This window comes from Croceicoccus sp. (genome assembly GCF_983967925.1).
The window spans coordinates 1-55,016 of sequence record NZ_CFETID010000009.1; the positions used below are offsets into that span (position 1 = coordinate 1).

At 65.6% G+C, this 55,016-nt stretch carries 62 protein-coding genes and 1 tRNA gene (1 of these 63 running past the window's edge); 40 read left to right on the forward strand and 23 right to left on the reverse strand.

What is annotated here, in order from left to right; all coding sequences use genetic code 11:
• Positions 1-441: 441 nt before the first annotated feature.
• Positions 442-1,023 (reverse strand): TlpA family protein disulfide reductase, encoded by a 582-nt coding sequence (locus AC4FIJ_RS06845; RefSeq protein ID WP_490335970.1) that lies wholly within the window; start codon positions 1,021-1,023, stop codon positions 442-444.
• Positions 1,024-1,063: 40 nt separating this feature from the next.
• Between AC4FIJ_RS06845 and argH the strand changes: the two genes are divergently transcribed.
• The 5 genes from argH to AC4FIJ_RS06870 are packed head-to-tail and all read left to right on the forward strand — an operon-like array spanning position 1,064 to position 5,028.
• Positions 1,064-2,458: an argininosuccinate lyase gene (argH, locus tag AC4FIJ_RS06850; protein WP_490336064.1), complete on the forward strand. Its 1,395-nt coding sequence runs from the start codon at positions 1,064-1,066 to the stop codon at positions 2,456-2,458.
• A gap of 1 nt (position 2,459) precedes the next feature.
• Positions 2,460-2,702, forward strand: a complete 243-nt coding sequence (locus AC4FIJ_RS06855; RefSeq protein WP_490335971.1) for a hypothetical protein — start codon at positions 2,460-2,462, stop codon at positions 2,700-2,702.
• 6 nt (positions 2,703-2,708) lie between these two features.
• A complete protein-coding gene (lysA, locus tag AC4FIJ_RS06860) occupies positions 2,709-3,965 on the forward strand; it encodes a diaminopimelate decarboxylase (protein WP_490335972.1) in 1,257 nt (418 codons plus the stop codon).
• Entirely contained in the window at positions 3,962-4,741 is a 780-nt protein-coding gene (locus tag AC4FIJ_RS06865; RefSeq protein ID WP_490335973.1) for a precorrin-2 dehydrogenase/sirohydrochlorin ferrochelatase family protein, read from the forward strand. The genes lysA and AC4FIJ_RS06865 overlap by 4 nt, the downstream gene beginning before the upstream one ends.
• 11 nt (positions 4,742-4,752) lie before the next feature.
• Positions 4,753-5,028, forward strand: a complete 276-nt coding sequence (locus tag AC4FIJ_RS06870; RefSeq protein ID WP_490335974.1) for a hypothetical protein — start codon at positions 4,753-4,755, stop codon at positions 5,026-5,028.
• Positions 5,029-5,037: 9 nt separating this feature from the next.
• Here the strand turns inward: AC4FIJ_RS06870 and ruvX are convergent, their stop codons facing one another.
• The 7 genes from ruvX to pyrE form a co-directional block, all read right to left on the reverse strand.
• Positions 5,038-5,511 carry a Holliday junction resolvase RuvX gene (ruvX, locus tag AC4FIJ_RS06875; RefSeq protein WP_490335975.1) on the reverse strand — a complete coding sequence of 158 codons (474 nt, stop codon included), beginning with the start codon at positions 5,509-5,511 and terminating at the stop codon, positions 5,038-5,040.
• Positions 5,508-6,635 carry a DUF3089 domain-containing protein gene (locus AC4FIJ_RS06880; protein WP_490335976.1) on the reverse strand — a complete coding sequence of 376 codons (1,128 nt, stop codon included), beginning with the start codon at positions 6,633-6,635 and terminating at the stop codon, positions 5,508-5,510. Before AC4FIJ_RS06880 ends, ruvX begins: the two co-directional genes overlap by 4 nt.
• A gap of 33 nt (positions 6,636-6,668) precedes the next feature.
• Complete coding sequence (locus AC4FIJ_RS06885; RefSeq protein ID WP_490335977.1) at positions 6,669-7,760, reverse strand: AI-2E family transporter; 1,092 nt, start codon at positions 7,758-7,760, stop codon at positions 6,669-6,671.
• A gap of 5 nt (positions 7,761-7,765) precedes the next feature.
• Complete coding sequence (lepB, locus tag AC4FIJ_RS06890; protein WP_490336065.1) at positions 7,766-8,650, reverse strand: signal peptidase I; 885 nt, start codon at positions 8,648-8,650, stop codon at positions 7,766-7,768.
• A gap of 77 nt (positions 8,651-8,727) precedes the next feature.
• Entirely contained in the window at positions 8,728-9,141 is a 414-nt protein-coding gene (acpS, locus tag AC4FIJ_RS06895) for a holo-ACP synthase (protein ID WP_490335978.1), read from the reverse strand.
• A 127-nt stretch (positions 9,142-9,268) separates the two neighbouring features.
• Positions 9,269-10,015, reverse strand: a complete 747-nt coding sequence (locus AC4FIJ_RS06900) for a pyridoxine 5'-phosphate synthase (RefSeq protein ID WP_490335979.1) — start codon at positions 10,013-10,015, stop codon at positions 9,269-9,271.
• A 13-nt stretch (positions 10,016-10,028) separates the two neighbouring features.
• Positions 10,029-10,613 carry an orotate phosphoribosyltransferase gene (pyrE, locus tag AC4FIJ_RS06905; protein ID WP_490336066.1) on the reverse strand — a complete coding sequence of 195 codons (585 nt, stop codon included), beginning with the start codon at positions 10,611-10,613 and terminating at the stop codon, positions 10,029-10,031.
• Positions 10,614-10,982: 369 nt separating this feature from the next.
• Between pyrE and coxB the strand changes: the two genes are divergently transcribed.
• From coxB to AC4FIJ_RS06980, 15 genes are all read left to right on the forward strand, one after another.
• The gene (gene coxB, locus AC4FIJ_RS06910) at positions 10,983-11,999 is read left to right on the forward strand and encodes a cytochrome c oxidase subunit II (protein WP_490336067.1); all 1,017 of its coding nucleotides are present in this window, start codon (positions 10,983-10,985) and stop codon (positions 11,997-11,999) included.
• 28 nt (positions 12,000-12,027) lie between these two features.
• The gene (gene ctaD, locus AC4FIJ_RS06915; protein ID WP_490335980.1) at positions 12,028-13,722 is read left to right on the forward strand and encodes a cytochrome c oxidase subunit I; all 1,695 of its coding nucleotides are present in this window, start codon (positions 12,028-12,030) and stop codon (positions 13,720-13,722) included.
• 137 nt (positions 13,723-13,859) lie between these two features.
• The gene (locus tag AC4FIJ_RS06920) at positions 13,860-14,792 is read left to right on the forward strand and encodes a heme o synthase (protein ID WP_490336068.1); all 933 of its coding nucleotides are present in this window, start codon (positions 13,860-13,862) and stop codon (positions 14,790-14,792) included.
• The gene (locus AC4FIJ_RS06925; RefSeq protein ID WP_490335981.1) at positions 14,789-14,950 is read left to right on the forward strand and encodes a hypothetical protein; all 162 of its coding nucleotides are present in this window, start codon (positions 14,789-14,791) and stop codon (positions 14,948-14,950) included. Before AC4FIJ_RS06920 ends, AC4FIJ_RS06925 begins: the two co-directional genes overlap by 4 nt.
• Before the next feature lie 3 nt (positions 14,951-14,953).
• Complete coding sequence (locus AC4FIJ_RS06930) at positions 14,954-15,535, forward strand: cytochrome c oxidase assembly protein (RefSeq protein ID WP_490335982.1); 582 nt, start codon at positions 14,954-14,956, stop codon at positions 15,533-15,535.
• A 159-nt stretch (positions 15,536-15,694) separates the two neighbouring features.
• Positions 15,695-16,516: a cytochrome c oxidase subunit 3 gene (locus AC4FIJ_RS06935; RefSeq protein WP_490335983.1), complete on the forward strand. Its 822-nt coding sequence runs from the start codon at positions 15,695-15,697 to the stop codon at positions 16,514-16,516.
• Between the two features lie 19 nt (positions 16,517-16,535).
• Positions 16,536-16,973: a DUF983 domain-containing protein gene (locus AC4FIJ_RS06940; RefSeq protein ID WP_490335984.1), complete on the forward strand. Its 438-nt coding sequence runs from the start codon at positions 16,536-16,538 to the stop codon at positions 16,971-16,973.
• Entirely contained in the window at positions 16,970-17,554 is a 585-nt protein-coding gene (locus AC4FIJ_RS06945; RefSeq protein ID WP_490335985.1) for an SURF1 family protein, read from the forward strand. Before AC4FIJ_RS06940 ends, AC4FIJ_RS06945 begins: the two co-directional genes overlap by 4 nt.
• 67 nt (positions 17,555-17,621) lie before the next feature.
• A complete protein-coding gene (gene thrC, locus AC4FIJ_RS06950) occupies positions 17,622-19,040 on the forward strand; it encodes a threonine synthase (RefSeq protein WP_490335986.1) in 1,419 nt (472 codons plus the stop codon).
• Complete coding sequence (locus AC4FIJ_RS06955; protein WP_490335987.1) at positions 19,040-19,948, forward strand: class I SAM-dependent methyltransferase; 909 nt, start codon at positions 19,040-19,042, stop codon at positions 19,946-19,948. The genes thrC and AC4FIJ_RS06955 overlap by 1 nt, the downstream gene beginning before the upstream one ends.
• A 1-nt stretch (position 19,949) precedes the next feature.
• On the forward strand, positions 19,950-20,321 hold the full coding sequence (locus tag AC4FIJ_RS06960) for a dihydroneopterin aldolase (protein ID WP_490335988.1): 372 nt from the start codon (positions 19,950-19,952) through the stop codon (positions 20,319-20,321).
• A complete protein-coding gene (locus AC4FIJ_RS06965) occupies positions 20,318-20,662 on the forward strand; it encodes a Rossmann fold domain-containing protein (protein ID WP_490335989.1) in 345 nt (114 codons plus the stop codon). Before AC4FIJ_RS06960 ends, AC4FIJ_RS06965 begins: the two co-directional genes overlap by 4 nt.
• 22 nt (positions 20,663-20,684) lie before the next feature.
• Positions 20,685-21,695, forward strand: a complete 1,011-nt coding sequence (gene moaA / locus AC4FIJ_RS06970; protein ID WP_490335990.1) for a GTP 3',8-cyclase MoaA — start codon at positions 20,685-20,687, stop codon at positions 21,693-21,695.
• A 9-nt stretch (positions 21,696-21,704) separates the two neighbouring features.
• On the forward strand, positions 21,705-21,950 hold the full coding sequence (locus tag AC4FIJ_RS06975; RefSeq protein WP_490335991.1) for a MoaD/ThiS family protein: 246 nt from the start codon (positions 21,705-21,707) through the stop codon (positions 21,948-21,950).
• Between the two features lie 16 nt (positions 21,951-21,966).
• Positions 21,967-22,428, forward strand: a complete 462-nt coding sequence (locus tag AC4FIJ_RS06980) for a molybdenum cofactor biosynthesis protein MoaE (protein ID WP_490335992.1) — start codon at positions 21,967-21,969, stop codon at positions 22,426-22,428.
• 6 nt (positions 22,429-22,434) lie between these two features.
• Here the strand turns inward: AC4FIJ_RS06980 and AC4FIJ_RS06985 are convergent, their stop codons facing one another.
• Positions 22,435-22,968, reverse strand: a complete 534-nt coding sequence (locus AC4FIJ_RS06985) for a hypothetical protein (RefSeq protein WP_490335993.1) — start codon at positions 22,966-22,968, stop codon at positions 22,435-22,437.
• Positions 22,969-23,102: 134 nt separating this feature from the next.
• On the opposite strand from AC4FIJ_RS06985, the gene rplU reads away from it, so the two are divergent.
• The 4 genes from rplU (at position 23,103) to AC4FIJ_RS07005 (ending at position 25,140) form a co-directional block, all read left to right on the forward strand.
• Complete coding sequence (gene rplU, locus AC4FIJ_RS06990; protein ID WP_490335994.1) at positions 23,103-23,570, forward strand: 50S ribosomal protein L21; 468 nt, start codon at positions 23,103-23,105, stop codon at positions 23,568-23,570.
• Positions 23,571-23,594: 24 nt separating this feature from the next.
• Positions 23,595-23,864: a 50S ribosomal protein L27 gene (gene rpmA, locus AC4FIJ_RS06995; protein ID WP_490335995.1), complete on the forward strand. Its 270-nt coding sequence runs from the start codon at positions 23,595-23,597 to the stop codon at positions 23,862-23,864.
• Between the two features lie 232 nt (positions 23,865-24,096).
• A complete protein-coding gene (locus AC4FIJ_RS07000) occupies positions 24,097-24,441 on the forward strand; it encodes a hypothetical protein (protein WP_490335996.1) in 345 nt (114 codons plus the stop codon).
• A gap of 114 nt (positions 24,442-24,555) precedes the next feature.
• A complete protein-coding gene (locus AC4FIJ_RS07005) occupies positions 24,556-25,140 on the forward strand; it encodes a TetR/AcrR family transcriptional regulator (RefSeq protein ID WP_490335997.1) in 585 nt (194 codons plus the stop codon).
• Between the two features lie 21 nt (positions 25,141-25,161).
• Here the strand turns inward: AC4FIJ_RS07005 and ygfZ are convergent, their stop codons facing one another.
• The gene (ygfZ, locus tag AC4FIJ_RS07010; protein ID WP_490335998.1) at positions 25,162-25,929 is read right to left on the reverse strand and encodes a CAF17-like 4Fe-4S cluster assembly/insertion protein YgfZ; all 768 of its coding nucleotides are present in this window, start codon (positions 25,927-25,929) and stop codon (positions 25,162-25,164) included.
• Between the two features lie 180 nt (positions 25,930-26,109).
• Positions 26,110-27,033, reverse strand: a complete 924-nt coding sequence (rarD, locus tag AC4FIJ_RS07015; RefSeq protein ID WP_490335999.1) for an EamA family transporter RarD — start codon at positions 27,031-27,033, stop codon at positions 26,110-26,112.
• Between the two features lie 199 nt (positions 27,034-27,232).
• On the opposite strand from rarD, the gene AC4FIJ_RS07020 reads away from it, so the two are divergent.
• Entirely contained in the window at positions 27,233-27,691 is a 459-nt protein-coding gene (locus AC4FIJ_RS07020) for a glycine zipper 2TM domain-containing protein (protein ID WP_490336000.1), read from the forward strand.
• Positions 27,692-27,765: 74 nt separating this feature from the next.
• On the opposite strand, the gene astD is transcribed toward AC4FIJ_RS07020, so the two are convergent.
• Positions 27,766-29,175: a succinylglutamate-semialdehyde dehydrogenase gene (gene astD / locus AC4FIJ_RS07025; RefSeq protein ID WP_490336001.1), complete on the reverse strand. Its 1,410-nt coding sequence runs from the start codon at positions 29,173-29,175 to the stop codon at positions 27,766-27,768.
• A 192-nt stretch (positions 29,176-29,367) separates the two neighbouring features.
• Between astD and AC4FIJ_RS07030 the strand changes: the two genes are divergently transcribed.
• Positions 29,368-29,937, forward strand: a complete 570-nt coding sequence (locus AC4FIJ_RS07030) for a hypothetical protein (protein WP_490336002.1) — start codon at positions 29,368-29,370, stop codon at positions 29,935-29,937.
• A gap of 18 nt (positions 29,938-29,955) precedes the next feature.
• Here the strand turns inward: AC4FIJ_RS07030 and AC4FIJ_RS07035 are convergent, their stop codons facing one another.
• Positions 29,956-31,380 (reverse strand): protein adenylyltransferase SelO family protein, encoded by a 1,425-nt coding sequence (locus AC4FIJ_RS07035; protein WP_490336069.1) that lies wholly within the window; start codon positions 31,378-31,380, stop codon positions 29,956-29,958.
• An 81-nt stretch (positions 31,381-31,461) separates the two neighbouring features.
• Between AC4FIJ_RS07035 and AC4FIJ_RS07040 the strand changes: the two genes are divergently transcribed.
• The 4 genes from AC4FIJ_RS07040 (at position 31,462) to AC4FIJ_RS07055 (ending at position 35,856) form a co-directional block, all read left to right on the forward strand.
• Complete coding sequence (locus AC4FIJ_RS07040; RefSeq protein WP_490336003.1) at positions 31,462-32,397, forward strand: alpha/beta fold hydrolase; 936 nt, start codon at positions 31,462-31,464, stop codon at positions 32,395-32,397.
• Between the two features lie 9 nt (positions 32,398-32,406).
• Complete coding sequence (locus tag AC4FIJ_RS07045) at positions 32,407-33,528, forward strand: glycosyltransferase family protein (protein WP_490336004.1); 1,122 nt, start codon at positions 32,407-32,409, stop codon at positions 33,526-33,528.
• A gap of 158 nt (positions 33,529-33,686) precedes the next feature.
• Positions 33,687-34,463: a tetratricopeptide repeat protein gene (locus tag AC4FIJ_RS07050; protein WP_490336005.1), complete on the forward strand. Its 777-nt coding sequence runs from the start codon at positions 33,687-33,689 to the stop codon at positions 34,461-34,463.
• Between the two features lie 37 nt (positions 34,464-34,500).
• Positions 34,501-35,856, forward strand: a complete 1,356-nt coding sequence (locus AC4FIJ_RS07055) for an outer membrane protein assembly factor BamB family protein (protein ID WP_490336006.1) — start codon at positions 34,501-34,503, stop codon at positions 35,854-35,856.
• A 21-nt stretch (positions 35,857-35,877) separates the two neighbouring features.
• On the opposite strand, the gene AC4FIJ_RS07060 is transcribed toward AC4FIJ_RS07055, so the two are convergent.
• From AC4FIJ_RS07060 to AC4FIJ_RS07070, 3 genes are all read right to left on the reverse strand, one after another.
• Positions 35,878-37,248 (reverse strand): glutamate--cysteine ligase, encoded by a 1,371-nt coding sequence (locus AC4FIJ_RS07060; RefSeq protein ID WP_490336007.1) that lies wholly within the window; start codon positions 37,246-37,248, stop codon positions 35,878-35,880.
• Positions 37,249-37,309: 61 nt separating this feature from the next.
• Entirely contained in the window at positions 37,310-38,056 is a 747-nt protein-coding gene (locus AC4FIJ_RS07065; protein ID WP_490336070.1) for a 16S rRNA (uracil(1498)-N(3))-methyltransferase, read from the reverse strand.
• 5 nt (positions 38,057-38,061) lie between these two features.
• The gene (locus tag AC4FIJ_RS07070; protein ID WP_490336008.1) at positions 38,062-38,844 is read right to left on the reverse strand and encodes a class I SAM-dependent methyltransferase; all 783 of its coding nucleotides are present in this window, start codon (positions 38,842-38,844) and stop codon (positions 38,062-38,064) included.
• Between the two features lie 55 nt (positions 38,845-38,899).
• Between AC4FIJ_RS07070 and ubiA the strand changes: the two genes are divergently transcribed.
• The 10 genes from ubiA (at position 38,900) to AC4FIJ_RS07120 (ending at position 48,719) form a co-directional block, all read left to right on the forward strand.
• Positions 38,900-39,835 carry a 4-hydroxybenzoate octaprenyltransferase gene (gene ubiA / locus AC4FIJ_RS07075; RefSeq protein ID WP_490336009.1) on the forward strand — a complete coding sequence of 312 codons (936 nt, stop codon included), beginning with the start codon at positions 38,900-38,902 and terminating at the stop codon, positions 39,833-39,835.
• A 220-nt stretch (positions 39,836-40,055) separates the two neighbouring features.
• The gene (gene ftsZ, locus AC4FIJ_RS07080) at positions 40,056-41,615 is read left to right on the forward strand and encodes a cell division protein FtsZ (protein WP_490336010.1); all 1,560 of its coding nucleotides are present in this window, start codon (positions 40,056-40,058) and stop codon (positions 41,613-41,615) included.
• A gap of 43 nt (positions 41,616-41,658) precedes the next feature.
• Positions 41,659-42,483, forward strand: a complete 825-nt coding sequence (locus AC4FIJ_RS07085; RefSeq protein WP_490336011.1) for a tetratricopeptide repeat protein — start codon at positions 41,659-41,661, stop codon at positions 42,481-42,483.
• A gap of 190 nt (positions 42,484-42,673) precedes the next feature.
• On the forward strand, positions 42,674-43,177 hold the full coding sequence (locus AC4FIJ_RS07090; RefSeq protein ID WP_490336071.1) for a type III secretion system chaperone family protein: 504 nt from the start codon (positions 42,674-42,676) through the stop codon (positions 43,175-43,177).
• A 157-nt stretch (positions 43,178-43,334) separates the two neighbouring features.
• Complete coding sequence (locus tag AC4FIJ_RS07095; protein WP_490336012.1) at positions 43,335-44,087, forward strand: Bax inhibitor-1/YccA family protein; 753 nt, start codon at positions 43,335-43,337, stop codon at positions 44,085-44,087.
• Positions 44,088-44,414: 327 nt separating this feature from the next.
• Positions 44,415-45,092 carry a hypothetical protein gene (locus tag AC4FIJ_RS07100; protein WP_490336013.1) on the forward strand — a complete coding sequence of 226 codons (678 nt, stop codon included), beginning with the start codon at positions 44,415-44,417 and terminating at the stop codon, positions 45,090-45,092.
• Positions 45,093-45,200: 108 nt separating this feature from the next.
• Positions 45,201-45,276 (forward strand) — tRNA-Ala (locus AC4FIJ_RS07105).
• 183 nt (positions 45,277-45,459) lie between these two features.
• The gene (gene obgE / locus AC4FIJ_RS07110) at positions 45,460-46,542 is read left to right on the forward strand and encodes a GTPase ObgE (protein WP_490336014.1); all 1,083 of its coding nucleotides are present in this window, start codon (positions 45,460-45,462) and stop codon (positions 46,540-46,542) included.
• A gap of 71 nt (positions 46,543-46,613) precedes the next feature.
• Positions 46,614-47,777: a glutamate 5-kinase gene (proB, locus tag AC4FIJ_RS07115; RefSeq protein WP_490336015.1), complete on the forward strand. Its 1,164-nt coding sequence runs from the start codon at positions 46,614-46,616 to the stop codon at positions 47,775-47,777.
• Between the two features lie 24 nt (positions 47,778-47,801).
• Positions 47,802-48,719 carry an NAD-dependent epimerase/dehydratase family protein gene (locus tag AC4FIJ_RS07120; protein ID WP_490336016.1) on the forward strand — a complete coding sequence of 306 codons (918 nt, stop codon included), beginning with the start codon at positions 47,802-47,804 and terminating at the stop codon, positions 48,717-48,719.
• Position 48,720: 1 nt separating this feature from the next.
• On the opposite strand, the gene AC4FIJ_RS07125 is transcribed toward AC4FIJ_RS07120, so the two are convergent.
• From AC4FIJ_RS07125 to metC, 7 genes are all read right to left on the reverse strand, one after another.
• Positions 48,721-49,515: a phosphoadenylyl-sulfate reductase gene (locus AC4FIJ_RS07125; RefSeq protein WP_490336017.1), complete on the reverse strand. Its 795-nt coding sequence runs from the start codon at positions 49,513-49,515 to the stop codon at positions 48,721-48,723.
• On the reverse strand, positions 49,508-49,975 hold the full coding sequence (locus tag AC4FIJ_RS07130; RefSeq protein ID WP_490336018.1) for a DUF934 domain-containing protein: 468 nt from the start codon (positions 49,973-49,975) through the stop codon (positions 49,508-49,510). The genes AC4FIJ_RS07125 and AC4FIJ_RS07130 overlap by 8 nt, the downstream gene beginning before the upstream one ends.
• Positions 49,968-51,602 (reverse strand): nitrite/sulfite reductase, encoded by a 1,635-nt coding sequence (locus AC4FIJ_RS07135; protein ID WP_490336019.1) that lies wholly within the window; start codon positions 51,600-51,602, stop codon positions 49,968-49,970. Before AC4FIJ_RS07135 ends, AC4FIJ_RS07130 begins: the two co-directional genes overlap by 8 nt.
• Position 51,603: 1 nt before the next feature.
• Complete coding sequence (locus tag AC4FIJ_RS07140; protein WP_490336020.1) at positions 51,604-51,900, reverse strand: DUF2849 domain-containing protein; 297 nt, start codon at positions 51,898-51,900, stop codon at positions 51,604-51,606.
• Entirely contained in the window at positions 51,897-52,694 is a 798-nt protein-coding gene (cobA, locus tag AC4FIJ_RS07145) for a uroporphyrinogen-III C-methyltransferase (protein ID WP_490336021.1), read from the reverse strand. Before cobA ends, AC4FIJ_RS07140 begins: the two co-directional genes overlap by 4 nt.
• 100 nt (positions 52,695-52,794) lie before the next feature.
• Positions 52,795-53,949: a mechanosensitive ion channel family protein gene (locus tag AC4FIJ_RS07150; protein ID WP_490336022.1), complete on the reverse strand. Its 1,155-nt coding sequence runs from the start codon at positions 53,947-53,949 to the stop codon at positions 52,795-52,797.
• Positions 53,946-55,016, reverse strand: the 3' portion of a protein-coding gene (gene metC, locus AC4FIJ_RS07155) for a cystathionine beta-lyase (protein ID WP_490336023.1). It continues 195 nt past the right edge of the window; only the last 1,071 of its 1,266 coding nucleotides appear in the window; its start codon lies off the right edge, out of view; its stop codon occupies positions 53,946-53,948. The genes AC4FIJ_RS07150 and metC overlap by 4 nt, the downstream gene beginning before the upstream one ends.

The window sequence follows — 55,016 nt, forward strand, 5'->3', positions numbered from 1 at the left end:
CCGACCCTCTCGGTGTAAACGAGATGCTCTACCAGCTGAGCTAACCGCCCGGCGGCCTTTCGGCGCCATTACGAGGGCCGATTTAGACGCTTTTTCGCGCGCGTCAATCGGGCTCCTTTTTTCGCACTCGCAGCACGGATCGAGGAATGTCCACGTCGAAAAGTTTACTTGCTGTTAACACTTTTGGGTGAGAATGAGCAGGTAAGAGATTTGGGAATGCCCGCCGCTGAGCGGGCCACGACGGAAGGATTGGAAATGGACGAAACGTCACGCCTCGCGCGCCAGTGTGCCTACACTTTCATGGTCCTGCGCGTCGTGCCCGCGATGGTAGTCGCCACCTCGCTGGGACTGCTTTGGGTCCGCTGATCCTGCGGGCGGATTTCCGCTCGTGCGAATGAATTGACCGACCGCCGCGATCCAATCGCGGCGGTCGTTTTCATGTCATCCTTCGGCCAAAGCCAGCATCTCGGCCGTTTCGGCGCTGGTCCAGTCGTGCTCTCCGATCATGCGCCAGACTTCCTTGCCCTGCGCATCGTAATAGATCGTAAGCGGCAGTACGCCCCCGCCATAGGCGAACCCCAGATTGTTCTCGCTGTCGAGCCAGGGTTCCAGATTGGCGAATGTCTGCTCTTCGAAGAAGGGCTCCACCACTTCGGCGCCCTGCATATCCTGCGACACGGTGAGCACTTTCAGCGATCCCTCGCGCTCGCCCGCCAGCTGTTCGAGCATCGGCATCTCGAGCTTGCAGGGCCCGCACCAGGTCGCCCATAGATTGATGAGCAGCGGCTGGCCGGTGAATTCCGCCAGCTTCTTCTGCGTACCGTCGGGCAGGCTGATGCTGAAATCGGGCAGCACCTCGCCCGCATGGCTTTCGTCCATCACGCCGGCCTGCGGGGCGGGCTGGGCGCTTTGTGCGGCCTCGCCTTGCTGCGGAGCCTCGCTTTGACTATCGCACGCGCCAAGCGAGAAGGCGGCTGCGACGGCCAGCATTCCCGGCAGATAAGAAGGTGTGCGATTGAACATGGGCGATTCCGGCTCCGATAAGGGTAAGGCTGCAAACCAGATGTGGGGCGGGCGCTTTGCCGAAGGCCCGTCCGCGATCATGCGCGAGATAAACGCGTCCATCCCCTTCGACAAGGCGCTGTGGCGGCAGGATATCCGAGCGTCCAAGGCGCATGTCGCCATGCTGGGCGCGCAGGGCATCGTTTCGGCGGATGACATGAACGCGATCACCGAAGGCCTCGACAAGGTGGCCGCGGAATATGAAGCGAATGGCGTGCCCGAGAACTGGGACCTCGAAGACATCCACATGGTGACCGAGGACCGGCTGACCCAGCTGATCGGCGCAGCGGCCGGACGGCTCCACACCGCGCGCAGCCGCAACGATCAGGTGGCGACCGACTTCAAGCTTTGGGTGCGCGACGCGCTGGATCAGACCGATGCGGGGCTGGCGGCGCTGCAACGCGCACTGGTGACGCGCGCGGGCGAGCATGCGGGCAGCATCATGCCGGGCTTTACCCATCTGCAGACTGCGCAGCCGGTGACGCTGGGCCACCATCTGATGGCCTATTACGAGATGTTTCGGCGCGACCGCTCGCGCCTGATGGATGCGCGCGCGCGCATGAACGAATGTCCCTTGGGCAGCGCGGCGCTGGCGGGCACGGGCTTTCCGATCGACCGGCAGGCGACCTGCGAAGCGCTGGATTTCGCCAAGCCGACCGACAACAGCCTCGACGCCGTGTCCGACCGCGATTTCGCGCTCGACTATCTGCAGGCCGCCAGCCAGATCGCGCTGCATCTGTCGCGTCTGGCGGAGGAGCTGGTGCTATGGGCCAGCCAGCCCTTCGGCTTCGTTCGGCTGCCCGATACGCTGTCGACCGGCAGCTCGATCATGCCGCAGAAGAAGAACCCCGACGCCGCCGAACTGGTGCGCGGCCATGCGGGGCGCGTGACCGGCTGTCTGATGAGCCTGATGATGACGATGAAGGGCCTGCCGCTCGCCTATTCCAAGGACATGCAGGACGACAAGCCGCCGGTGTTCGAGGCGCATGGCCTGCTGGCGCTCTCCATCGCCGCGACCGAGGGTATGATCGCGGGCGCGACGTTCCGCACCGACCGGATGCGCAGCGCAGCGGAGCAGGGCTATGCCACCGCGACCGACCTTGCCGACTGGCTGGTGCGCGAAGGCGATATTCCTTTCCGCGAGGCGCATCACATCACCGGCGCGGCGGTCAAGCTGGCCGAGAGCCGGGGCATCGCGCTCGACGCGCTCAGCATGGACGATCTGAAAGGCATCGACGCGCGTATCGACGAGCGGGTCTACAAGGCGCTGTCGGTCGATTCCTCGGTCGCGGCGCGCGCCAGCCATGGCGGAACCGCGCCCGCGCAGGTAAGGCTGCGTGTCGCCGATGCGCGCCGCGCGCTCGGCATGCCCGAAACCGGGAACGGGGAGGACTGAGATGCGTCTCGTGATCACGCTCGCCCTTGCGGCACTGGCCGTCACCGGCTGCGCGCGCCAGACCGAATTGAAACCGGCCCCCGGCAACGACCTTCCGCCCACGCCCTATGGCGCGGCGATCCAGCCGGAGGCGGAAGAGCTGCTCGAACGCCCGGTGCAGGCTGCGCCAGAGCGCAATGTCGAGCTTCGCACGAGATCCGAACCGCGCGAGGAAGACCCGTTCGACCTCCCGCCCGAAGGCTGATTACCCTTGGACCATTTTCATTATCACAACGGCGAGCTTCATGCCGAGGACGTGCCGCTGGCGCGTATCGCGCAGCAGGTCGGCACGCCGGTCTATGTCTATTCGCGCGCGACGCTGGAACGCCATGCGCAGGTCTTCCGCGAGGGACTGAGTGAATTGCCGAGCGTGCACCTGGCCTTCGCGGTGAAATCCAACCCCAACCTCGCGGTGCTGAAGGTGCTGAAGGAGCAGGGCTTCGGCGCCGATGTCGTGTCCGAGGGCGAGATGCGCCGCGCGCTGGCGGCGGGCATTCCCGCGGCGGATATCGTGTTCTCGGGCGTCGGCAAGACGCGCCGTGAACTGGCCGCCGCGCTTGAGGCGCGTATCGGGCAGTTCAATCTGGAGTCCGAGGAAGAGGGCGAGGAGCTTGCTGCGCTGGCCGCCGAACGCGGCGTGACGGCGCCCTGTGCGCTGCGCGTGAACCCCGATGTCGAGGCGGGGACCCATGCCAAGATCTCGACCGGCAAGGCCGAGAACAAGTTCGGCGTGCCCTATGACCGCGCTGCGGAAATGTTCGATCGGCTGGCGCGCCTGCCCGGCATGAACCTGCGCGGGCTGGCGGTGCATATCGGCAGCCAGTTGCAGAGCCTCGAGCCGCTGGAGGCCGCCTTCACCCGCATGGGTGCGCTGATGGAGGCGATACGCGCCGAGGGGCACCACATCACCCACATGGACCTGGGCGGCGGCGTCGGCGTCCCCTACCGCGAGGGCGAGCAATTTCCGTCGCCCGCCGATTATGGCGCGATGGTCGCGCGGATCTGCAAGGATTGGAACGTCACGCTGATGTTCGAGCCGGGGCGCGTCATTACCGGCAATTCGGGCGTGCTCGTCACCGAAGTCATCCGCGTCAAGCAAGGCGTCACCGCGCCCTTCGTGGTGGTCGATGCGGCGATGAACGATCTTGCGCGCCCCGCCATGTATGATGCGTGGCACGATTTCGCCGCCGTGCGGCCCACGAATGAGAGCTTTACCGCCAGCGTCGTCGGCCCGATCTGCGAATCGAGCGACGTCTTTGCCAAGGACCGAGACGTCGATGCGGTAAAGGCGGGCGACCTCGCCGTGTTCCGCACCGCTGGCGCCTATGGCGCGACGATGGCGAACACCTACAACTCGCGCCCTTTGGTGCCCGAGGTACTGGTCAGCGGCGACAGGTTCGCGGTGGTGGCGGACCGGATCGACCCGGCGGCCATCCTCGCCGCCGAGCGCGTGCCGGACTGGCTGTGAACTCGCTGCCGCTCTTCCACCGCATCGCGGATCGCAAGGTCGTGGTGCTGGGCATGGGCGAGGCGGCAGATGCCAAGCGCCGGCTGGTCGAGCGGGCAGGCGGCATCTGCGTGGGCGAGGCGGAGGCGCATCATGCGCAGCTGGCTTTCGTGGTCCTGGACGACGAGGTTGAGGCGAAGGCCGCGGCGATGCGGCTGCGGGGCAAAGGCCTGATCGTCAATGTGACCGACCGGCCAGCCTTGTGCGATTTTACCGTCCCCTCGATCGTCGACCGCGATCCGGTGATTGTGGCGGTCGGCACCGGTGGCGCATCGGCAGGCATGGCAAAGATGCTGCGGTTGCGGCTCGAACGGTTCCTGCCCCAGACTTTGGGCTTGCTGGCGCGGCAATTATCGGCGGGCCGGGACATGATCCGCGCGCGCTTTCCCACCGCGGACCAGCGGCGGCGCGCGCTGGATGCGGCCCTGCGCGAGGGCGGTCCGCTCGATCCGATGGCCACCCATGACGGGAATGCCGTCGCGCGCTGGCTGGAAGGCGAAAGCGCGGACGCCGAGCGGGGACGATATGAGATCGTGCTGCGATCGGACGACCCGGACGACCTTACCCTGCGCGAGGCAAGATGGCTGGGCGGGGCGGATGTCGTCGTGCACGATCCCGACGTGCCGCAATCGATACTCGTCCGCGCCCGCGCCGACGCCGTGCGCCTGCCGAGCGAGGAAAACGGCCCGGCATTAGCGCCCGATGCATTGACGATTGCGATTCGAAAGAAGCGATAAAGTATCAGACTATGTCACTTGATATTGCGCGGCATTCGATCCTCGGCAAAGCGCTGCGCATGGAAGTGAACACGCCTGACGGGGCCGACGATCCCGAAGCTCTTCGTCACGCCGCCAATAATTGCCGGCACATGCTGCAGGTCCTCGAGCGCAAGCTCGCGGAGGCGGACGCCTTTCTGCGCGAGGGCGAGCCCGACCGTTGCCGTCAGGTTCTGGGCTATTTGCAGCAGGCGTTTCCCGAAGTGATCGCGGCACTCGATCCCGGCCGTCATCGCAATCCGAACTAGCCCGGCAGTTCAATCCAGTCCGGGCGCGGACAGGGCGTCGATCGCGGCCTGAAGAATGATTGCGGCCGCATGGCTGTCGATCCGCTCCGCACGGCGGGCGCGGCTCATGTCCTGCTCGATCATGGCGCGTTCTGCGCCCGCGGTGGACAGGCGCTCGTCCCACAGCAGGATCGGCAGCGCGAACGCGGCGTCGAGGTTGCGGGCGAGTGCGCGCGCGGCCTGAGCGCGCGGGCCCTCGCTGCCGTCCATGTTCTTGGCAAGGCCGATCACGATCCCCGCCACCTTGCGCTGGGTTATCTGCGCCGCGAGCGCCTCTTTCAACGCGCCGAACTTGCCGCGCGGCATTGTCTTGCCCGCCGTCGCGAATCGCCAGCCCGCATCGCACAGCGCCACGCCGACCGTCTTCGTACCCGGATCCAGCCCGATCAGCATGCCGCCATCGGGAAGCGCGTCGGAAAATGCGCGCGCGGTCTCGACGATCATGACGCTGCCGGAACGGCCTTTGCGTAACCCGCCTCGCGCCGCGCCACGTCGGCGCGCAGATTGGCCCAGAACAGCGGTATGTCATAGACGTGGTAATTATTGCCGGGCAGCACGGCATTGCCCATCTCTGGCGGATCGCCGATCAGCAATATGCCGCGCGGATCGCATTTGGCGGGCACCGCGCCGGTGACGATGCGGCCTCCGGTCAGGCCTTCGTCGGGCACCAGCGTCCCCAGATTGTCCTCCATCGGCGCTTCGCCGCCGACGCCGCCGGTCAGCGGGTTCGAGCACAGCACGTTTTCGGGCAGCTTGGGCACGCCGTCGAGGTCGGGGCCGCGTGCATAGGCCTCCAGCAAAGCTTCCGGATTGGCGGGGTCGGCAAAGCTCTGCCAGCTCATCACGCAGCCGGCCTGTGCGGGCGTGGCGCAAGCGGGCATGCCCATCGCGGGAAGGTCGACCTCGGTCGATACCGGCCAGCCGATCACATAGGCCGCCACTATCCGCGAGGCGAGCGGCGTGCCGGCGACCTTCTCCTTGATCAGGCGGATCAGGTGCAGCGATCCCTGGCTGTGACCCGCAAGCACGATGGGTGCATCCTGCGGGATCGACTGGACGAAATAGTCGAAGGCCTGCGCCACATCGGCATAGGCGGCATCGACGGCGCGCTTCGCCTGAGGCTTTTGCGTCAGGAAAGCGCCCACGGCGGCCTGCCGGTAGCGCGGCGCCCACAGCTGGATCGAGCGATTGAACGGGCTGGCCATGCCGCGCACGAATAATTCGGCCCCGCTGCGGCCGTCCGCATCGTCCAGCGGCGCGTTCCAGTGGTCGGTCGCGGTATAGCTGGTCGGGTGAACGAAAAACACCGCGCTGTCGGATGCGCCCCCTTCTTCGACGAAGCCTTCGGGCAGGAACCTGGCGGGATTGCTTTCGCCCATGCCCGGACGCGAAATCCACATCGCCGGGTCTTCATAGGCATTGTCCTGCAACGCGGCCTGTTCCTCGAACTCGCCCGAGGGAACAAATACGAGTTCGGTCAGCTCGCGCGACCAGAAGCTGAGCGCGATGCCGCCCGCGATGACCACCACCACCAGAAACGCGATGACGTAGAGAAACTTGCGCGCCATTAATAACCCTTGTTCGCTAACCTTGGTGTTCGCCTAAACCGGCCTGAAGCTCCGCTCGGCCTCGATGTCGTTGAAGTCATCTTTCCGGCTGTGGTCCGAGCGATATTCCAGCATGACCTTGATCATCGCGATCAGCGGATCCGCCAGTGCCAGCCCGAGTATGCCGAACAGCACACCCAGCACGAGCTGCCCGGCCAGCACCAGCGCGGGGGCGAGGTCGACCGTCTTCTTCGCGATCATCGGAATGACGATATAGCCGTCGAAGGTCTGGACCACGAAATAGACCCCCACGCAATAAAGCGCCATGTCGACGCCGCCCGAAAAGCCGACCAGCACCATCAGCAGGCCTGAGATCAGCGCCCCGATATTGGGAATGAAGGCCAGCAATCCGGTCAATAGCCCGAGCAGCGAAGCCAGCGGCACGCCATACAGGGCAAGCGCGGCCCAGGTGAGCAGGCCTTCGAAAACCATGCCGACCAGACGGCCGAACATCAGCCGGCGCAGCGAGTATCCCATCTGCGCCGCCATCTCGAAAAACGCCTCGCGGCGGCTGTCAGGCACCATCCATGCCACGCCGCGCTCGTAGAGATTGGGTTCCAGCGCGACATAGATGCCGATGATGAGGATAAGGAAGAGAGTGGTTAATCCGCCGATGATACCGCCGACCGCGCTGGTCAGCTGACCGATGCTGCCCGCTGCCTGTTCGGCGAGGCTGCGAAATTCTTCGGCGCGGATCTCGATCCCCTGTTCGCGCAGCCATGCGAACAGGCGAAGTGCCTGATCCTCGACCAAAGCCGGAAACTGCGCCGCTTCCTCGGCCAGCGACGTGCCGGCGAAGATGGCAACCCAAACGATGAAGGCCGCGCCCAGCAGCAGCGCGATGGCGACGCGCCATACCCGCGCGATCGGCAGGACGCGCCCCAGCAGCCGCGCGCCGCCGTCGATGATCGCGGCCAGCACAAGCCCGCCGAACACGACCAGCAGAGCCTGCGACATGTAGATGGCGATGCCGACCAGCGCGACGACCCAGACCCAGACCAGCGCCCGGCGCGCCTCGAACCGCAGGCGCGGATCGGCGATGCGAGTGGGGCTGGCCGTTTGCGGATGCGGATCGCTGTCGTCCATCGGTCCTATCCCCCCATTCGTTGCATGGCCGGCTCACCTGCTGCGACCGGCCTTATAACCGGACGCAGAGTGCGCCATGCGCGTTCGGTGCGCAAGCCGCTCCACCATGAAAGCGGGTTCCACGATTCGCTGCCGTCGAGCGAGAAAGTGATGAACTCGGCGCGTCCACCGACGTCCGCAAGCGGCACCGGCCCGCCAAGGCCAAGCCCGGGCCGCATTTCGCGGCTGTCCGCCGAATGATCGCGATTATCCCCCATCAGGAACACATGATCGGCGGGCACGGTGATTTCCGGCCTGTTGTCGAGCGACTGGTTCAGATGATCGATGACCAGATAGCTGGCCCCGTTGGGTAGCGTTTCGCGCCATGTCGGCGGCTCGTAGACCTCGCGCCCGCTGGGCAGGCGCACGCGGAAACGCTCGAACGCCTCAAGACAGGGGCGGCCGTCGCACCATTGCGAATCGTCGGTATCCAGCTGAATCGGCGGCTCGACCTCTTGCGGAACGGGCTCGCCGTTCAGGATGATCTGCCCGCGCCGCACCGCGATCCGGTCGCCCGGAAGGGCCACCACGCGCTTGATCCAGTCCTCATTCGCGTAAGGGGGCGAGACGATGACGATGTCGCCATATTCGGGCGTGCCCGCCATCACGCGCGTCGCCGAACGCGGCAATACGTGGAACGAGGCCGACACCCAGCTCCAGCCATAGGGATATTTCGACACGATCAGCCTGTCCCCGACAAGCAGGTTGGGCATCATGGATCCGCTGGGGATGTAGAAGGGCTTGGCCACCAGCGAATGGAACGCCAGCACGGCCAGCAGCATCGCGGCCAGTCCTGCCGCCTCCTGCAGCCAGTTCACGCGTTCGCGGGCGGGGGCGTCGATCGGTTCGATACTATTGGCGGACCGGGTCGTCTGCGCAGGGCGCGAATTGAACCGCAGGCCTTGGCGCCAGTCGGGGCGGGGGCTGTTCACGGCGCGTTCGCCAGCAGGCGGGCCTCGATCACGACGAAGGCCTGCGCCCAGGGATGGTCGTCGGTCAGCGTTAGATGGACGATCGCCTCGTGTCCGGCGGGAGTCAGTTCGGCCAGCCGCGCCGCCGCCCCGCCTTCAAGCGCGAGAATCGGCGCGCCCGACGGCGCGTTCACCACGCCGATGTCCTTCATGAACACGCCGCGCTTGAAGCCCGTGCCGACCGCCTTGGAGAACGCCTCCTTCGCGGCGAAGCGCTTTGCATAGGTGCCGGCGCGGGTGAAGGGACGGCGCGCAGCCTTGGTCCGTTCGATCTCGGTAAAGACGCGCAGCTCGAACCGCTCGCCGAACCGGTCCAGCGAGTTCTGGATCCGCTCGATATTGCAGAGGTCGGAGCCCATGCCGATGATCATGCGAAGCCACCGATGAAAAGCAGTGAACCGGGGCGCGAAGCGACTCCCGCAAGGCCAAACGGCCGCCGCTTATGCGGCAAAGCCAAGCGGGCCGGATGGCCCGCGCCCGGCGTTTGAGGGGCAAAGATCAACGGGCCTCGTCCATAAGTTCGCGCATCCGGCGCACGGCACTTTCAAGTCCGACGAAAACCGCCTCGCCGATCAGGTAATGGCCGATGTTCAGTTCGGCCAGCTGCGGGATGGCCGCGATCGGCTGGACATTCTCATAGGTCAGCCCGTGGCCCGCATGGGGTTCGATCCCGTTCTTTGCCGCCAGTGCCGCCATGTCGGCAATACGCTTCAGCTCGCGGGCGCGTTCCTCGCCGATGGCATGGGCGTATTCACCGGTGTGGAATTCCACCACCGGGACGCCCAGACGCAAGGCAGCCTCAAGCTGTCGTTCCTCCGCCTCGATGAACAGCGAAACGCGGATGCCCGCATCGGCAAGCCGCGACACGATGGGCGCCAGCCTGTTGTGCTGGCCCGCCGCGTCGAGCCCGCCTTCGGTGGTGCGTTCCTCGCGCTTTTCAGGGACGATGCAGGCGGCATGCGGGGCATGCGACAGCGCGATAGCCAGCATCTCTTCTGTCGCCGCCATCTCCAGGTTGAGCGGAAGACCGGTGGCCGACTGGATGCGCGACAGGTCGCCGTCGCGGATATGGCGCCTGTCCTCGCGCAGATGCGCGGTGATGCCGTCGCCGCCGACCGCCGCGACGATCTCCGCCGCGCGAACGGGATCGGGATGATCTCCGCCGCGCGCATTACGGATGGTCGCGACGTGATCGATATTCACGCCCAGCCTGAGGGCATGCGGCGCTGGTCCGGAGGCGGTCACCGAAGGATCTCCGTCAGGGCTTCTTGCGACTGCCCGGCTTCTCGACCGGGATCGCGGCAAGCTCGGCAGGCACCTCGTCATCGGCATAGGTCGGGAAGGAAAGCGAGACGAGCGCGTGATAGGGGATGTCGAATTCGACCTTGCCGCCCGAACGGTCGACCAGCGAACAGATGCCGACGACCTTGCCGCCCGCGTCCTCGACCGCCTTGATCGCCTCGCGGCTGGACAGGCCGGTGGTGACGACGTCCTCGACCATCAGGATCTTCTCGCCCGGCTGGATGTCGAACCCGCGGCGAAGTTCGAACGTGCCGGTGGGACGCTCTACGAAGATGGCGTCGACCTGGAGCGCGCGGCCCATTTCGTGCCCGATGATGATCCCGCCCATCGCGGGCGAGACGACCTTTTCGATCTTGCCGCGCAGGTCGCGGGGGAGGGCGGCGGCCAGCGCCAGCGCCAGCCGTCCGGCGCGGTCGGGGCTCATCAGCACGCGCGCGCATTGCAGGTAATGGGCGCTGTGGCGGCCCGACGACAGCAGGAAGTGCCCTTCGAGCAATGCGCCGGCGGCGCGAAATTCCGACAGGACCTCGTCTTCGTTCATCATTCCTCGTCCAATAGGCGCTGCGACAGCGGCGGGCGTGATCCCGCGCATGCACCGTGCCCCTATATAAGGAGCATGCGACAGGGCGTCCTGTCCCGGCAGCGAAACGGGTGGCCGCCAGATGGCAAAAAGCCGGCGGAATGCAAGCTTAATCAAAAATATCCCCTAGAGGTGCTTGAGGACGCCCGCAAGCGCGCGTATAGGCCCCCCAAGTCTTGCCCCTTCGGGCAGGCCCGATGGCATGTTATTCGTGCTATTCGCGTGGATATGTACCACGTTTCAGTTCAGTCAGCCCGCCGATTGGGATGGCAGTTTAACGACTGCCCGACCGGGGTGGGAACGGGATCAGGGAAAGCGATCTTGACAGTCATGGGAATCCGCCGCGCAGCCCAGTACGCGACCTTCGCGGGCGCAGCCTTGATGGTTTCGGCAGGCACCGCATTGGCCGCCGCCGCCGAAGCCACCGCGCTGCCGGAAGATGCCGTCGTGGGCGGTTACGTCCCGATGAAACCGACCGAGGGCAAGGGCATGCCGACCCCGGGCGCCATCGGCTTTCAGGAGCAGTTTTCGCCGATCGGCGAATACGGTCAGTGGATGCACAATGCCGTGCTGATGCCGATCATCACGGCCATCTCGCTCCTGGTTCTGCTTCTTCTCCTGTGGGTGGTCGTCCGTTATCGGACGAAGGCCAATCCCAAGCCCTCGCGCACCAGCCACAACACGCTGATCGAAGTGGTCTGGACGCTGCTGCCGGTTCTGGTGCTTCTGGGCATTGCGGTGCCGTCGATGCGCCTGCTGGCGAGCCAGTACGAGACCGCGCCCGAAGGCGCGCTGACGGTCAAGGTTACCGGCTATCAGTGGTACTGGGGCTATACCTATCCCGACTACGGCGGTTTCGAGGTCATCTCGAACATGCTGCCCGAGGATGAGGCGCTTGCCAACGGTGAACCGACCCAGCTCGCGGTGGATAAGCGGATGGTCGTGCCGGCAGGCGTTCCGATCCGTATCCAGACCATCGGCGCGGACGTGATCCACTCGTTCGCGGTTCCCTCGCTCTGGTTCAAGCTGGACGCCGTTCCGGGCCGCCTGAACGAGAAGGTGATGTTCATCGAAGAACCGGGTGTCTATTACGGCCAGTGCATGGAACTGTGCGGCGCGCGTCACGGCTTCATGCCGATCGCGGTCGAGGCATTGCCCCGTGACAAATTCGAACAATGGGTTCTGGAACAGCCGGGCGGCACGCTTGGCGAACCGGCGATGACGGACGTCAACATGCCGGTCCAGGAGCCCGAATCGGCTGTTCCCGGCGCAGCGGGGGCTCCGCGCCCCGACAGCGCGCTTGAGGAAGACGTCGATGCCGCAGAGCCGGCGCCGACCGCAGCCTGACAGATTTTACGGATAGGGTACCAAGACGATGGCCACGACCGCCCCTGAAACCTTCCCGGTCCACGAGGACGCGCATCACGATGCGCACGCGGATCACAAGCCGGCGTTCTTCCAGCGCTGGTTCATGTCGACGAACCATAAGGACATCGGCACCCTCTACCTGATCTTCTCGATCTTCGCGGCCATCGTCGGCGGCGGCATTTCGGGCATCATGCGTATGGAGCTGGCCGAACCGGGTATCCAGTACCTGGGCGCGGTTCACGAGTTTCTCGGCGGCGCGGCTGGCGATTTCGACGGTTCGCTCCACCTGTGGAACGTGCTGATCACGGCGCACGGCCTGATCATGGTGTTCTTCGTGGTCATGCCCGCCATGATCGGCGGGTTTGCCAACTGGTTCGTTCCGATCATGATCGGCGCGCCCGACATGGCGTTCCCGCGCATGAACAATATCAGCTTCTGGCTGACCTTCATGGGCTTCTGCTCGCTGATGATGAGCGCGTTCATGCCTGGTGGTACCGGCATGGGCGCAGGCACCGGCTGGACCGTTTATGCCCCGCTTTCGACCACGGGTTCGCCCGGACCGGCGGTGGACTTCGGCATCTTCGCGCTCCACCTTGCGGGTGCGGGCTCGATCATGGGTGCGATCAACTTCATCACGACCATCTTCAACATGCGCGCACCGGGCATGAGCCTGCACAAGATGCCGCTGTTCGTGTGGTCGGTTCTGGTCACGGCGTTCCTGCTGCTGCTCGCGCTTCCGGTGCTGGCCGCGGCGATCACGATGCTGCTGACCGATCGTAACTTCAACACCACCTTCTTCACCCCGCAGGGTGGCGGTGACCCGATCCTGTACCAGCACCTGTTCTGGTTCTTCGGTCACCCCGAAGTGTACATCATGATCCTGCCGGGCTTCGGCATCATCTCGCAGATCATCTCGACCTTCAGCCGCAAGCCGGTGTTCGGCTACCTCGGCATGGCCTACGCCATGGTCGCGATCGGCGTCGTCGGCTTCATCGTGTGGGCGCACCACATGTACACCGTCGGCCTGTCGGTTAACGAGAAGATGTATTTCACCGCTGCGACCATGGTGATCGCGGTGCCGACCGGCGTGAAGATCTTCAGCTGGATCGCCACGATGTGGGGCGGTTCGCTGCGCTTCGCCTCGCCGATGTGGTGGGCGCTGGGCTTCATCTTCCTGTTCACCGTTGGCGGCGTGACCGGTGTGGTGCTGGCCAATGGCGGCATCGACGACAATCTGCACGACAGCTATTACGTTGTGGCGCACTTCCACTACGTGCTGTCGCTGGGCGCCGTGACCGCGATGTTCGCCGGCTGGTACTACTGGTTCCCCAAGATGTTCGGCGTCTGGCACTCGGAGCTTCTGTCGAAGCTGCAGTTCATCGTCTTCTTCGTGGGCGTGAACACGCTGTTCTTCCCGATGCACTTCCTGGGCATGAACGGCATGCCCCGCCGCTATCCCGACTACACCCCGGCTTTCGAGCTGTGGAACTGGGTCGCGACCAAGGGTTACGAGATCATGGCGGTGAGCATCGTGATCTTCTTCGCCAACATCCTGTACGCGATCATCGTGCGCAAGAAGGCGGAAGGTAACTATTGGGGCGAAGGTGCGACGACGCTGGAGTGGACGCTGTCCTCGCCCCCGCCGTTCCACCAGTTCGAGACCCTGCCGGTGATCGACGACAAGGCGGGCGCCGCTCACTAAGGCCCTCGGGCCGGGGTCAGGGCGCCGTCCTGACCAGAGAATCAGGGGGGCGTCGATGGAGCAGCGGCTCCGTCACGCTCCCCTTCGCTTATCGCGGGTCTGGCTGAACGGACCTTTAGGGAACTATCATGGCAAGCATGGCCAACACCGAAGACAGCATCGCGGCGGGCATTGCCCTGCCTGCGGACTGGCGCGATTTCGTCGCGCTGACAAAGCCGCGCGTGATGTCGCTGGTGGTGTTCACTGGCCTGTGCGGATTGCTGGCGGCACCGGGCGCGATCCATCCGATCATCGGCTTTACCGCCATCCTGTGCATCGCATTCGGCGCAGGCGGCGCGGCGGCCCTGAACCAGTGGTACGAGGCCGACATCGACGGCCAGATGAAACGCACCGCAGGCCGTCCGATCCCAGCCGGCCGGATGGACCGCGATAATGCGCGCGATTTCGGAATCGCACTTTCCGCCGGCTCGGTCATGGTGATGGGCCTTGGCGTGGGCTGGCTGGCAGCGGCCCTGCTGGCGTTTTCGATTCTCTATTATGCCGTGGTCTATACGATGTGGCTCAAGCCGCGGACGCCGCAGAACATCGTCGTGGGCGGCGGTGCAGGGGCGTTCCCGCCGCTGATCGGCTGGGTAGCGGTGACGGGCGACATCACGCTCATGCCGATCCTGCTGTTCGCGATCATCTTCATGTGGACGCCGCCGCATTTCTGGGCGCTCGCCATGTTCGTGAAGACCGATTACGCGCGCGTCGGCATCCCGATGATGCCCGTCGTCGCGGGTGAGGTTTCGACCCGCCGCCAGATCCTTGCCTATGCGGTCGCACTCGCGCCTGTTGCGCTCGCGCCCTGGTTCGTGAGCGGGGCGGGCATTGTCTATGCGATCAGTGCTGCCGCGCTGTCGGCCATGTTCATTGCGCTCTCGGTCCCGGTCGGACTACGCCGCTCGCAGCCCGACGATACGATGAAGCCGGAAAAGCGCCTGTTCGGGTTCAGCATCCTTTATCTGTTCGCATTGTTCGGCGCGCTGGTGATCGATCGGCTGCTCGCGCAGGCGGGGATCATCGCATGACCGTGCCGCATGGGACCGAAAGCGAAACCGACCGCGAAAAGCTGACGCGCGAGATTCGCGTGCGGCAAAAGGCGCGCAATATCGCGTTGGGCCTGTTTCTCGGCGGGTTGGTGGTTCTGTTCTTCCTTCTCACCATTGTTCGATTTCCGACGAGTTGATCCATGGCACAGACAATCGCCCCATCCGGAAATGGCCCGAACCGGCCGCGCATGGCTCAGAACACGCGCACCGGTCTGATCTTCCTCGGTGTTGCGCTGGCGATGCTGGCGCTGGGTTATGCAGCCGTGCCGCTCTATCGCATGTTCTGTCAGGTAACGGGCATCGACGGCACGACGCAAAGGGCCAGCGCCGCGCAGGCTTCGGCCGTTCAGGCGACCGGGCAGCGGATCTCGGTTCGATTCGACGGCAATGTCGCCAATGGCCTGCCGTGGACGTTCCGCCCGATGCAGACGACCAGCAATGTCGTCATCGGCGAGAAGGCGCTTGCGAAGTACGAGGCGCGGAACAATGCGGCGCGCGACATCACGGGAACGGCGGTGTTCAACGTCAGCCCTGTGCAGGCGGGCAAATATTTCACCAAGATCGAATGCTTCTGCTTTACCGAGCAGACGCTGAAGCCGGGACAGGACGTCGAGATGCCGGTCATCTATTATGTCGATCCCGCGATCCTGGAAGATCCGGATACGAAGGATATTGAGCAGATCACGTTGAGCTACAGCTTTTACGAAAGCGAGCGGCTCTAGCGGCGCCGGATACTCTATTCGGCATCGCAGGCGTAAAGCCTCTGGACCATTGGGGGTCCGCTGGCTAAAGCGCGGCGCTAAGGTTTGGGTTTGCATGCGGCGCAGCTGTGCCGTTCACGCGAACCGTTTGGGCGATCAGTTAAGGGAAGACACGCGACAATGGCCGGCACCAAGAACCACGATTATCATATCCTGCCGACCGACCCCTGGCCGTTTCTCACCTCGTTCTCAGCGCTGGTGATGACCTCGGGTCTGGCGTTCTTCATGCACGATTACCCGTTCGGCACCTATTTGCTGATCGCGGGTCTGATCGGGCTGATCATTTCGATGTTCAGCTGGTTCGGCAACATCATCAAGGAAGCGCGTGCCGGCGATCACACGCCGGTGGTCCAGCTTCACCAGCGCTATGGCATGATCCTGTTCATCGCGTCCGAAGTGATGTTCTTCGTCGGCTGGTTCTGGGCGTTCTTCGACTTCTCGCTGTTCCCCAGCACGCTGGCCGAATCGGTCGATGGCGTGTGGCCGCCCGCCGCAATCGAGGCGGTGATGGATCCGTTCGACCTGCCGCTGCTCAACACCCTCATCCTGCTGTGTTCCGGTACCACGGTCACCTGGGCGCACCACTCGCTGATCCACGGCGACCGCGAAGGGCTGAAGCAGGGCCTGTGGCTGACGGTCATCCTCGGCGTGCTGTTCAGCATGATCCAGGCTTACGAGTACATGCACGCGCCGTTCCCCTTTGGCGAGAACACCTATGGCTCGGTCTTCTACATGGCGACCGGTTTCCACGGCTTCCACGTCATCGTCGGCACCATCATGCTGATCGTCTGCCTCGTGCGCGCCTACAAGGGCGATTTTACCCCGCGTCAGCATTTCGGTTTCGAGGCAGCCGCCTGGTACTGGCACTTCGTCGACGTCGTCTGGCTGTTCCTGTTCATTGCCGTCTACGTCTGGGGCGGCTGGGGTGCCACGATCCATTGATAACGATGAAGCGCCGGCGGTGACGGATCCTGATCAACAGGCGTCCGTCCCGCTGGCGTCCGATCCCGGCGGGCCGGATCTGGGTCCTGCGCTGCGCAGTGCGGTGCTGGGCGAATGCCCGCGATGCGGTGCGCAGACGATGTTTGCAGGCGGGTTCCCGGCAGGCTGGGTTCGCTTCGCAAGCCGATGCGGATCCTGCGGGCTGGATTACGAGCGCTTCAACGTGGGTGACGGTCCCGCGGCATTCCTGACCCTGATTATCGGAGCGATCATAACCGGGCTGGCGATCTGGCTGGACATCGCCGCCAATCCCCCGTTCTGGGTTCATGTGCTGCTGTGGGTCCCGCTGACGGTGGTCATGGTGATGGGCGGCCTGCGCGTCGCCAAGGGCCTGCTACTGATCATCGAATATCACCGCGATGCGCGCGAAGCGGGTGGCCGCGATCCCGAGGCATGATGCGGCGCCTTCCCGTAATCCCGACCATTTTCGTGCTCGCCGCGGTCGCCGTCATGGTGGCGCTGGGCATGTGGCAAATCCAGCGCGCGAACTGGAAGCACGAGCTTCTTACGCGTTACGCCGATGCCGCGCAGGACGACACGCCGGTCGCCTGGCCCGTCTCGGCCGACCAGTTCGAGGCGAATTATTACCGACGCTCCACCTTCACCTGCTCAGAGGTTACCAGCCGCGATGCCATCGCAGGCCGCAACAGCGAGGGCGCTGCGGGCTGGGTGCAGATCGCGAATTGCCGCACGGCAGAAGGCAACGAGGCCGCGGTGCAGATGGGCTGGACGCAAAATCCGCAACCGGTCCGCTGGGATGGCGGCAAGGTGACAGGCCGCATAACGCGTTACGGCGAAGGCGTGCGCCTGGTCGCCGATCCGCCCGTGGCCGGACTGCGCGCCAATGCGGCGCCGGATCCGCGCGATCTGCCCGACAACCACATGGCCTATGCGTTTCAATGGTTCTTTTTCGCCATCACCGCTCTGGTCATTTATGGCCTAGCGCTGCGCCGACTCCGTTCGAAACCCGCTGACTGACCCTTGGAACGCCGCATGATCAGCGCCGTCTTGCCTTGACGGGCCAGCGGGGCTAACCGCGCGCCTCATGGACTATATCAGCACCAGAGGCAGCGCCGCGCCGCTCGATTTCCGTTCGGTCACGCTTGCCGGTCTTGCCAGCGACGGCGGGCTTTACGTGCCCCGCGAATGGCCGCGCTTTTCGGCCGACGACATCGCGGAGATGGCAGGCCTGCCTTATGCCGAGCTGGCAGCGAAAGTCATGCAGCCCTTCGTCGGCGACTGTATCGCGCCCGACCGCCTGCTGGAGCTGACGCGGCAGGCCTATGGCCGCTTTGCGCACAAGGCGGTGACCCCGCTGACCCAGTTTGACGAGCGCAACTGGCTGCTCGAACTGTTCCACGGACCCACGCTGGCGTTCAAGGACGTGGCGTTGCAGCTGCTCGGTCTGCTGTTCGAGGAGTTCCTCAAGGATAGCGACCAGCACCTGACCATCGTCGGGGCGACCAGCGGCGATACCGGCAGCGCCGCGATCGACGCGGTGGCGGGGCGCGAGAAGATCGACATCTTCATGCTCCACCCCAAGGGCCGCGTCAGCGAGGTGCAGCGCCGCCAAATGACCAGCGTGATCGCACCCAACGTGCACAATATCGCGCTGGAAAACGCCAGCTTCGACGACGCTCAGGCCATGGTGAAGCGCATGTTCGCCGATACCGACATGACCGGGCGGTTCCGGATCACGGCGGTCAATTCGATCAACTGGGCGCGGCTGATGGCGCAGGTGGTCTATTATTTCGCCGCCGCGATTCAGCTGGGCGCGCCGCATCGCAAGACCGCGTTCAGCGTGCCGACCGGCAATTTCGGCGACGTGTTCGCGGGCCATGTGGCCGCGCGCATGGGGCTTCCGATCGAGCGGCTGATCGTTGCGACCAATGTGAACGACATTCTCCACCGCGCATTGTCGACCGGCGATTATTCGGCGCATGGCGTCACGCCGACCGAAGCGCCGTCGATGGACATTCAGGTCAGCAGCAATTTCGAACGCCTGCTGTTCGATGCTGGCGGGCGTGACGGCGCGGCCATGGCCGACCAGATGCGCGGGTTCGAGGGGTCGAAGGCGATGCAGCTGACGAATGCGCAGAGGGAAGGCGCGGCTTCGCTGTTCGCCAGCGCGCGGGTCGATGCCGAATCGATGCGTGCCGCGATGCGTTGGGCGCATGACAATTGCGACAAGATCATCGATCCGCATACGGCGATCGGGCTTTCCGCGGCGCTGGATGCCGATCTGCCGCACGGCGTGCCGGTGGTGACGCTGGCGACCGCCGATGCCGCGAAATTCGCTCCTGCGGTCGAGGCTGCCATCGGCGTCTCTCCGGAATTGCCGCCGCGCATTGCCGATCTAATGAACCGTGAAGAGGCCTGCACCGATCTGCCCGGCACCTACGAAGCGGTCGCCGCTTTCGTCGCCGAGCATGCAACGCCAAGCCCCGCGCCCGTCGCCTCCTGATGGCCAGCCTTGTCGAACTTCCCCAATTGCTGATCGGTGAGGGCTGGGCGGATTACGCGCTGCTCGACAGCGGCGAGGGGCGGAAGTTCGAAAGCTATGGCCCTTTTCGGTTTATCCGCCCCGAACCGCAGGCGATGTGGAAGCCGCGTTTGCGCGAATGGGACGCGCATGGCGAATTCGTGCCCGGATCGGACGAGGATGGCGGCGGGCGCTGGCAATTCGCCAAACCGGTTCCGGAAGACGGCTGGCCGCTAAGCTGGCGCGAGGTGAAGTTCACCGCGCAATGCACGCCGTTCCGCCATCTCGGTTTCTTCCCCGACATGGCCCCGGTCTGGGACTGGATGGACGCGATGCTGGAAGGCACGGCGGATCCGCAGACGCTCAATCTGTTCGGCTATACCGGCGTCGGTTCGCTGTCGCTCGCCCGGCGCGGCGCGGTGGCGCATGTCGATGCCAGCAAGAAATCGGTGGCGCAGGCGCGTGACAATGCGGCGCTGAGCGGGATGGACGATGCGCCGGTCCGCTGGCTGGTCGACGACGCCGCCAAGTTCGCCGCGCGCGAGGTGCGTCGAGAGAGGCGCTATGACGGCATCATCCTCGACCCGCCCAAGTTCGGACGCGGCCCCAAGAACGAGACATGGCGGATCGAGGAAAGTCTCGCCCCGCTGATCGCCGATTGCCGCCAGCTGCTGGACGGCGATTCGCGCTTCCTGTTCCTGACGGCCTATGCCGTGCGGATGAGCTCGCTGTCGCTGGCGGGCCTGCTGGACGAGCAGTTCGCCGCGCTGCCGGGCCGCGTAGAGCACGGCGAGCTGGCGGTGCGCGAAGCCGCCGCGCCCGGCACCGATACACGCCGTATCCTGCCCACTGCCATTTTCGCCCGCTGGGCCAATGATCGAGGATCATGAGATGAACGATTCGCTGATCCTCGAGGTCGAAGACCTTGTCGTCGATGTGCTGACCGGCATCTATTCGGAAGAAACCGGCAAGCCGCAGCCGCTGCGCATTTCGATCGCGGTGGAACTCGATATGCCGGGCCGGTTCGAGCCCGACACCCCGCTCGACGCCAGCAAGAACTACATGGACCTGAAATTCGCGGCAACGCAGGCGCTGCCGCCCGGCGTCCATTTCAAGCTGATCGAGGCGGTGGCCGACCATGTCTGCGACACGCTGTTCGTGCAGGATGGGCGGGTGAAATGGGTCCGGGTCAAGATCGTCAAGCTCGCCATTGCAGAGCATGACGAGAAGATCGGCATGACGCTGACGCGGCACAGGCGATGACGGGCGCGGCTGTCCTGGAGGTCGAACTGGCCGGCGCCGATCCGCTTGCCGCGGCGGCGGTGTTCCACCAGGTGCATCTGCCGCGCGCGGTCGCGCTGGTGGCCGAGGGTTGCCAATCCATCGTCCTGCAATTCGATCACGCCGAGGAAAAGCCGCATCGCTGGCGCCGCGAAGCCGTCGCCGCACTGGCCCGCGCGGCGGTTCCGGCGCGGGTGAACGGGGTCGCGCCCGCCTCGGCAGGGGGATGCGAGGACGCGCTTAAGGCTACCATCGCCTTTCTACACGCCAATGAAGGCGTCACCGGTCAATTGCTGATTGCGGGAACGCTTGGCGGGACTTGAACGCTCTGGCACAATGCACCGCATGGATCCTGTATCGCAGCCCGCCCTCATCGACGGATTCGGCCGCCGGATAAGCTATCTGCGGCTGTCGCTGACCGACCGGTGCGATCTGCGCTGCAGCTATTGCATGCCCGAACGCATGCAGTTCCTCCCCCGCGCCGAGGTTCTCTCGCTTGAGGAAGCGCACCGGCTGGCGCTGGCCTTCATCGACCGGGGCGTGACCAAGATCCGGCTGACGGGCGGCGAGCCTTTGGTGCGGCGCGACATGATCGAGCTTGTGCGGGCATTGGGCCGCCGGCTGGGCAGCGGGCTTGAGGAATTGACCCTCACTACTAATGGCACCCAGCTGCGCCAGTTCGCGCCCGATTTGGCGGAGGCGGGCGTCGAGCGCGTCAATGTATCGCTCGACACGCTGGACCGCGCGACATTCGAACGGCTGACGCGGCGCGACCGGCTGGAGACGGTGCTCGACGGCATCGCCGCCGCGCGCGAGGCGGGGCTGAAGGTCAAGCTGAACACCGTCGCGCTGAAGGGCGTGAACGAGCACGAGATTCCGGCCATGATCGAATGGGCGCATGGCGAGGGGCATGACGTTACCCTGATCGAGGTCATGCCGCTGGGCGAGGTGGATGGCGAGCGGATCGATCATTACCTGCCGCTCGATGCCGTGCGGTCCGAGCTCGAAAATCGCTGGACGCTGACGCCAAGCGGTCACCGCACGGGCGGGCCGTCGCGCTATGTGAACATTGCCGAGACGGGCGGGCGGCTTGGCTTCATTACGCCGCTGACCGGCAATTTCTGCGAGGGCTGCAACCGGGTGCGGGTGACCGCGACGGGCCAGCTTTATGCCTGCCTCGGCGGGCGCGAGCAGGTCGACCTGCGCGCCGCGGTTCGGTCGGACGATCCCGATCGCGCGCTGGCAGAGGCGCTCGACACCGCCATGGCGATCAAGCCCGAACGCCACCATTTCGCCATTCGCGAGGCAGGCGAGGCACCGGCGCTCGACCGGCACATGTCGGTCACCGGAGGATAGATCCTCACCATGTCGCTGACTCTCCTGTTCCTCGGCAAGCTGGAGGATGTCGCGGGCGCGCCCTCACTGTCGCTCGACGTGGCGCAGCCCCTGTCGCTGTCCGAGATTGCCGAGCGGCTTGAGCCGCGGCTGGCCGTCGCGCTGTCGGCAGCCAATGTGCGGGTGGCGCTCAACGGATCGCTGGTGGGCGCAGGTGGCTGGGCCGCCGGGAATGGCGACGAACTCGCCTTTCTTCCGCCCGTCAGCGGCGGCTGAGGGCGAGGAGAGCGCCATGATCAGCGATGTGCGCCTGGCCCATGCGGATTTCGACGCCGCGCATGAATTGCAGCGCTTTACCCTGCGGCAGGATGCGGGCGGGATCGTCAGCTTTCTCGGCAAGGTGCGGGCGGAAGGCGGCGATGATGCCGTCCTCGCGCTGGAACTGCGCCATTATGCGCCGCTGACATTGTCCGGCATGGAGATGCTGGCCTTGCGGGCACAGCGGCACTGGACGCTGACCGGCCTGCTGATCATCCACCGCGAGGGGGTGATGCATCCCGGCGATCCGATCGTGCTGGTCGCTTGCGGCGCGCGTCACCGCCGCGACGCGTTCGAGGCCTGCGATTTCCTGATGGACCACCTCAAGTCCGAAAGCTGGTTCTGGAAGCGCGAGAAGACCGCGCACGGTTGGCACTGGGTCGATCCGCGCGATCAGGACCGCAAGGATCTGTCACGCTGGGCGCATGTCGCCTGACCGCAATCAGCCCCGGATCGGCTCGGTCAACTCGACCAGAAGCTGATCTTCCTCTGCCACCAGAGCGGCGACCGAATCGCGGGTCGCGGCGATTTGGGGCAGGCCTACCGCGGCGCCGCTGTCCGCCCGCTCGGCCGCGCCCAGCGCCAGCATCGAATCGAGTTCCGCCAGCGCGAACATCGTGTCGCTGCGCGCCGATTCGACATCGCTGATCGCGACGATGGCATCGGACCAGCGGGTGCTGCCCTGCGCGGCACCGGCCGCGGCATTCGCCCGGCTGCGCGCGTCGTCGGCGCGGCGCATGAATGTTGCATGCGAGGCTTCGGCCTGTCGCCGCAATTCGGCCAGTCTTTCGCCAAGCCCGGAGGGCAGCGGGGCGGGCGCAGGGGCTTCGGTCTTTTCCGGCTCGACCGGTGCGGCGTTTCCTTCCACCCGCTCAAAATCGCGCATTGCGAGCGAGGGATAGCGCGGATCCGTCGCGCAGGCCGAAAGCGCAAGCAGGGCGACGGGAGCGAGGAGAAGTGAACGCTGGGCAATCATCACCGCGCCTGATAGCAGCTTGGGCCCGCAGCGCCAGCATCCAAGATGGCCAGTCGCTCGTGCCGGCCGTTCACGCGGGGGCCGTTTACGCGGGGGCAGTTGGTGCTGGGGCCAGGCGAAATGGCCAATGGGAATTGACAGGACGGGTCATTGCCAGTAACGGGCACCGCTCATCCGGCTTCACCGGGCGACTTTGCGTGCTGCAATGGCGCTGGGCCGGTAAAACGTCCGCAGATCGGCACGGATACAACGTCGGCGCTTTGGCGCCGGGTCGTGGCATCGCGGCAGAACAGACAGGTTTGAACATGTTCGCAATCGTGCGCACGGGCGGCAAGCAGTATCGCGTCGCCGAAGGAGACAAGATCGCGGTCGAGAAGCTGGCGGGAGACGCCGGCGACAAGATCGAACTGGGCGACATTCTGCTCGCGGGCGAAGGCTCGGAGCTGAAGGACGCGTCGAAGGTCAAGGTTTCGGCCGAGATCATCGCGCAGGCCAAGTCGGAGAAGGTGATCGTCTTCAAGAAGCGTCGCCGTCACAATTATCGCCGTCGGAACGGACACCGCCAGCAGATGACCCTGCTGCGCATCGTGTCGGTCGGCTGAACACCAAAGTAGGAGCATCACACCATGGCACATAAAAAAGCAGGCGGCTCCTCGCGCAACGGTCGCGATTCAGCGGGCCGTCGCCTTGGCGTCAAGAAGTTCGGCGGACAGGAAGTCGTCGGCGGCAACATCATCATTCGTCAGCGCGGGACCAAGGTGTATCCGGGCGTGAACGTCGGCATGGGCCGCGACCACACGCTGTTCGCCCTGACCGGCGGCAAGGTGCGCTTCCATGACGGCAAGCTTGGCCGCAAGTTCGTGTCGGTCGACGCGATGGCGGAAGCTGCCGAGTAAGGGACAGCCCTAGCGATAGGCCGTCCCTTCAAAAGGACGGCCCCGCCGGCATCGACCGGCCTGAAGGGAGAGGGCCACGGTCCGTCTCCCTTTTTCGCGTTGGCCGGAACCGAAAGGGAATCAAAAGGTTAACGGGAGCATCGAGAGGCGCCGGGCGGAATATTCCGCCGCGCTATCACCAAAATGAAACGCGGCACTTCTAGTAAGCGATCGCGACACTAGGGAGCGGAATGTGTTTATCCGTAGCGAAAACCTGTTTTTACGTCCTGCATGGCCAGAAGACAGGGCGAATATCTGCCGCGCGGGCGTCCCCTCGGCGAGCGATCCGTTGCGGGCGGGCGAGCTGAAACACGGCCTGCTGGTCACCATGCCTGCCATCGGCAATGACCGGATCGCCGGTACGGCCGGTTTCGTCGCGCGCAAGGGCCGCTGGCAGCCGCGCATCTGGCTGGCACCGGCTTTCCGTCACCTTGGCCTGTTCGACGAGGTCGAGGAAGCGATGTTCACGCTGATGTCGCAAATGCCCGACCCGTCGGGACCTCCCGCGATCCGCTTGCCAGAGTTGCAGGCTGCGTAAGACTGCAACAGGACTTGTGTAAAACGCGCACGAAAATGCGCGATACTTGTTTGTTGTTGCAGCGATTCTTATGTATCGGGTTGGCCGGGTCGCAAGCTGAACATCAGAAAACCGGTGGCAACTAGAAAACGATTAAGTCAGGAAGACAGCCAACGCGCCGCGCTGGAAGCGGCGCGTGAGTTGCTGATCGAATCCGGACCTCAATCGCTGACCCTGAAGGCCGTGGCCGAACGGGTTGGGCGGACCCATTCCAACCTGCTCCATCATTTCGGCAGCGCAGCCGGACTGCAAAAGGCGCTGGCGGGTTTCCTGGCGGCATCGGTCTGCCAGTCCATCGCGCTTGCCGTGACGAAGCGGCGGGCGGGGCAGGGCAGCGCGCGCGAACTGGTCGACCTGATTTTCGACGCCTTCGGCCGCGAGGGGGCGGGCGCGCTGGCAAGCTGGACGATGGTTTCGGGCCACCGCGATACGCTGGATCCGATCTTCGACACGATCCATGCATTGGTGGAAGATCTGGGGCCCGATGGCGAAGACTGGGCGCGGATACGCGAAGTGACGATGGTGCTGGTGCTGCAGGCGCTGGGCGATGCGGTCATCGGCGATTCGCTGGCCTGCTCGCTCGACCTTCCGCGTGAAGCGGCGCGCGATCTTGCCACGCGGCAACTGATAGCCATGCTGCCACGCGGCGAGAACGTCTGAAGCTGCGCAGCAGCGCGACCTCTATTCCTTTGCCTGCGGCTCCAGTGCCAGCCAGCCCGGCCACAGATCGGGATCGGCATCGGCCACCCGCACATGATCGACCGCAACGTCCAGTTCGGGATAGGCGATCCTGCGGCGCGATTCGTCCGACCGGTCGAGCGGCACCACGACAAGGCGGCGATTGATCTTCTGCCGCCAGTTCATGCGCGCGGTGTTCTCCTGGCCGACATAGCAGCCCTTGCGGAAATTGACGCCGTGCAGTTCCGCCGCGTTGCATTCCAGCCATAGAGTCTGGTCATAGCCCAGTTCATCCCGCCCCTCGGTCACGCCAAGGGACAGGCGATGCGCGAGATAGGCATCGTCCGCGCTTGGCCCTTCTGCATTGCCCGATGCGGGCAGGAGCCATCGCTGCCCCAGCGCGGCCAGGCGCGGATCGTCCGCGGCGCCGTCGCCGCGATGCGCGATCCAGTGCACCTCGACCGCCGGGTCGCGCTCGATGGTGATCTTGCGGCGCAGGCGGTACATCGACAGCTTCTTGACCAGTTCGTCGGCGTGCTCGGCCTCGCATTCGATCAGCATGTCGTTGCCGCTGGGCCAGACGAAGAAGTCGAACAGCACCTTGCCCTGCGGCGACAGCAGGCCGGTCCAGACGGGAAGCGGTGCGGTTACGTCGCTGGTCACCAGGCCCTGCAGGAATTCGCCCACGTCCTCGCCGTCGCCCGAAAGGCGGATGATCGCGCGTCTGGCCAGCCGGGTCACGTCGTGGCGGGAAGATGTCGTTTCGTTCATATCGCCTGCTCTCCTTTTCCGCGGGGGTCGCTTCCGAATGCTTGTCGTAGGAATGATACGCGTCAGACGGGCGAACGGTCCTGCCAAACCGGCAGGCGTCCTGCCGCGACCCGCGCAGCCTTGTGTGCATTTAGGCATCGGCGGAGCGCGCGCAAGCTGGGCGCGCGCCTTGGCCGAGGATCACGCGGGCGGCGGAGGCCTGCGCTTTGCGCGGGTGCGCAGCAGCAGGTCGAGGCAGAAGATCGCGATCGCGGTCCAGATGATCAGGAAACAGACCAGCTTGACCGGGTCCAGCGGCTCTTTCAGAACCGTCAGGCCAAGGATGAAGACCAGCGTCGGCGCAAGGAACTGCACGAAGCCCAGCGTCGAATAGGCCATCCGCCGCGCAGCGGTGGCGAACAGCAAGAGCGGGAAGGCCGTCCACAGGCCTGCTCCGAACAGCAGGGCGTTCGTGCCGATCTCTCCGCTCACTCCGTTTCGCGCCTCGGGAGCGAGCGCTATGGCAATGATCGCCGGAACCGCGAGGATCAGAACCTCGACCGTAAGGCCGGGCAGCGATCCCACTGCGACGCGTTTGCGCAGTAATCCATAGGACGCAAAGCTGAGCGCCAGCGTAAGGCTGATATACAGCGTGTCGACCGCTTTTGCCGCAAGGATGGCGACGCCGATCGCCGCGACCGCGACCGCCAGCCATTGCAGGCGGCCGAGCTTTTCCTTCAGGAAGATCGTGCCAAGCAGCACGTTGACCAGCGGATTGATGTAATAGCCCAGGCTGGCGGCAAAGAACGCGCCTCGCTGGACCGCCACGATATAGACCACCCAGTTGACGCTGATGAAGACGCTGCTGACGACCAGCGTCAGCATGACCCGACGGTTGGTCAGCGCGGCCTTCAAATCACCCATTCGTCCCGCGAGGGAAAGCGCGATCAGGCAGACGGGGATGGTCCACAAGGTTCGCCATCCCACCACGGCGAACGGATCGATCGCATTCAGCAGGACGAGATAGAGCGGCAGGAAGCCCCACAGCGTATAGGCGCCCAGTGCGTAAGGCAGGCCCCTTGGCGAAGGGGTCGTCGGCTGCGACGGGGCGTTTTCATCGGTCATGCTCGCGCGCGCCTAGAGCGGTTCAGCGATCATGAAAAGACCGGTGGTTGGATACGCGCGACAGGGCGTTCAGAAAGGCGTGCGCTATTCTGAAAATAATCGAGCCATTCGGGTTTCGTTCATTTTCAGGACCCTAATTATGAACTCAACAAGCCCCGGTCGTCACGCTGAGGCTCAAAGGTTTTCAAGGAGAAAGACTATGGCGCGGTTCCCGAAGTTCAGCACGATCGCATTGGCAGCAACCGTTCCGGCCATGGCGCTGTCGGCACCTGTCGCGCAGGCCGCGGCCTTTCCGACTGCGCCTGCTGCACAGACGTCGCAGATCGTCACTGTCGCCGAGATGAACGCGGACCATGACCGCCGCTACAAGAAGCGCGATCGCTATGACCGATACGATCGTTATGACCGTTACGATCGTTATGACCGTTACGACCGCGATGAGCGCCTGCGCCATGACAGCCGCGTGTGGCGGGGCAATGACGGGCGTTACTACTGCAAGAAGGAAAACGGCACGACCGGCCTCTTGATCGGCGGAGCGGTGGGCGGTCTTGCAGGGCACGAGCTGCTGAAGGACAAGACCATGGGTGCGATCCTTGGCGCTGCCGGCGGTGCGCTGCTGGGCCGGGCCATCGACAAGAGCGACGCGCGCTGCCGCTGATCGGCGCGCCGGCACTCGCTGTCGCAGCAAAGGGCCGCGTCCCGGTTCGATCCGGGGCGCGGCCCTTTTCGCGTTCAGGTGCTCAGGCCGACCCCGATCATCGCGCGCGGCTGATCAAGCTCGGCCGAGGCGACGGGATAGTTGCAGTAATCGACGGCGTAATAGGCGCCGGGCCGGTGATTGCCCGACAGGCCGACTCCGCCAAACGGTGCATTGGACGAAGCGCCGTTAGTGGGCCGGTTCCAGTTGACGATGCCCGCGCGGATCTCGCGCCAGAACCGCCCATAGAGCTCGGGCGTACCGCCCAGTAGCGACGCGGACAGGCCATAGCTGGTGTTGTTCGCCTCGGTCAGCGCGGCCTTGAAGTTCGACACGCGGATGACCTGTAGCAGCGGGCCAAACAACTCTTCGTCGCGGCGGCCCTCCATCTCGGTTACGTCGACGATGCCGGGCGTCAGGAACGGCAGACCCTCGGTCACGCGCTCCAGGGGGCGGATGACCTGTCCCCCGCGCGACACGATGCCGCCAAAGCCGCGCAGCACGACATCGGCGGCGGCATTGTCGATCACCGGTCCCATGAACGGGGCGGGCTGGTCGAACGGACCGCCCACGATGATGCGGTCGACCAGCTTTGTCAGCGCCTCCATCACCCCGTCATACATGGTATCGCGCACGATCAGGCGGCGCGCGGCGGTGCAGCGCTGTCCCGCCGTGGTAAAGGCCGATTGCACGATGGTCGCCGCCGCATCCTGCAGCAGCGGCGTATCCCACACGATCAGCGGATTATTGCCGCCCATCTCCAGCGCAGTGATGACGCCCGGCCGCTCCGCCAGAGCCTTGCGGATGGCCACGCCGGTCTGCGACGAACCGGTGAACAGCACGCCGTCGATGCGCGGATCGGCGGTCAGCGCGCGGCCTTCCTCAGGCCCGCCCAGCAGCAACTGGACGACATTTTCGGGAAAGCCCGCCGCATGGAAATAGCTGACCAGACGTTCGCCCACGGCGGGGGTCTTTTCCGACGGCTTGAACACCACCGTATTGCCCGCCAGCAAGGCCGGGACGATATGGCCGTTGGGGAGATGCGCCGGGAAATTATACGGGCCCAGCACCGCCATCACGCCATGCGGCTTGTGCCGCAGCGCGCTTTTCGCGCCCATCGCGCCTTCGCTGGTGCGATTGCCCGCGCGCTCCGCCTGCGCGGCGAGCGAGATGTCCACCTTGCCGATGACGGCCTGCACCTCGGTCTCGGCCTCCCACAGCGGCTTGCCGGTTTCGCGCGCGATGAGGCGAGCAAGCCCGTCCGAATCGGCACGGACCTGATTGGCGAAACGCTGCAGCAATTCGATCCGGCGGGCGAGGGGTTCGGCGGCCCAGGATGAAAATGCTGCGCGCGACTGTTCGAGAATGATGTTCGTGTCGCCGGGTTCGCCATGCCAGAAGATGTCGCCGCTGGCGGGTTCGATCGATGTCAGTTCGGTGGTCAAGTTGGCTCCGTCGAATGCGTGCCGGGGAATGTCCGGCGAAGGCTCTAACCCATTGATGGCGCGCTGACCAGTCGGTCGACTGCGGCGTGATGATCAAGGGCTACCGCATTCATATGGTGCAGCAATGTCGGTTGCCAAGCGTCCCGCCGCGTCCCCATTGCCAAGCGCGCCGCGACCGCTAGAACCGGTGACATGACGCTTCATGACATGCTTTCGCCCTTTGGCCTGATTGCCCGCATCGCCGCGCTGCCGGCATGCCTTCTCGTTGCGGCGCAGGGACCGGCGCTGGCGCAGCAGCAGGCCGCTCCTGCACAACCTCAGGCCCAGCAGCCAACCAATATTCCGCCGCCCTCGGCTGCCCCCGTTCCCGGCGAGATGGATCTGGCCAAGCTGATCTGGTCGACCATGGTCACGATCGACAACGCCAATGGCAGCGGCAACTACACGGTGCTGCGGGACAGTTCGGCAACAGGCTTTCAGATCGCCAACGATCCGGCAAAGCTGGCGCAGATCTTCGCAGGGCTACGCGCCAGCCGGATCGACCTGACCACCACGTTGCTGACCGCGCCCAGCTATACCGCGCCGCCCCAGTTGCTGCGCGAGGATGTGTTTCAGGTGCAGGGCTATTTCCCGCTGCGCCCGCGCGCCGTGGTGTTCGACATGGCGTTCCAGTGGCAAAACGGGAAATGGCGCCTGTTCGGCGTCAGCGTCGAGCCGCGGGTGATCGCCGATCCTCAGCAACAGCAACAGAACGTGGAATAGCCCGGCCCGGTCGCTGCGTCAGTCCGGCTGTCCGGCGGGTGTCGGCGCTTTCCCATGCGCTTCGCCCATGCGGCGCTGCGCCTCTACGCAGGCGTGGAAGGCCGACCAGTCGTCGTCCCGGTCGATATCGGCCCAGATCGCTTCCATCTCTTCGATCAGCATGGATCGCGGCGTATCGTCCCGCCAGTAAGGATGGTCGTCCGTCACCCGCTCGGCATCGTTCAGCCGGGCCATGAATTCCTGCGTCGTATCGCCGCCCTCCAGCGAGTTGCGGCGCGCGGCGAACAGGAAGGCGTCGGGCTGCATCTGGCTCTCGCGCATCGCCTTTTCGGCCAGTTCGACAAGCGTGCCCGCCTCGCCGGGATGCGATGCGGCCCAGTCAGCCTCTACCCCCAGCCGCCAGGCAAAGCGGCGGCGAATCGCCGTAGTGTAGAGGTCGGGAAACCGCTCCAGCGCGGCGACGAGGGGCGGGGCATCGCAGATCGGGCGCAGCGCGATGGCAAGCTGCGCGCAGTTCCAGTGGATCGCCTCGGCCTGCCTGCCGAATGCGTAGAGCCCGGAATGGTCGAAATAGGCTGCGGTGAAAGCCGGATCCCAGCGCGGCAGGAACCGCCACGGGCCGTAGTCGAAGCTTTCACCCGACACGTTCATGTTGTCGGTGTTGAGCACGCCGTGCACGAAACCCGCGCAGGCATAGCTGGCCGCCATATCCGCCAGCCGCTCGACCACCAGATGCAGCAGGCGAACCGGCGGCAGGTCCCTGTCGGGCGCATCGGCGGGCGGGGGCGGGCCGGGGTAATGCTGCAATGCGTAATCGGTCAGCTCGGCAAGGTGATCGTACTCTTCCAGCGCGGCAAGGCGCTGGAAACTGCCGATGCGGATATGCCCGTGGCTCAGCCGCACCAGCACGGCGGAGCGGGTGGGCGAAGGCTCGTCATTGCGGTCGAGAGGTTCGCCTGTCTCGACAACCGAGAATGTCTTGCTGGTATATACGCCCAGCGCTTCCAGCTGCTCGGTCGCCAGCACTTCGCGCACCGCGCCTTTCAGCGTCAGCCGCCCGTCGCCGAACCGCGACCACGGCGTCTGGCCCGATCCCTTGGTACCCAGGTCGAGCAAACGCCCGTCGCCGCCGTATAGCTGCGCGTACAGGAAACCGCGCCCGTCACCGATCTCGGGATTATAGGTGCGGAACTGGTGCCCGTGATAGCGCAGCGCGAGCGGCTGGGGGAGGTTGTCCGCCAGCGGTTCGAAGCGCGCGAAATGGCGGGTCCAGCCGTCCGCATCCAGATCGCCCAGCCCGACGGCCTCTGCCCAGCGCTGGTTACGGAAACGCGTGATGGCCTGCGGAAAATCGGCGGGGCGGACCGGATCGGCGATCCAGCCTGCGATACCCTGGATGACCGGATCGGGGCGATAGGGGGACGGTTGCGGAATGCCGCTCATACCGCGATAGTGGGGTGCCGCCGCGCCGGGTGCAAGCCCGGGCATCTCTCGCGGCGATGATGACGAAGGGCGACAATACACGTGGACGAACGATCCGGCGGGCCAGCCGAGCCGGCCTTGTGGCATGACGGCTGGTGGGAAAGCGAAGACGGGCTGAAGCTGCATTTTCGCGATTATCCGGCCCGCGATGGGGCCCAGGTCGGGGGCGGCACAGGCGGCGATGACTTGCCCGTGCTGTGCATCCCCGGCCTAACCCGCAACGCCCGCGATTTCGAGGTGGTCGCACAGGACCTGTCGCCCAGTCGCCGCGTGATCTGCATCGAACTTCGCGGACGGGGGGAGAGCGAATATGCGCGCGATCCCGCCAGCTATAACCCCATGCAATATGTGGCCGACCTCGACGCGTTCTTCGCGCAGACCGGGATCGAACGCGCCGTGTTCTTCGGCACCTCGCTGGGCGGGATCGTCACCATGCTGTCAGCGCTCAACGCGCCCGATCGCATCGCCGGCGCCTTGCTCAACGATATAGGGCCGGTGATCGAAAGCGAGGGTCTGGACCATATTCGCGAATATGTCGGGCAGGGGCGCAGCTTCCCCACATGGATGCACGCCGCGCGGGCCCTGCAGGACCTGCACGGCGCGGTCCATCCGGACTGGGGGATCGAACGATGGATCGCCTTTGCCAAGCAGGTGATGGAACTGGGCGGCAGCGGCAATATCCGCTTCGATTACGACATGCGCATCGCGGATGCTTTCAACGACGGCGATGCCGTCAATGGCAGCAATATCGTCGGCGCGGACGATCTGTGGCCCGCGTTCGAGGCTCTGGCGGGACGGCCGGTGCTGGTCGTGCATGGCGAAACCTCGACCATCCTGTCGGGTGCGACCGCGCGCGAAATGGTCGGGCGTATCCCTGCGGTCGAACTGGTCACCGTGCCCGATACCGGCCATACGCCCACGCTGGACGAACCCCCGGTGCGAGAGGCGATCAGCCGCCTGCTCGCGCGCAGCCGATGATTTGAGCATATGGCCAAGAAGATCACCGTTTTCCGCAAGCTGCGGATCCTTCACCTTGGGCTGGACCCGGTTGCGGCACCGTGGAGCGGCGATCTGATTCGCGCGCTTTCGGGCGGGAAATACCAGTTCATCGAACATCACGCCCCGGCCGCCAGCGACGACATCGCGTCGCGCCTGCAGCTCTATCGCCCCGACTTTCCGGCGCTGGACAAGGGAGCGGGGCTGGGCAGGCTGAACCGCATGGCGCGCGCCATGCGCGGTTACGGCCTGATCCTTACGCACGGCGAGTCGGGCTTTCCCGCCGCAATGGCGCACAGCCTTTTCGCCGAGGCGCTGAAGCTGCCGCCGCTGATCCACTACCACCATGCGCTGCAGGGATTTTCGGGCGGCGCGATCAAGCGTTTCAGGCACCGGCTGGGCTTTGCCCGCACGCAGGCGGTGGTCGCGCCGACATCGACGGCCGCGAACGAAATCGCCGCGAACTGGGGTGTCGGCGGCCGCACCTTGCGGATCGCGCTGCCGGTCTATGGCAGCACGCCGAAACCGCCGCGCGCCGATGCGATTCCCGGACTGGTCAAGCGCCGGGACGAGGCATGGATAGGCGTGCGTGCAGGCGATCTGCTGCCCGATGCAGACCCGATCCTGCGCCGCCTGCGCGATCTGGGCGACGAATGGCGGCTGGTCGCATTCGGCAGCAAGGACGAAACGGTGCGCCTAGGCTCGCTCTGTGCCGAGATGGAGGTGGCGGATCGGCTGCTGACCAGCCAGCGGCTGGCCGGGCCCGAGGACAGGGCGGGGCTGTTCGACATGCTGCTGTCGCCGCGCCCGCCCGCGAAGGGAGACGACATGCCGCGCATGCCGTTCCTTGCGGCCCCGGCAGGCGTTTCGATGATCGCGGCAGGCAGCGAGATCGCGCCCGTCCTGCCGCGCGAGCAGGCGGATTATCTGTTCGGAAACGGCAGCGGCCAGTCCGCGGCCATTGCCGAGGCGATGGTCACGCTCGCGAGGGACGAGGTGAAGCGCAAGGGGCTGTCGAAGGCCATGGCCGATTTCGCCGCGAAGCATCGCGACGCTGCCGATCACCGCGCGCTGATCGCCGAATTGACGGGCGAGGACCGGATCCATCCGTGACCTGACCGCGCTTGCTGCCGATACGCCGCTGTGGACGGTTTCAGCGCCCGTTCAGGCGCAAGCCGCTTTGGCGTTGAAAACCCCCTGACGGACCCTTAAGACCCCGCCATTCCGGCGAAGATGCCGGAGCGATAACGAATTTCGAAAGGCCTTCTATCGTGGCGTTAAGCCCTATCCGCCCTGCCGATCCCGCCGACAAGGCCGCCTTGCGCCAGCGCGCGCAGGAGGATGTGTTTCGCCGCGAGGTGGACGAGGCGGTGCGGCAGGACACGGTCTCGGGCTTTTTCCGCAAGTGGGGCAAGCTGATCATCGTCCTTGTCGTGCTGGCGCTTGCCGCGCTGGGCGCATGGTCGTGGTGGCACCACAAGACCACCACCGAGGCCGAGGCCGACGCCGTCGATCTGACGCTTGCGATCGACCAGCTTGAGGCGGGCAATCTGGAGGCCGCGGCGGAAAAGGCCGCCGGGCTGACGACAGAGGGAACGCCCGCGGCCTACCGTGCACCGGCGCAATTCCTGGCCGCCGCCGCCGCGCTTGAAAAGGGCGACGAGGACGAGGCGGTGAAGATGTTCGAGGCGGTCGCAAACGACGCATCGAACCCGCAGCCGTTCCGCGACCTCGCCGCGATCCGCGCCGTTTCGGTTCGTTTCGACGACATGGAGCCGCAGCAGGTCATCGATCGCCTCAAGCCGCTCGCCGTGCCGGGCAATCCGTGGTTCGGCAGCGCCGGCGAAATGGTCGGCCTCGCCTATGTCGAGCAGGGCAAGCCCGAACTGGCAGGCCCGCTGTTCGCGGAAATCGCCCGCGACGAGGACCAGCCCGAAACACTTCGCGCACGCGCCCGCCAGCTGGCGGGCCTGTTCGGCACCGATGCGGTCGACGATGCGCAGGACATCGTCGACCGGATCGCCTCGGGCGGCGCCGCGCAGCCCTGAAGGCTGGCCGACTGACAGAATTATGGAGAGCAATCGAATGACATACCCGTTTGGCAAGCGTGCCGTCACCGGCGCGGCACGGATCGCGCTGGTCGCGGCCCTGGCCGCAGGACTGGGCGCATGCGGCATGTTCAAGGGTGATGGTCCGGAAACCACCCCGACGCTCGGCAAGCGCGAGCCGATCCTTTCCCGGATCGAGAACACCGCGACCGTCGATCCCTCGCTGGAAAGCGTACCCGTCGTCCTTCCCGCACCGACTGCCAACCAGTCATGGGCGCAGGCGGGCGGTTCGGCATCCAAGAGCTATGGGCATCTCGCCCTGTCCGCCAATCCCACGCGCGTCTGGACCCGCAGCATCGCGGGCGCCAGCCAGCAGCGCCGGCTGGCCGCCACGCCCGTCATCGGCGACGGCAAGCTGTTCGTGTTCGACACCGACGGCAAGGTCTGGGCCTTCGACGCTGCCACCGGTGCGCCGGTGTGGGAAAAATCGCTGCGGGTCAGCGGCGACGGGTCCAGCTCGGTCTTCGGCGGCGGCGTCAGCTATGAAAACGGGCGCGTCTACGTGACCACCGGCGTCGGCGAAGTCGATGCGCTCGATGCCTCGGACGGCAGCGAGATCTGGAAAGCCCAGCCCTCGGGCCCGCTGCGCGGCGCGCCGACGCTGGCGTTCGGCAATGTATTCGTGATGACGCAGGACAACCAGATCTTCGCGCTCGATGCCGAAACCGGCGAGATCGAGTGGAACCGCGCAGGCTCCAGCGGGCTGTCGGGCGTGTTCGGCGTGGCGGCTCCTGCGGCGGGCGCGGGCACGGTGATCGCGGGCTATTCCAGCGGCGAGCTGATCGCCTATCGCTATGAAAACGGAACCGAACTGTGGGGCGATGCCTTGTCGCGCACCAATATCTCCACCTCGGTAGGATCGCTGACCGACGTGGACGCCGACCCGATCATCGACGGCGGGCGCGTCTATGCGCTGGGCCAGGGTGGCCGCATGGCCGCGTATGAGCTGCTGTCGGGCCGCCGCATCTGGGACCTGTCGCTGGCCGGTATCTCGACGCCCGCGGTGGCAGGCGACTGGATCTTCGTGCTGACCGACGATGCGCGCCTGCTGGCAATCGCGCGCGCGACCGGCAAGGTGCGCTGGATCAGCCAGCTGCCGCGCTGGAAGGACGAGAAGGACAAGAAGGGCGAGATCTTCTGGTCCGGCCCGGTTCTCGCCGGGGGCAAGCTCTATGTCGCCAGCACGCGCGGCGCGCTGGTGTCGGTCGATGCCGCCGATGGCGCACAGGCGAATGTGGCCGAGCTGGACGACGGCGTATCGCTCAACCCGATCGCCGCGAACGAGACGCTCTATGTGCTGGACAATGGCGGGACGATCAGCGCGTTTCGCTGATCGGTCCCTCCGCCGCCCGGATCAAAGGCTGTATTTGTAGATCGGCGCGACCGACCCGTTCCACTCGCCGTGATAGCGGTCGAGCAGGTCCTGCGCAGGCACCTTGCGCCGCTTGGCGATCTCGTCCAGCGGGGCGAGGAAGCCGGTCTCGTTATCGCCCGCCGAATTGAGCTGCCCGCGCGCCGCAAGGCCCGCCCGCGCAATCTTCAGCACTTCGGGCGCCAGGTCGCCCAGCACGCCGCCGCCGGGGATGGGCGCATCCAGCGCCAGCCGCGGCACCGCGTTTCGCAGCGCCTCGCGCTCCTCCATCGTCCAGTCCTTGACGAGGTCCCAGGCCGCATCCAGCGCGGTCTGATCGTAAAGCAGGCCGACCCAGAACGCGGGCAGCGCGCAGATGCGGCTCCACGGACCGCCATCGGCGCCGCGCATTTCGAGGAAGCTTTTCAGGCGAACCTCGGGAAAGGCGGTGGACATGTGATCGGTCCAGTCCGCCATCGTCGGCTTTTCGCCCGGCAGCGCGGGCAGTTCGCCGTTGAGGAAATCGCGAAAGCTCTGCCCCGCGGCATCGATATATTTCCCGTCGCGGAACACGAAATACATCGGCACGTCGAGCAGGTAGTCGGCCCAGCGCTCATAGCCGAAGCCGTCCTCGAACACGAAAGGCAGCATGCCGGTGCGCGCCGGGTCGGTGTCCGACCAGATATGGCTGCGGTATGACAGGAAGCCGTTGGGCTTGCCCTCGGTAAAGGGCGAGTTGGCAAACAGCGCGGTCGCCAGCGGCTGCAGCGCGAGGCCGACGCGGAACTTCTTCACCATGTCGGCTTCGGACGAATAGTCGAGGTTCACCTGGATCGTGCATGTGCGCAGCATCATGTCGAGGCCCATCGTGCCGACGCGCGGCATGTGCTCCAGCATGATCTTGTAGCGGCCCTTGGGCATGAGCGGCAGGTCCGCACGCGCCTTGTCGGGCCACATGCCCAGGCCAAGGAAGCCGACGCCCAGCTCTTCGCCCACTTCCTTCACCTGCGTCAGGTGCCGGCCCGTTTCGGCGCAGGTCTGGTGCAGGCTGACCAGCGGCGCGCCCGACAGTTCCAGCTGGCCCGCCGGTTCAAGGCTGACCGTGCCATCCTCGCCCGACATGGCGATGATGTTGCCGCCCTCGACCACCGGTTCCCAGCCGAATTTTTCCAGCGCGAGCAATATGTCGCGGATGCCGCCGGGCTCGTCATAGCTCGGCGCGCGGCGGTCCTCGGCGCGGAAGACAAATTTCTCGTGCTCGGTGCCGATGCGCCATTGTTCGCGCGGCTTCTCGCCCTTCTGCATCGGGATCAGAAGCTGGTCGCGGTGCTCGATGACGGGCTCTGCGGCCCCTGATTCCTTGCGCGTGCTCATGGCGCGGGGCGTTAGGCGGGTTCGCGCCAATGGGAAAGCGTGATTTTTTCTTGCGCCGCGCTCATCGCCAGTCGCCCGCGATCCCCATCCACAGCGCCATCGCCGCAATCGCCGCCGTTTCGCCGCGCAGGATCCGCGGGCCGAGCGCAATCGGGCGGGCGCTGGGATGCGCGCGGATCGCCTCGCGCTCGGCATCGTCAAAGCCGCCTTCGGGCCCGATCAGCAGCGCAGCCGGGGGCGGCGTCGCCGAAAAGGCCGCCGCGGCGGGCGGTGCGTCGCGCGACTCGTCGGCGAAGAACAGCGCGGTGTCGTCCCAGCCGTCCAGCATGGCGTTCAAAGTCACCGGTTCGGCGATGGCGGGCAGGGCGGTCCGCGCGCATTGCTCGGCCGCTTCGGTGACGATCTGGCGCGCGCGGTCCATGTTGAGCGCGTCGGCGACGCAGCGCCGCGTGATGACGGGCTGGATGCGTGCGACCCCCAGTTCGGTCGCCTTTTCCAGCACGAGATCGAAGCGCGGCTTTTTAAGAAGCGCGGCGCACAGGGTCAGCGGCGGCACGCTTTCACGCGGGCGAAGCTGTTCGACCAGCTCCACCGTCACATTACGCTTGTCCGCCTCGGTGACGCGCGCGGCCCATTCGCCGGTGCGGTCGTCGCACAATATCACGCCGTCGCCGGGCTTCACCCGCATGACGCGCGACAGATAATGCGCTTGCTGCCCGTCGATCTCGTGCAGCAGGCCCGCCGACAGAATAGCCCCGACGAACAGGCGCGGCGCACTTTTCGGAGGCCAAGCGGGGGTGGCAGCCATCGCGGTCAGGCCCGCAGGATCGCGCGCGTCGCGATATAGCAATCCATCAGCTGGCCTACCGCGTCGCGCTCCTCGAAATCATCCTCGAACATGTCGGTCAGCATGAAGCCCGCCGCAAGCTGTCCGCCGATCTGGTCGGTCAGCGTATGGCCAAAACAGATGACCGGATCGTCCGCCAGCAAGGCGGCGCGCTCGGCCTCGGGCAGGTCGAGGTCGCTGTAGGGAATGCGATTGCGCGCGACCGGTTCGCCGCGTTCGACGCTGGGTTCGTCGAACATGAATCGGACGGGATTGGTGAAACCTACCATCAGCACGCCGCCGGGGCGCAGCACGCGCGCGCATTCGCGCCAGACGGGCAGGATGTCGGGCGCGAAACTGTTCGAGCACGAATGGAAGATCATGTCGAAGCTGTCGCCCGCGAACACCGACAGATCGTGCATGAAACCCTGAACGGTGCGGATCGTCAGCCCTTCGCGTTCCGCCACCTCGCGGTCGCGGGCCAGCTGCTCGTCGCTCGCGTCGAAGCTGGTGACATTCGCGCCCGCGGCGGCAAAGACCGGGCACTGCTGCCCGCCGCCGGATGCCAGCCCCAGCAGATCGATCCCCGCGATATCGCCAAACCAGTCGCGGGGCACGGGGAATGAAGGCGTCAGTATGACGCTCCATTCGCCGCGCCTTGCCGCTGCAATCGTCGCGGCGTCCACCGGGATCGACCACCGGTCGCCGCCTGCCGACTTGCTGTTCCATCCCCGGCGGTTAAATTCGCCGACATCACCGATTTCGTCCATCGTCCTGCCATGCTCCCTTGCCGCGCGATGCATGCCCCCTTTAAAGCATGGCGCGATGAATGAAACCGTCCCCCATTCGGCCACGCCCGACAGCGAACATCGCGGGCTGGTCGCTCTGATGCCCGCGGCGTGGCGGCCCTATGCTCTGCTGGCGCGCTTCGACCGGCCGATCGGCTGGTGGCTGCTGTTCTGGCCCTGCGTCGCGGGGCTGTGGGCGGCGGGTGGCGCGGCGCGGTGGGACATGGCGCTGTGGCTGCTGCTGGGCGCGGTCGCGATGCGCGGAGCGGGCTGCGTCTATAACGACATCCTCGACCGCGATCTCGACCGGCAGGTGGCGCGCACCGCCAGCCGTCCGCTGGCCAGCGGGCAGGTATCGCTGAAAAAGGCATGGGCATGGCTGCTTGCGCTGTGCCTGATCGGGCTGGTCGTGCTGCTGCAATTGCGCTGGCAGGCGCAGCTTGTCGCCATCGCCAGCCTGCTGCCGGTCGCGCTCTATCCGCTGATGAAGCGGATCACATGGTGGCCGCAGGCATGGCTGGGGCTGGTGTTCAGCTGGGGCGCGCCCGTTGGCTTCATCCAAGCGTCCGGCTGGGTCGAGGCGGGAGGCGCTTCGCTGCCGACTCTGGCCGCGCTTTACGCCGGATGCATATTCTGGGTCATCGGATATGACACGATCTATGCCGTGCAGGACATGGAGGACGACGCGCTGGTCGGCGTACGGTCGAGCGCGCTGGCGCTGAAGGGGCGGATCGTGCCGGGTGTCGCGCTGCTCTATGCGCTGGCGCTGGCGGGCTGGGCAGGGGCGATCTGGCTGATCCGGCCCGACTGGGTGGCCTTGCTCGCGCTGCTTCCGGCCTCGTTTCACCTGGGCTGGCAGGTGGTCAGCCTCGACACGGCGGACGGGGCGAACGCGCTGGCCCGTTTTCGCTCGAACCGCCTTGCGGGCATGCTCATGGCGCTCGCATTCCTGACCGTCGGCACCGTGCGATAGAGGGGCGAGGGGGTATACCCCTTTCGGCTAGGATTATTCGCCGTTCCATTCTCGTCTAACAGCGATGTGGAAATCTGCCGAAAGCCTTTGCGGTGGCGATTCGATTTATGCCACTATCAGATACAAGTAATTGGGCTGTAACGGCACATCGCGGCAGGTCGGGAACAATGGGTCCGGCGATGGGTCGCAAGACGCCCACAGCGAGTTTGCGGAGACCTTAATGAGCATCAATATCGGTCCGCCTGCGGTCGAGGAACTGCGTCCGCGCATTACCGTCATCGGCGTGGGCGGCGCAGGCGGCAACGCCATCGCCAACATGATCCAGGCGCAGATCGAAGGTGTCGACTTCATCGTCGCCAACACCGACGCGCAGGCGCTGAACACCGCGGTGTGCGAAGACCGGATCCAGCTTGGCCCCGAAATCACGCAAGGTCTGGGCGCGGGTTCGCGTCCCGAGGTCGGCCGGGCGGCGGCAGAGGAAACGCTGCACGAGATCGACCGCATGCTCGACGGCGTGCACATGTGCTTCATCGCGGCCGGCATGGGCGGCGGCACCGGCACGGGCGCTGCGCCCGTGATCGCCAAGGCGGCGCGCGACAAGGGCGTGCTGACCGTGGGCGTGGTGACCAAGCCCTTCATGTTCGAAGGTTCGCGCCGGATGCGTTCGGCGGATGCGGGTATCGAGGAGCTGCAGAAGCACGTCGATACGCTGATCGTCATTCCCAACCAGAACCTGTTCCTGGTCGCGCGTCCCGACACCACCTTCAAGGAAGCGTTCCAGCTTGCCGACGAGGTGCTGCAGCAGGGCGTCCGCTCGATCACCGACCTGATGGTCATGCCGGGCCTCATCAACCTCGACTTTGCCGACGTGCGTTCGGTGATGGGCGAGATGGGCAAGGCGATGATGGGCACCGGCGAGGCGGACGGCGAGAACCGTGCGCTCGAGGCGGCGGAGAAGGCGATCGCCAACCCGCTGCTCGACGGCGTGTCGATGACCGGCGCCAAGGGGGTCATCATCTCGATCATCGGCGGCGAGGACATGCGCCTGATGGAAGTGGACGAGGCCGCGAACCATATCCGCGACCTTGTCGATCCCGACGCCAACATCATCTGGGGTTCGGCGTTCAATCCCGACCTCGAAGGCAAGATCCGCGTGTCGGTGGTCGCGACCGGCATCGATCAGGATGCCGAGCAGCCCGCCGCGCAGTCGCGTCCGTTCTCGCTGGGTTCGGGCCGTGCGCCGATGCGCCCTGGCGCTGCGCCCGCCACGCCTGCTGCAAGCAGCGCGCCCGCTCCCGCGGCGGAACCTGCGATGAAGCTGGCCGATCCCGCCGAGGATACCTCGCGGCTGAACGTCGGCGATCAGGGCGGCTTCGCCTCTGAGGTCAAGGGAGAGCCGCTGGATCTGGGCCTTGAAATGGCCGAGGACGATCAGGAAGAAGAGCTGCTGCTGGGCGACGGCTTCGAAGAGGAAACGCCGCAGGCAGAACCCGCCGCGCGCGCCGAGCCTGCCAATACCCGGCCTGCCAATACTCAACCCGCACGCGACACATCGCGCGATTCCGGCCCGATGGACGCGTCTGCACGGACCGAAGCGTCGCGCGGCTGGCGTCCGGCGTCCGGTCAGGCGGCGGTGTCGGTCGGCGGCAGCACGCTGTTCGAGCGCATGGCCAGCCTGTCGCGCAACCGCGACGAAGCGCCCGCGGACGACCGCGAGGACGATGATGCGTCGGATCTCAACATCCCGCGTTTCCTCGGTCGCAACAACAACCGGCGCTGATACCGGCCCGACAGGGTTGAGGCGCTTGATGAGGGCGGCGGGCTTGCTCGCCGCCCTTCTCGTATTGGTTGGGTTCGGCCCTTCCGGTGTCGCCACTGCGCACGCCCAGCCTCGCACGATCCGGGTCGAGGATGCTGCCTCGGACCAGCGCCTGCTCGACGATGCGACCCTGCGGATCGCGCGCGATGCCAATGATGTCGCAGCGATGCGCGAAGGGGCTGGCGCGGCGATGCGGCTGGGCGAGTACGATGTCGCGCTCGGCTTCCTCAACCGCGCCGAAACCGTCCGTCCGGGCGACCCGGCGCTGCGCGCTTTGCGGGGCTCGGTGATGGTTCGGCTCGGCATGCCCAGGCTGGCGCTGCCCCTGTTTGCCGAGGCGGAGCGACTGGGCGGGCGGCCTGCCGACTTCGCCGCCGATCGCGGTCTTGCCCACGACCTCTTGGGCGACCAGACCAGTGCGCAATATTACTATGCCATCGCCAATCGCGTGTCCGCCGATCCCGAAACCACCCGGCGTCACGCGTTCAGCCTGGCGGTGGCGGGCGACCGGGCAGGGGCCGAACGCATGCTGCAACCAATGCTGCAGGCCAACGACCCCGCGGCATGGCGGATCCGCGCCTTCGTTCTTGCCGTGTCGGGCCGCGCGGGAGAGGCGGTGGGGTTGCTCTATGCCGTGCTGCCGCGCCAGCTTGCCGACAATCTGGCGCCCTATATGCGATCGGTCGCAAGGCTGCGTCCCGAACAGCAGGTCGCCGCCGCACATCTTGGCATATTTCCTTCGGATTTCAGTGCGATGGCCGGAGCCGACCGACTGGTGCCCAGTGGCCGCGCCTTTGGCAGCGACGACCAGCCCGAAGAGGACGAGTGAGTAACCGATGCCATGTTGCAACGGTATGAAACCCTTGTGACATGTCCTTATCCACATGCGGTGAACAACAGTATCGCGTTATGCACCGAGGCGATAAGTTAACCCATTGTAAAGGCGGCCACGGCTGGTCCACCTGAGCGCAATGGCGGGTCACTGGGGGTCCGCGCGACGGAGAGAGAACCGCTGCATGATGAGTGAAAGCCAGACCGAGAACCGTCACGAAGATGCGGCACCGGTCGACATGCTGGTCTCACTGTTCGAAGCGCGGGGCTGGCCCTACGAAGTGACGGGCGAGGACGAGATCGGCGGCGAGATACAGGGCGCATGGGCCAAGTATCAGCTGCGCGCGATCTGGCGGCGCGAGGATCACGTCCTGCAATTGCTGTGCCTTCCCGAAGTGCGCGTTCCCGACGACAAGCGGGTCCAGATGTTCGAACTGATGAGCCTGGTGAACGAGCAGCTTTGGCTGGGCCATTTCGACCTGTGGTCATCCGGTTCCGTGCTGCTGTACCGGCACGGTCTGATGCTGGGCGACGATGGGCTTTTATCGCTCAGCCAGGCGCAGATGGCGGTGGAGCAGGCGGTCGAGGAGTGCGACCGGTTCTATCCGGCCTTCCAGTTCGTCCTGTGGGGCGACCGCGACGCGGCGGACGCGTTGGCGAACGCATTGGTGGACGCCGCCGGAGAAGCCTAGGCGCTGGCGGCATGCGCCCTATTCGGCTTTTCAGGCGCCGCATTTGTTACAGAAGATTGCTGGCCGGCGGTTTTCCTTGAAAACATGGCGAAGCAGGCCGATATTGCTCAGGAGCGCTTCCCGTTTTGGAGGAGCGACTGAGGAGAAGAACAAAGCTATGGCAAACTGGAACGACCCCCAGCCCACGCGTCAGCAGACGCGCGCCGGCTTTGGCGCGTCCACGGGCCTCGGCGCAAGCGTGCCGCGCACCGGATATGATGCCGGCCTGCGCAAATACATGCTCTCGATCTACAACTACATGGCATCGGCCGTGCTGCTGTCGGGCGTCGTCGCCCTGCTGATGGCAAGCTCGGGCATGACGGTCGCGATGGTCGGTTCGCCGCTGATGTGGCTGGTGATGCTGTCGCCGCTCGCCATCGTCTTCGCGATGAGCTTTGGCGCGAACCGTTTCTCTACCGGAACGCTGCAGATGCTGTTCTGGGGCTTCGCGATTCTGATGGGGATGAGCCTGTCGACGATCTTCCTCGTCTATACGGGCGGATCGATCGCGGCGACCTTCTTTGCGACCGCGGGTGCTTTCGCCGGCCTGTCGCTGTTCGGCTATACTACGAAGAAGGACCTGTCCGGCATGGGCAGCTTCCTGATCATGGGCGTGATCGGCCTGATCATCGCTTCGGTCATCAACATCTTCGTGCAGTCGACCGCGCTGATGTGGGCTGTCAGCTTCCTGGGCGTGCTGATCTTCGCGGGCCTGACGGCTTACGATACGCAGCGTCTGAAGATGCAGTACTACCAGCTCGCCGGAACCGAGTTCATGGGCAAGGCCGTGGTGCTGGGCGCATTGTCGCTCTACCTCGACTTCATCAACATGTTCCAGTTCCTGCTCGCCTTCATGGGCCAGCGCGAGTGATCATTTGCCGGGCGGGGGTTCCCTCGCCAGGCCGAAAAAATCCAACGCCCGGTCGGACTTATCGTCCGGCCGGGCGTTTTCCTTGTGGACGAACCGCCAGTTCCGGGTGCAGCATTTTTCCGGCGCGCGCATGTTGATGCTTCACCCGAGCGCAAGCTGCGCCGTGCTACAAGCCGAGGAACGCTCTTGCAGGCGTCGCCAGAAAAACAGGAAATAACCGTGTCGGTAAGCAAGCCCATCCTTCGCATCACGACCGTGGCCGCGGCCGCAACCCTTGCGTCGTGCGGTCCGCCGCCGCCACCCCCTCCGCCGCCTCCGCCGCCGCCCGTGCAAGAGGCATTTCGCGCGCGTCCGATCGCGCCCGGCTATGCGCAGGACAATCTGTCGATCCCGCAAAAGAACGAGCTTGGCATCCGGCAGACGGTCAATACCGGGCTGACGACCGAACAGGCGACCTGGAACCTGCGCTCCGCCTATAATGTCGCGGCGCTCAACTGCGACGGGCCAGAGGATGCGCAGATCGCCGAACGCTATGGCGATTTCCTCAAGGCGCATTCGCGCGAATTGTCGTCGACCAACCAGAAGGTCGATGCGCAGTTCAAGGACAAGTTCGGCGGCAGCACCTATAAGCGCGCCCGCGACCAGTACATGACGCAGGTCTATAATTACTTCTCTCTGCCGCCCGCATTGCCGCGCTTCTGCGCCGCTGCGCGCGAAACCAGCCTTGCGCTGGCCGAAGCGCCCAAGGGCAAGCTGGACGAGGTCGCGCAGGTCGAATTGCCCAAGCTCGAACTCGTGTTCCTCGGCTATTTCGACGAGTACGAGGCCTATCGCGCCGAGGCCGCCGCATGGGACGCCGAATATCTGGCCACCTATGGCGAACCTTATCGCCACCGCTGGATGGTGCCTGCGCCGGTCGATCCCAATGCGCCCGCGGATCTGCCCGATCCTGCCGCGATGCCGTCGGCATCGGCGTCGGATACCGGCGCCAATAACGAAGGCTGATGGACCGCGCCGGGCGCTGCGAATTTTTGACTTGGATAAGAGCGCGCCTTTCGCTAACAGGCGCGCTCTTGCACATCGGCTGCTGGCCGGTGTGACAGCGAATGGAACGGGGCCGTAGCTCAGTTGGGAGAGCGCGTCGTTCGCAATGACGAGGTCAGCGGTTCGATCCCGCTCGGCTCCACCATTCACCCACCCGCCTTTTCTGCACCGAACGGGCCGCCGGTCACGGCGCTGCCCGTCAGCGCCGAGTTGCAAGCCCGGCGCCAAATCGGATAGCGAGGCGTTACGCTGTTTTCAGGCCCGTTGCTGGCATCTGCCCCTGTGCGGGCATTGGCCCAGTCGCTGCCGCCACCGGATTGACCAAGCCATGCATTTTCTCGACCAGGCCAAGATCTATGTGCGCTCGGGCGCGGGCGGGCCGGGTGCGGTCAGCTTTCGCCGTGAGAAATACGTCGAATATGGCGGCCCCGACGGCGGCAATGGCGGCCGCGGCGGCGATATCGTGTTCGAGGCGGTGGCAGGCCTCAACACGCTGATCGATTTTCGCTACTCACAGCATTTCAAGGCGCCGCGCGGCGGCCACGGCATGGGCAAGGACCGCACCGGCGCCTCGGCCCAGCCGCTGGTGATCGAGGTGCCCGTCGGCACCCAGATCCTGTCCGAGGACAAGGAAGACGTGCTGGCCGATTTCACCGAGGTCGGGCAGCGCATCACCCTGCTGGAAGGCGGGCTGGGCGGGCGCGGCAATGCCAGTTACAAGACCAGCACCAATCGTGCGCCGCGCCAGCATCAGCCGGGCGAACCGTCGCAGGAAATGTGGGTGTGGTTGCGGCTCAAGCTGCTGGCCGATGTCGGGCTGGTGGGCCTGCCCAATGCGGGCAAGTCGACCTTCATCAACCAGGTGTCCAACACGCAGGCCAAGGTCGGCGATTATGCGTTCACCACGCTGGTCCCGAAACTGGGCGTCGTGCGGCACAAGGGTCGCGAATTCGTGCTGGCCGACATCCCCGGCCTGATCGAGGGTGCCGCCGAAGGGGCGGGCATCGGCGACCGCTTTCTGGGCCATATCGAACGCTGCCGCGTGCTGATTCACCTGATCGACATTTCGGGCAGCGGTCCGGGGCAGGACCCCGCCGAGGCGCTGCGCGTCATCGAGGAGGAACTGGAAGCCTATGGCGCCGGGCTCGAGGACAAGCCCCGCCTCGTCGCGCTCAACAAGCTGGACCTCGCCGATGCCGAGCTGGCCGAGGGCTTCGCTCAGGAACTGCTGGAGGCCGGCGCTGAAAAAGTGTTCGCCGTATCGGGCGCGACGGGACAGGGGGTCGGCGAATTGCTCGATGCCATCCTGGCCTATCTCCCCGCCGCCACCAGTACCGAGACAAAGGGTGTCGAGCGCGAGGAGGAACCCGACGCCGAAGACGGCGGCGAAGGCGGCTGGTCGCCGCTCTGACCGCCGATTGACGCTATCTGAGCGCAAAACAGGGGTTTCCATGCGGCGCATGAGTTCCTAACTGCTTCGTCATGCAGAAACCCGACGCCATGATCGCCCATCTTACCGACCTCCAATCGCCGGAGGCTTGCGGACGGCTTGTGGTCAAGGTCGGTTCGGCGCTGCTGGTCGGCAGTGATGGCAAGCCGCGCCGCAAATGGCTGACCGGTCTCGCCAGTGAAATTGCGCAGGCCAAGGATCGCGGGCAGGACGTGATAATCGTTTCCTCGGGCGCGATCGCGCTGGGATCGCGCATACTCGGGCTTGAGAAGGGCGGGCGCGGCAGCCTCGCCGATGCGCAGGCCAGCGCCGCGGTCGGCCAGATCGCCTTGTCCAGCCTGTGGGCCGAACTGCTTGGCAATCACGAACTGACCGCCGCGCAGGTGCTGATCACGCTAGAGGATCTGGAAGGCCGCCGCCGCTATCTCAACGCGTCGGCGACGCTGAACCGCTTGCTTGAAACCGGCGCGGTCCCCGTGGTGAACGAGAACGATACGGTCGCCACCCATGAAATCCGCTTTGGCGACAACGACCGTCTGGCCGCACGTGTCGCGCAGGCGGCCAAGGCGAATGCGGTGATCCTGCTGTCCGATATCGACGGGCTGTATGACAAGCATCCGTCAGAACCCGGCGCATCACGCATTCCGATGGTGTGGGGCGTCGACGACGAAGTGCGCGCCATGGCCACCGGCGATTCGGATTCGGGCATCGGATCGGGCGGGATGCGCACCAAGGTCAATGCGGTCGAAATCGCCGAACGCGCCGGTATCGCGCTGGTCATCGCCAATGGCAAATACGACCAGCCCATCGCCCGCGCGATCGGCCTGCACGGCGACGAGGGGATCGGCACGCTGTTCCTGGCCCGCCGGCACGACACGGCACGCAAGGCGTGGATCGGCGGACGCCTGCGGATGAAGGGCACGCTGGTCATCGACGAAGGCGCGGTCGCCGCGCTGCGTGATGGCAACAGCCTGCTCGCCAAGGGCATCAGCCGTGTCGAAGGACGGTTCGTTCGCGGCGATCCCGTGCGGATCGAGGGGCCGGACGGAGAATGGCTCGCCAAGGGCCTTGCCGAATATGACGCGCCCGAATGCGTGGCGCTGGTCGGGCTGCACACCGACGAGCAGGAAGAGGTGCTCGGCTATACGCCGCGCTCCGCCGTGGTGCACCGCGACCAGCTCGTGATGCTGCGCTGACGGCGGACCGGTGATGCCGCTGCCATGAAACTCGGCCTGACCGGCGCGACCGGCTTCGTCGGGTCCACGCTGATGGATCTGGCGCTGGAACGCGGCCACCGGGTCAAGGCGCTGACACGCCGCGATCAGCCTGCCCGCGAAGGGGTGGAGTGGGTGCGCGGCGATCTGGCCGATGATGCGGCGATGGAGCGGCTGGCGCAGGGCTGCGACGCGGTAGTTCACGTCGCAGGCGTGGTGAATGCCGCCGACCGCGCCGGTTTCGAGGCGGGCAATATCACCGGAACGCGCGCCATGGTTGGCGCGGCGCGTAAGACGCAGGTTCCCCGCTTTGTCCACGTATCTTCACTGGCGGCCCGCGAACCGGGACTGTCGGATTATGGCTGGTCCAAGGCCATGGCCGAGGCCGAGGCCACCAAGGCGCAAGGCTGCGTGATGGTGCGCCCGCCCGCGATCTACGGCCCCCGCGATACCGAGATGTTCGAATTGTTCCGCGCGGCGAAATGGGGCGTGCTGCCGCTTCCGCCGCGGGGGAGGGCATCGATGATCCATGTCGCCGACCTGGCGCGCCTGCTGCTGGCGCTGGCCGAGGGTGGCGCCGAGGATGGCGCGATATTCGAAGCCGACGACGGCCACCAAAGCGCACGCGGCGCGCGCGGCTGGAGCCATGCGGAACTGGCCCGGATGATCGGCAGTGCCACCGGGCGCAGTGTTCTGCCGCTGCATGTGCCTGCCGCCGTGCTGCGCCTTGCCGCAAAGGCCGACCGCGCGTTTCGCGGGTCGGGCGCAAAGCTTACGCCCGATCGCGCAAGCTATATGTGCCATCCCGACTGGACGGCGCGCCCCGAAATGGCCCCGCCCGCGGCCCTGTGGCAGCCCCGCATCGCCGCGCCCGAAGGCCTGCGCCAGACGGCCGAATGGTACCGCGCGGAGGGCTGGCTCTAGTTCAGAAGACCGGTTCGTACTCGGGCGGGAAGTCGCCGCCGTCGCTTGCGCCCGGTACCGAATGGATGCCGCATTCGGTCTTGTCCCAGCCGCGCCAGCGGCCCGAACGCGGGTCCTCGCCCTCGGCTACCTTGCTGGTGCAGGGCATGCAGCCGATCGACGGATAGCCCTGTTCGACCAGCGCATGGCGCGGCAGATCGTGCTCGTCCAGATAGGCCTGCAGATCGTCCAGCGACCAGCCGATCAGCGGATTGACCTTCAACCGGCCAGCCGTATCGCTCTCGTCGATCTCGAAGATCGGCAGGTCGGCGCGCGTGGCCGACTGGAACGCCTTGCGCCCGGTAACCGACGCGTCGAATTCGGCCAGCGCTTTCGCCAGCGGAAGCACCTTGCGAATCTCGCAGCAGCCGTCGGGATCATAGGACCAGCGCAGCCCGCTTTCGTCCTTGGCGGTCAAATCCGCGGGATCGGGGCGCAGGTTCACCACGCCGGTCAGCCCCAGCGTGCCGATCAGCGTATCGCGATATTCCAGCGTTTCGGGGAAGTGCTTGCCCGTTTCTAGGAACAGCACCGGCGCTCCGGGATCGACGCGCGAGGCGAGATGCAGCAGCACCGCGCTCTCCGCGCCAAAGCTGGAGACGAGCGCGACCCGGCCCGCCACGCCGTCGATCAGCACGGCGCGCAGCACATCCTCTGCGCTGGCATTGGCAAAGCGGGCATTCAGGGCAGCGGCGTCCGCATGGGTGAAACGAGGCCCGGTGTCGATGCGGTCAATGGCGCGTGCAGCTTCAGCCATCGGCGCCGGCATTGTCGTTCAGCCCGTGCCGCAGGCCCCAGATCGGAACGCGGGCATCGGTCGTCTTCTGATAGACATGGTCCCAGCGCGCGAAAGCCGCCTCGACGTCAGCCTCGTTCATCGGCTTGTCGGGTTGGAACGCGTCGAACCCGCAGCGGCGCATATAGGCCAGCTGGTCGACAGCGACATCGCCCACGGCGCGGATTTCGCCGGTATAGCCCGCCTCGCGCAGGATCTGCGCCGCCGAATAGCCGCGGCCATCGGTGAAGCTGGGAAAGTTGATCTCGACCCGCGTCACATGCCCCAGATGGGGCAGCAGTTCGCGCGTGTCGTCGCCCGGCTCGATGCGGACCGCGCCGGCGTTGGACTGCTCGGCGAAGGAATCGACGGTCACGGCGGGCGCATCGCTGGATGCGTCGTCGCGCAGGCGGACGAGGCCGGTAAAACTTGCGTCAGTCATAAAGAGCCTCCTTGAAAGGAGCCATGCCGATCCGGCGATAGGTATCGAGGAACCGCTCGCCATCGCTGCGCTGAGCGAGATAGACGTCGGTCACGGTCTCGACCGCCGCAACGATGCCGTCCTCGTCGAAACCGGGGCCGGTGATCTTGGCCAGCGACGTATCTTCCGCTTCCGAACCGCCCAGCAGCAACTGGTAGTTCTCGGTCCCTTTGCGGTCGACGCCCAGAATGCCGATATGGCCCGCATGGTGATGCCCGCAGGCATTGATGCAGCCCGAGATCTTCAGCTTCAGCTGGCCCAGCTCGTTGCCCTTGCCGCTGGCGGCGAAACGCTCGGAAATCTTCTGCGCGACCGGGATCGAACGCGCATTGGCAAGGCTGCAATAGTCGAGGCCCGGGCAGGCGATGATGTCGTCGATCTGGTCGAGGTTGGGCGTAGACAGCCCCGCCGCGTCCAGCCGTGCGAACAGCGCGGGCAGATCGGCGATCTTCACATGCGGCAGAACGATGTTCTGCGTGTGCATCACGCGGCATTCGTCTAAGCTGAACTCGCTGGCGAGATCGGCCATCAAGTGCATCTGTTCCACCGACGCATCGCCGGGGATGCCGCCCACGGGCTTCAGCGAGATCACCGCGCTGACATAGCCGTCGGCCTTGTGCTTATGCGTGTTGCGGTCGACCCACAGTGCGAAATCCGGATCGCTGCGATCGAGGTCGGTCGAAATACCGCTCTCGAACGGCGGATCCGCGAAATAGGTCTTGATGCGCTCAAGCTCGGCGAAGGGCGGTTCGACGCCCTGTTCCAGCATGTGCGCGTATTCTTCCTCGACCTGGCGGGTATATTCCTCCGCGCCCAGCTCGTGGACCAGGATCTTGATCCGCGCCTTGTATTTGTTGTCGCGCCGACCATAGCGGTTGTAAACGCGCAGGCATGCCTCGGCATAGGTGATCAGCCGATCGAGCGGCACGAAGTCGTTGATGCAGGGCGCGATCATCGGCGTACGCCCCATGCCGCCGCCGACGTAGAACGCGGCGCCCAATTCGCCCGCGTCATTCCGCACGATCTGGATGCCGATATCGTGCAAGCGCATCGCCGCACGGTCGGTGTCGCTGGCGATCACGCAGATCTTGAACTTGCGCGGCAGATAGCTGAACTCCGGATGGAAGCTCGACCACTGGCGCATGAGCTCGGCATAGGGGCGCGGATCGATCAGCTCGTCCGCCGCGGCGCCCGCGAAATGGTCGGAGCTGATGTTGCGGATGCAATTGCCGCTGGTCTGGATGGCATGCATCTCGACCTTGGCAAGATCGGCCAGGATCTCGGGCGCGTCTTCCAGCTTGATCCAGTTGTACTGGATGTTCTGTCGTGTGGTGAAATGGCCATAGCCGCGGTCGTATTTCTCGGCGATGTCGGCCAGAGCATGCATCTGCGCGCCCGACAGCGTGCCATAGGGCACCGCGACGCGCAGCATATAGGCGTGCAGCTGCAGATAGAGGCCGTTCATCAGCCGCAGCGGCCGGAACTTCTCTTCGGGCAGCTCGCCCGACAGGCGGCGGCGGGTCTGGTCGCGGAATTCCTCGACGCGGGTGTCGACTTGTCGCTGGTCGTATTGGTCGTACTTGTACATATCAGATCACCCAGTTGCCGGCGGTGGGGTCGGCGGGTTTCAGAGTCAGGTCGGGCCGCACGGTGGGGCCCAGCGCGCGAATGCGCTCCTTGATGTGCGAGGGGCGAATGCCCTGATCGTCGGTTTCGGCATCGACCGCATAGGGCACGTTGACGCGGCGTTCGGCTTCCTCGCGCGCGGCGATCTCGTCAGCCCGGTCGCCCACGTCGACCGCGTCGTTCACGTGGAGCGACCAGTCGGTGCCGGTCCACCAGATGACCTCTCCGGTCTTGAGGTCATTGCCTGTCAGGATCTTCATTGTTGTGCTTCCATCGCAATATGCGCCAGCGCCGCGTCGGGCTCGCGCGTGACTTCGCCGATCACGATCAGCGCGGGGCTGCGCACGCCGTTGTCGGCCACGATATCGGGCAGGCCCGCCAATACCCCGCGCAGCACGCGCATGCCGGGAAGCGAGGCACGCTCCACCACGGCGACGGCGGCGTCGGGGGCAAGCCCGTCTTCCATCAGCTTTTCCGAAATCTGGGCCGCGGTGGCGACCCCCATATAGATCACCAGCGTGCGACCCACGCCCGCAAGGCCCGACCAGTCCTGCTCTGACAACCCCTTGCACTGGCCCGCGACAAAGCTGACGATGCTGGCATGGTCGCGGTGGGTCAGCGGAATCTCGGCCAGCGAGGCGGCGGCCTGCGCGGCGGAGATGCCGGGGACGATCTGCACCGGAACGCCCGCAGCGCGGCAGGCCTCGGCCTCTTCGCCACCGCGCCCGAAGATCAGCGGATCGCCGCCCTTCAGCCGCACGACATCGTTGCCGGCCAGCGCCTCGCGCACCAGCAGGGCGCAGATGTCTTCCTGCTTCATCGTGTGCCGCGCGCGGGATTTCGCAACGGAAATCAACCGCGCATCGCTGGGTGCCATCGCCAGAATGTCCGCACCAACCAACCCGTCATGAACCACGACGGATGCGTCGGCGATCAACCGGGCGGCACGCAGCGTCAGCAAATCGGGATCGCCCGGCCCCGCGCCCACAAGGCTTACCGTGCCGATGCGGGCCGTCCCGATATGGGCGGCGGAAGAAGCGATGGGATTGACCATGGCGTCCAGATGGTCCCTGCAACGGGCAAGTGCCAGCCAGAATGCCTAAAAGGGGGGGTAGGTCAGCTTTAGCCGAAGTTTTGGCCTTGTTGTCAGAGGTTTACGACGGATTTTCTCCCGATCTGTCCAGCCGCTGCCCGATCGCTGCGACAAGCTGGTCGAACTGGTCGTTGCGCCGCAAGTTGATGTCGCGCTGCGGGAAGGGGATTTCGATCTCGCTTTCCTGAAACAGGTCCCACAGCTTCTTGAGCACTTCCGACCGGATATTGCCCAGCCCGTTTTCCGGATCGCGGATCCAGCAATGGATCGTGAAATCCACCGAACTGTCGCCATAGCCCGAAAGCCACACCGTCGGCGCGGGCGATTTCAGCACCCGGTCCGACGCCGCCGCCGCTTCCAGCATCAGTCTCTCCGCCAGCTTGATGTCGCAGTTGTAGGATACGCCGACATTCACCTGCATGCGCACGTCGCGGCTGGAATAGGACCAGTTCTCGACTTGGTTGATCATCAGGTTTTCGTTCGGGATCAGATATTCCTTTTCGTCGCGGGTGACGATGGACACGGCGCGAATGCCGATGCGGCGGATCTGGCCGAATGTCTCGTTCCCGGCGGTATCGGACACCGCGATGACGTCGCCGGGTTTGATCGAGCGGTCCATCAATAGGATGATTCCCGCGATCAGGTTGCCGAAGGTTTTCTGCAGGCCGAAACCGATGGCAAGGCCGAACGCGCCCGAAAACACCGCCAGCGCCGTCAGGTCGATGCCGAGTATGTCGATTCCGATCAAGATGACGATGGCCCAGACGACCAGCGTGATCACCTTGTCGGCCAGCAGGTTCTGCGTGGCGGACAGGTTGGTGAACTTGTCCAGCGCCTTTTGCGCCATCCTGACGCCCAGCCGGCCGATCACGAAAATGCCGATAAGGACCATCACCACCAGCAGCGCTGTCCAGACCGAGAAGCGCGTGTCGCCGATGGTCACGCCCCAGCTGTCGAGCTTGTCGATCACGCCGCCCAGCGTCATCGAATGCTCCTGCAACGCTTCCTTGATCTGGTCCGCGCCTTCGATCGGCCCCTCCGCAAGGGGGCGCGTGGTTTCGGGCAGGGCCGCGGCATCGGTGGCGGGGCCGGCCGCTGGCGCGCTGGCGTCCGCCGCCTCGGCCGCGGTCTCGGTCGCCGCGGCCAGATCGGCAGAAGCGCTTTCGGGGCCGCCCGTCCCTGCGGCCGACAATATCGCGCTCCATCCGATCGTCATTCACCAGCCTCCATTGCCGCAAATCCCTGCTCAAGATCGGCGATCAAATCCGCCGGATCTTCGAGCCCGATGGACAGGCGTATCGCAAAACGGTCGCCTTCGTCCAATGGCGGCCCGTCGCCGCCTTCGCGCGCGGCAGGCGGCCAGCTCGTCACCGAACGACACGTGGCCGGGTCTACCGGCAGGGCAAGGCTTTCGAACCCGCCCCAGCTATAGCCGATGCCGAACAGTCGCAGCGCATCGACCAGCCGCGCCCGCGCCGCCGCGTCGCGGCCTTTGAGGACAAAGGCGAACAGGCCGCAGCCCCCCGTGAAGTCGCGCTTCCAAAGGGCATGGCCCGGCGCGCCTTCCAGCATGGGGCACAGCACGGCGGCGACTTCGGCGCGTTCGCTCAGCCAGCGGGCGACCGCCAGCGCGCTCTCGGTTTCTCGCCGCAGCCGAAGATCGAGCGTGCGCAGCCCGCGCAGCGCCAGCGCCGCATCGTCGGGCGACACCACCTGTCCCAATTGCTGCGCGGTGCGGCGAAGCCTGCGATAGAGCCTTTCGGTCGCGGATACCGCGCCCATCATCAGGTCGGAGTGCCCGCCGACATGCTTGGTCAGCGCGGTGATCACCCCGTCGCAGCCATGCGACAATCCGGAAAAGCCGGTGGGTCCCGCCCATGTGTTGTCGATCAGCACCCAGGCCCCCGCATCCTTCGCGATGGCGGCAAGGGCAGGCACGTCGCAGACCTCGAACGTCAGGCTGCCCGGTGCCTCCAGCAGCACCGCGCCGATCCTGCCGCCTGTTGCGCACAGGCTGCGAAAGCCTTCGATGTCCAGCGGATCGAAGAATTCGGGCTGCACCCCGAATGTCTTCATCAGGCCGGTGCCGATGCTGCGCGACGGATCATAGGCATTGTCGCTGATCAGCAAGCGGTCGCCCGGCTTGAGCACGGCGAGATAGCTGCCCGTGATCGCCGCCACGCCCGATGGGTAGAGCATGGTGCCGAACGCGCCTTCCTCAAGACCCGTCAGCGCATCGGCCAAAGCCCATTGCGTCGGCGCGCCGCGGCGGCCGTAGAAGAA

Coding starts and splice junctions, on each gene's coding strand:
- AC4FIJ_RS06845 (WP_490335970.1), bottom strand. CDS start 1,023: ATGTTCAATCGCACACCTTCTTATCTGCCGGGAATGCTGGCCGTCGCA.
- argH (WP_490336064.1), top strand. CDS start 1,064: ATGTGGGGCGGGCGCTTTGCCGAAGGCCCGTCCGCGATCATGCGCGAG.
- AC4FIJ_RS06855 (WP_490335971.1), top strand. CDS start 2,460: ATGCGTCTCGTGATCACGCTCGCCCTTGCGGCACTGGCCGTCACCGGC.
- AC4FIJ_RS06870 (WP_490335974.1), top strand. CDS start 4,753: ATGTCACTTGATATTGCGCGGCATTCGATCCTCGGCAAAGCGCTGCGC.
- ruvX (WP_490335975.1), bottom strand. CDS start 5,511: ATGATCGTCGAGACCGCGCGCGCATTTTCCGACGCGCTTCCCGATGGC.
- AC4FIJ_RS06880 (WP_490335976.1), bottom strand. CDS start 6,635: ATGGCGCGCAAGTTTCTCTACGTCATCGCGTTTCTGGTGGTGGTGGTC.
- AC4FIJ_RS06885 (WP_490335977.1), bottom strand. CDS start 7,760: ATGGACGACAGCGATCCGCATCCGCAAACGGCCAGCCCCACTCGCATC.
- acpS (WP_490335978.1), bottom strand. CDS start 9,141: ATGATCATCGGCATGGGCTCCGACCTCTGCAATATCGAGCGGATCCAG.
- pyrE (WP_490336066.1), bottom strand. CDS start 10,613: ATGAACGAAGACGAGGTCCTGTCGGAATTTCGCGCCGCCGGCGCATTG.
- coxB (WP_490336067.1), top strand. CDS start 10,983: ATGGGAATCCGCCGCGCAGCCCAGTACGCGACCTTCGCGGGCGCAGCC.
- ctaD (WP_490335980.1), top strand. CDS start 12,028: ATGGCCACGACCGCCCCTGAAACCTTCCCGGTCCACGAGGACGCGCAT.
- AC4FIJ_RS06920 (WP_490336068.1), top strand. CDS start 13,860: ATGGCCAACACCGAAGACAGCATCGCGGCGGGCATTGCCCTGCCTGCG.
- AC4FIJ_RS06925 (WP_490335981.1), top strand. CDS start 14,789: ATGACCGTGCCGCATGGGACCGAAAGCGAAACCGACCGCGAAAAGCTG.
- AC4FIJ_RS06930 (WP_490335982.1), top strand. CDS start 14,954: ATGGCACAGACAATCGCCCCATCCGGAAATGGCCCGAACCGGCCGCGC.
- AC4FIJ_RS06935 (WP_490335983.1), top strand. CDS start 15,695: ATGGCCGGCACCAAGAACCACGATTATCATATCCTGCCGACCGACCCC.
- AC4FIJ_RS06945 (WP_490335985.1), top strand. CDS start 16,970: ATGATGCGGCGCCTTCCCGTAATCCCGACCATTTTCGTGCTCGCCGCG.
- thrC (WP_490335986.1), top strand. CDS start 17,622: ATGGACTATATCAGCACCAGAGGCAGCGCCGCGCCGCTCGATTTCCGT.
- AC4FIJ_RS06955 (WP_490335987.1), top strand. CDS start 19,040: ATGGCCAGCCTTGTCGAACTTCCCCAATTGCTGATCGGTGAGGGCTGG.
- AC4FIJ_RS06960 (WP_490335988.1), top strand. CDS start 19,950: ATGAACGATTCGCTGATCCTCGAGGTCGAAGACCTTGTCGTCGATGTG.
- AC4FIJ_RS06965 (WP_490335989.1), top strand. CDS start 20,318: ATGACGGGCGCGGCTGTCCTGGAGGTCGAACTGGCCGGCGCCGATCCG.
- moaA (WP_490335990.1), top strand. CDS start 20,685: ATGGATCCTGTATCGCAGCCCGCCCTCATCGACGGATTCGGCCGCCGG.
- AC4FIJ_RS06975 (WP_490335991.1), top strand. CDS start 21,705: ATGTCGCTGACTCTCCTGTTCCTCGGCAAGCTGGAGGATGTCGCGGGC.
- AC4FIJ_RS06980 (WP_490335992.1), top strand. CDS start 21,967: ATGATCAGCGATGTGCGCCTGGCCCATGCGGATTTCGACGCCGCGCAT.
- AC4FIJ_RS06985 (WP_490335993.1), bottom strand. CDS start 22,968: ATGATTGCCCAGCGTTCACTTCTCCTCGCTCCCGTCGCCCTGCTTGCG.
- rpmA (WP_490335995.1), top strand. CDS start 23,595: ATGGCACATAAAAAAGCAGGCGGCTCCTCGCGCAACGGTCGCGATTCA.
- ygfZ (WP_490335998.1), bottom strand. CDS start 25,929: ATGAACGAAACGACATCTTCCCGCCACGACGTGACCCGGCTGGCCAGA.
- rarD (WP_490335999.1), bottom strand. CDS start 27,033: ATGACCGATGAAAACGCCCCGTCGCAGCCGACGACCCCTTCGCCAAGG.
- AC4FIJ_RS07020 (WP_490336000.1), top strand. CDS start 27,233: ATGGCGCGGTTCCCGAAGTTCAGCACGATCGCATTGGCAGCAACCGTT.
- AC4FIJ_RS07030 (WP_490336002.1), top strand. CDS start 29,368: ATGACGCTTCATGACATGCTTTCGCCCTTTGGCCTGATTGCCCGCATC.
- AC4FIJ_RS07035 (WP_490336069.1), bottom strand. CDS start 31,380: ATGAGCGGCATTCCGCAACCGTCCCCCTATCGCCCCGATCCGGTCATC.
- AC4FIJ_RS07045 (WP_490336004.1), top strand. CDS start 32,407: ATGGCCAAGAAGATCACCGTTTTCCGCAAGCTGCGGATCCTTCACCTT.
- AC4FIJ_RS07055 (WP_490336006.1), top strand. CDS start 34,501: ATGACATACCCGTTTGGCAAGCGTGCCGTCACCGGCGCGGCACGGATC.
- AC4FIJ_RS07060 (WP_490336007.1), bottom strand. CDS start 37,248: ATGAGCACGCGCAAGGAATCAGGGGCCGCAGAGCCCGTCATCGAGCAC.
- AC4FIJ_RS07065 (WP_490336070.1), bottom strand. CDS start 38,056: ATGGCTGCCACCCCCGCTTGGCCTCCGAAAAGTGCGCCGCGCCTGTTC.
- AC4FIJ_RS07070 (WP_490336008.1), bottom strand. CDS start 38,844: ATGGACGAAATCGGTGATGTCGGCGAATTTAACCGCCGGGGATGGAAC.
- ubiA (WP_490336009.1), top strand. CDS start 38,900: ATGAATGAAACCGTCCCCCATTCGGCCACGCCCGACAGCGAACATCGC.
- ftsZ (WP_490336010.1), top strand. CDS start 40,056: ATGAGCATCAATATCGGTCCGCCTGCGGTCGAGGAACTGCGTCCGCGC.
- AC4FIJ_RS07090 (WP_490336071.1), top strand. CDS start 42,674: ATGAGTGAAAGCCAGACCGAGAACCGTCACGAAGATGCGGCACCGGTC.
- AC4FIJ_RS07095 (WP_490336012.1), top strand. CDS start 43,335: ATGGCAAACTGGAACGACCCCCAGCCCACGCGTCAGCAGACGCGCGCC.
- obgE (WP_490336014.1), top strand. CDS start 45,460: ATGCATTTTCTCGACCAGGCCAAGATCTATGTGCGCTCGGGCGCGGGC.
- proB (WP_490336015.1), top strand. CDS start 46,614: ATGCAGAAACCCGACGCCATGATCGCCCATCTTACCGACCTCCAATCG.
- AC4FIJ_RS07120 (WP_490336016.1), top strand. CDS start 47,802: ATGAAACTCGGCCTGACCGGCGCGACCGGCTTCGTCGGGTCCACGCTG.
- AC4FIJ_RS07125 (WP_490336017.1), bottom strand. CDS start 49,515: ATGGCTGAAGCTGCACGCGCCATTGACCGCATCGACACCGGGCCTCGT.
- AC4FIJ_RS07130 (WP_490336018.1), bottom strand. CDS start 49,975: ATGACTGACGCAAGTTTTACCGGCCTCGTCCGCCTGCGCGACGACGCA.
- AC4FIJ_RS07135 (WP_490336019.1), bottom strand. CDS start 51,602: ATGTACAAGTACGACCAATACGACCAGCGACAAGTCGACACCCGCGTC.
- AC4FIJ_RS07140 (WP_490336020.1), bottom strand. CDS start 51,900: ATGAAGATCCTGACAGGCAATGACCTCAAGACCGGAGAGGTCATCTGG.
- cobA (WP_490336021.1), bottom strand. CDS start 52,694: ATGGTCAATCCCATCGCTTCTTCCGCCGCCCATATCGGGACGGCCCGC.
- AC4FIJ_RS07150 (WP_490336022.1), bottom strand. CDS start 53,949: ATGACGATCGGATGGAGCGCGATATTGTCGGCCGCAGGGACGGGCGGC.